Source organism: Corynebacterium sp. HMSC074C01, assembly GCF_001814605.1.
Lineage (GTDB): Bacteria > Actinomycetota > Actinomycetes > Mycobacteriales > Mycobacteriaceae > Corynebacterium.
The window spans coordinates 57,672-115,342 of the sequence record NZ_KV817272.1 but is presented as its reverse complement, the minus strand read 5'-3'; the positions used below and the strand labels follow the sequence as shown (position 1 = coordinate 115,342).

The 57,671-nt window shown below is 63.7% G+C and carries 43 protein-coding genes and 1 pseudogene (2 of these 44 cut by a window edge); 28 read left to right on the top strand and 16 right to left on the bottom strand.

The window, feature by feature from the left end:
* From HMPREF2978_RS04235 to HMPREF2978_RS04215, 5 genes are all read left to right on the top strand, one after another.
* Positions 1-161: the end of an ABC transporter permease gene (locus tag HMPREF2978_RS04235; RefSeq protein ID WP_070744250.1), read on the top strand. The gene continues 592 nt to the left of window position 1, outside the view; only the last 161 of its 753 coding nucleotides appear in the window; its start codon lies off the left edge, out of view; its stop codon occupies positions 159-161.
* Positions 158-895: an ABC transporter permease gene (locus HMPREF2978_RS04230; RefSeq protein ID WP_070744248.1), complete on the top strand. Its 738-nt coding sequence runs from the start codon at positions 158-160 to the stop codon at positions 893-895. Before HMPREF2978_RS04235 ends, HMPREF2978_RS04230 begins: the two co-directional genes overlap by 4 nt.
* A 106-nt stretch (positions 896-1,001) precedes the next feature.
* On the top strand, positions 1,002-1,685 hold the full coding sequence (locus tag HMPREF2978_RS04225) for a class I SAM-dependent methyltransferase (protein WP_070525917.1): 684 nt from the start codon (positions 1,002-1,004) through the stop codon (positions 1,683-1,685).
* A complete protein-coding gene (locus HMPREF2978_RS04220) occupies positions 1,682-3,460 on the top strand; it encodes an ABC transporter ATP-binding protein (RefSeq protein ID WP_070744246.1) in 1,779 nt (592 codons plus the stop codon). The genes HMPREF2978_RS04225 and HMPREF2978_RS04220 overlap by 4 nt, the downstream gene beginning before the upstream one ends.
* A complete protein-coding gene (locus HMPREF2978_RS04215) occupies positions 3,457-5,190 on the top strand; it encodes an ABC transporter ATP-binding protein (RefSeq protein ID WP_005329286.1) in 1,734 nt (577 codons plus the stop codon). Before HMPREF2978_RS04220 ends, HMPREF2978_RS04215 begins: the two co-directional genes overlap by 4 nt.
* Positions 5,191-5,207: 17 nt before the next feature.
* Here HMPREF2978_RS04215 and HMPREF2978_RS13190 read toward each other — a convergent pair whose 3' ends face one another.
* Together HMPREF2978_RS13190 and HMPREF2978_RS13185 are read right to left on the bottom strand one after the other, a co-directional pair.
* Complete coding sequence (locus HMPREF2978_RS13190) at positions 5,208-5,375, bottom strand: hypothetical protein (protein ID WP_154736589.1); 168 nt, start codon at positions 5,373-5,375, stop codon at positions 5,208-5,210.
* 9 nt (positions 5,376-5,384) lie between these two features.
* Complete coding sequence (locus HMPREF2978_RS13185; protein WP_158013223.1) at positions 5,385-5,555, bottom strand: hypothetical protein; 171 nt, start codon at positions 5,553-5,555, stop codon at positions 5,385-5,387.
* A gap of 331 nt (positions 5,556-5,886) precedes the next feature.
* Here HMPREF2978_RS13185 and HMPREF2978_RS04210 point away from each other — a divergent pair, with 331 nt between their 5' ends.
* From HMPREF2978_RS04210 to HMPREF2978_RS04150, 13 genes and pseudogenes are all read left to right on the top strand, one after another.
* The gene (locus HMPREF2978_RS04210; RefSeq protein WP_143342268.1) at positions 5,887-6,504 is read left to right on the top strand and encodes a hypothetical protein; all 618 of its coding nucleotides are present in this window, start codon (positions 5,887-5,889) and stop codon (positions 6,502-6,504) included.
* Positions 6,505-6,715: 211 nt separating this feature from the next.
* Positions 6,716-6,871 (top strand): annotated as a pseudogene (locus HMPREF2978_RS04205) (protein tyrosine phosphatase); the annotation flags it as partial.
* A 94-nt stretch (positions 6,872-6,965) separates the two neighbouring features.
* On the top strand, positions 6,966-8,927 hold the full coding sequence (locus tag HMPREF2978_RS04200; RefSeq protein WP_070744242.1) for a glycosyltransferase: 1,962 nt from the start codon (positions 6,966-6,968) through the stop codon (positions 8,925-8,927).
* The gene (locus HMPREF2978_RS04195; RefSeq protein ID WP_070525908.1) at positions 8,917-9,444 is read left to right on the top strand and encodes a phosphatase PAP2 family protein; all 528 of its coding nucleotides are present in this window, start codon (positions 8,917-8,919) and stop codon (positions 9,442-9,444) included. Before HMPREF2978_RS04200 ends, HMPREF2978_RS04195 begins: the two co-directional genes overlap by 11 nt.
* Positions 9,441-10,448, top strand: a complete 1,008-nt coding sequence (locus HMPREF2978_RS04190) for a decaprenyl-phosphate phosphoribosyltransferase (RefSeq protein ID WP_070525906.1) — start codon at positions 9,441-9,443, stop codon at positions 10,446-10,448. Before HMPREF2978_RS04195 ends, HMPREF2978_RS04190 begins: the two co-directional genes overlap by 4 nt.
* A gap of 11 nt (positions 10,449-10,459) precedes the next feature.
* Positions 10,460-12,205, top strand: a complete 1,746-nt coding sequence (locus HMPREF2978_RS04185) for an arabinofuranosyltransferase AftB family protein (protein ID WP_070517731.1) — start codon at positions 10,460-10,462, stop codon at positions 12,203-12,205.
* 144 nt (positions 12,206-12,349) lie between these two features.
* On the top strand, positions 12,350-13,381 hold the full coding sequence (locus HMPREF2978_RS04180) for an alpha/beta hydrolase (protein ID WP_070744240.1): 1,032 nt from the start codon (positions 12,350-12,352) through the stop codon (positions 13,379-13,381).
* A gap of 302 nt (positions 13,382-13,683) precedes the next feature.
* Positions 13,684-15,597 carry an alpha/beta hydrolase-fold protein gene (locus HMPREF2978_RS04175; protein WP_371326359.1) on the top strand — a complete coding sequence of 638 codons (1,914 nt, stop codon included), beginning with the start codon at positions 13,684-13,686 and terminating at the stop codon, positions 15,595-15,597.
* 9 nt (positions 15,598-15,606) lie between these two features.
* Complete coding sequence (locus HMPREF2978_RS04170; protein WP_070744236.1) at positions 15,607-16,113, top strand: hypothetical protein; 507 nt, start codon at positions 15,607-15,609, stop codon at positions 16,111-16,113.
* Positions 16,114-16,167: 54 nt separating this feature from the next.
* The gene (locus HMPREF2978_RS04165; protein WP_046647591.1) at positions 16,168-17,100 is read left to right on the top strand and encodes a cutinase family protein; all 933 of its coding nucleotides are present in this window, start codon (positions 16,168-16,170) and stop codon (positions 17,098-17,100) included.
* A gap of 137 nt (positions 17,101-17,237) precedes the next feature.
* Entirely contained in the window at positions 17,238-19,097 is a 1,860-nt protein-coding gene (locus tag HMPREF2978_RS04160) for a FadD32-like long-chain-fatty-acid--AMP ligase (protein ID WP_070744234.1), read from the top strand.
* A 209-nt stretch (positions 19,098-19,306) separates the two neighbouring features.
* A complete protein-coding gene (locus HMPREF2978_RS04155) occupies positions 19,307-24,106 on the top strand; it encodes a type I polyketide synthase (RefSeq protein ID WP_070744232.1) in 4,800 nt (1,599 codons plus the stop codon).
* Positions 24,103-25,650 (top strand): acyl-CoA carboxylase subunit beta, encoded by a 1,548-nt coding sequence (locus tag HMPREF2978_RS04150; protein WP_046647588.1) that lies wholly within the window; start codon positions 24,103-24,105, stop codon positions 25,648-25,650. Before HMPREF2978_RS04155 ends, HMPREF2978_RS04150 begins: the two co-directional genes overlap by 4 nt.
* Before the next feature lie 269 nt (positions 25,651-25,919).
* On the opposite strand, the gene HMPREF2978_RS04145 is transcribed toward HMPREF2978_RS04150, so the two are convergent.
* The 6 genes from HMPREF2978_RS04145 to trmB all read right to left on the bottom strand — a co-directional run bounded on the left by HMPREF2978_RS04145 (position 25,920) and on the right by trmB (position 32,234).
* Complete coding sequence (locus HMPREF2978_RS04145; RefSeq protein ID WP_070744230.1) at positions 25,920-26,933, bottom strand: HNH endonuclease signature motif containing protein; 1,014 nt, start codon at positions 26,931-26,933, stop codon at positions 25,920-25,922.
* A gap of 127 nt (positions 26,934-27,060) precedes the next feature.
* A complete protein-coding gene (locus HMPREF2978_RS04140; protein ID WP_046647585.1) occupies positions 27,061-27,408 on the bottom strand; it encodes a DUF3054 domain-containing protein in 348 nt (115 codons plus the stop codon).
* Complete coding sequence (locus tag HMPREF2978_RS04135) at positions 27,409-28,419, bottom strand: lysylphosphatidylglycerol synthase transmembrane domain-containing protein (protein ID WP_070744228.1); 1,011 nt, start codon at positions 28,417-28,419, stop codon at positions 27,409-27,411. It abuts the gene before it with no gap.
* Complete coding sequence (locus HMPREF2978_RS04130; protein ID WP_070744226.1) at positions 28,416-30,842, bottom strand: MMPL family transporter; 2,427 nt, start codon at positions 30,840-30,842, stop codon at positions 28,416-28,418. The genes HMPREF2978_RS04135 and HMPREF2978_RS04130 overlap by 4 nt, the downstream gene beginning before the upstream one ends.
* A gap of 7 nt (positions 30,843-30,849) precedes the next feature.
* On the bottom strand, positions 30,850-31,461 hold the full coding sequence (locus tag HMPREF2978_RS04125; protein ID WP_070525892.1) for an NYN domain-containing protein: 612 nt from the start codon (positions 31,459-31,461) through the stop codon (positions 30,850-30,852).
* The gene (trmB, locus tag HMPREF2978_RS04120; protein ID WP_070525890.1) at positions 31,461-32,234 is read right to left on the bottom strand and encodes a tRNA (guanosine(46)-N7)-methyltransferase TrmB; all 774 of its coding nucleotides are present in this window, start codon (positions 32,232-32,234) and stop codon (positions 31,461-31,463) included. Before trmB ends, HMPREF2978_RS04125 begins: the two co-directional genes overlap by 1 nt.
* 360 nt (positions 32,235-32,594) lie before the next feature.
* Between trmB and HMPREF2978_RS04115 the strand changes: the two genes are divergently transcribed.
* Positions 32,595-34,415 carry a phosphoenolpyruvate carboxykinase (GTP) gene (locus HMPREF2978_RS04115; RefSeq protein ID WP_070744224.1) on the top strand — a complete coding sequence of 607 codons (1,821 nt, stop codon included), beginning with the start codon at positions 32,595-32,597 and terminating at the stop codon, positions 34,413-34,415.
* A 54-nt stretch (positions 34,416-34,469) separates the two neighbouring features.
* On the opposite strand, the gene HMPREF2978_RS04110 is transcribed toward HMPREF2978_RS04115, so the two are convergent.
* Positions 34,470-35,225, bottom strand: coding sequence for a class I SAM-dependent methyltransferase (locus tag HMPREF2978_RS04110; protein ID WP_070744222.1), 756 nt, complete (start codon positions 35,223-35,225; stop codon positions 34,470-34,472).
* A 24-nt stretch (positions 35,226-35,249) separates the two neighbouring features.
* Here HMPREF2978_RS04110 and HMPREF2978_RS04105 point away from each other — a divergent pair, with 24 nt between their 5' ends.
* Positions 35,250-36,341: a glycosyltransferase family 4 protein gene (locus HMPREF2978_RS04105; RefSeq protein WP_070744220.1), complete on the top strand. Its 1,092-nt coding sequence runs from the start codon at positions 35,250-35,252 to the stop codon at positions 36,339-36,341.
* On the opposite strand, the gene HMPREF2978_RS04100 is transcribed toward HMPREF2978_RS04105, so the two are convergent.
* Positions 36,265-37,758 carry an MmpA family trehalose lipid delivery protein gene (locus HMPREF2978_RS04100; RefSeq protein ID WP_070744218.1) on the bottom strand — a complete coding sequence of 498 codons (1,494 nt, stop codon included), beginning with the start codon at positions 37,756-37,758 and terminating at the stop codon, positions 36,265-36,267. The genes HMPREF2978_RS04105 and HMPREF2978_RS04100 overlap by 77 nt on opposite strands.
* Positions 37,759-37,764: 6 nt before the next feature.
* Positions 37,765-38,739, bottom strand: a complete 975-nt coding sequence (locus HMPREF2978_RS04095; protein ID WP_070744216.1) for a PorA family protein — start codon at positions 38,737-38,739, stop codon at positions 37,765-37,767.
* 53 nt (positions 38,740-38,792) lie between these two features.
* Here HMPREF2978_RS04095 and HMPREF2978_RS04090 point away from each other — a divergent pair, with 53 nt between their 5' ends.
* Positions 38,793-39,980: an acyltransferase family protein gene (locus HMPREF2978_RS04090; RefSeq protein WP_010188600.1), complete on the top strand. Its 1,188-nt coding sequence runs from the start codon at positions 38,793-38,795 to the stop codon at positions 39,978-39,980.
* Positions 39,981-40,139: 159 nt separating this feature from the next.
* Here the strand turns inward: HMPREF2978_RS04090 and HMPREF2978_RS04085 are convergent, their stop codons facing one another.
* From HMPREF2978_RS04085 to HMPREF2978_RS04075, 3 genes are read right to left on the bottom strand one after another with little or no spacing between them, the layout of a single operon-like run.
* Positions 40,140-43,481 carry an alpha-(1->3)-arabinofuranosyltransferase domain-containing protein gene (locus HMPREF2978_RS04085; RefSeq protein WP_070744215.1) on the bottom strand — a complete coding sequence of 1,114 codons (3,342 nt, stop codon included), beginning with the start codon at positions 43,479-43,481 and terminating at the stop codon, positions 40,140-40,142.
* A 2-nt stretch (positions 43,482-43,483) separates the two neighbouring features.
* Positions 43,484-43,681: a DUF2613 domain-containing protein gene (locus HMPREF2978_RS04080; RefSeq protein ID WP_010188604.1), complete on the bottom strand. Its 198-nt coding sequence runs from the start codon at positions 43,679-43,681 to the stop codon at positions 43,484-43,486.
* Positions 43,682-43,713: 32 nt separating this feature from the next.
* Complete coding sequence (locus HMPREF2978_RS04075) at positions 43,714-44,214, bottom strand: universal stress protein (RefSeq protein ID WP_070744213.1); 501 nt, start codon at positions 44,212-44,214, stop codon at positions 43,714-43,716.
* Between the two features lie 58 nt (positions 44,215-44,272).
* On the opposite strand from HMPREF2978_RS04075, the gene HMPREF2978_RS04070 reads away from it, so the two are divergent.
* From HMPREF2978_RS04070 to HMPREF2978_RS04045, 7 genes are all read left to right on the top strand, one after another.
* Positions 44,273-45,334, top strand: coding sequence for a glycoside hydrolase family 3 N-terminal domain-containing protein (locus tag HMPREF2978_RS04070; RefSeq protein WP_070744211.1), 1,062 nt, complete (start codon positions 44,273-44,275; stop codon positions 45,332-45,334).
* 34 nt (positions 45,335-45,368) lie between these two features.
* Entirely contained in the window at positions 45,369-47,060 is a 1,692-nt protein-coding gene (locus HMPREF2978_RS04065) for a VanW family protein (RefSeq protein WP_210398332.1), read from the top strand.
* A 3-nt stretch (positions 47,061-47,063) separates the two neighbouring features.
* Complete coding sequence (locus HMPREF2978_RS04060) at positions 47,064-48,845, top strand: ABC transporter ATP-binding protein (RefSeq protein WP_070744207.1); 1,782 nt, start codon at positions 47,064-47,066, stop codon at positions 48,843-48,845.
* 639 nt (positions 48,846-49,484) lie between these two features.
* Positions 49,485-50,963, top strand: coding sequence for a SpaH/EbpB family LPXTG-anchored major pilin (locus tag HMPREF2978_RS04055; protein WP_070744205.1), 1,479 nt, complete (start codon positions 49,485-49,487; stop codon positions 50,961-50,963).
* A gap of 193 nt (positions 50,964-51,156) precedes the next feature.
* On the top strand, positions 51,157-52,065 hold the full coding sequence (locus HMPREF2978_RS04050) for a class C sortase (protein WP_049378962.1): 909 nt from the start codon (positions 51,157-51,159) through the stop codon (positions 52,063-52,065).
* Positions 52,066-52,069: 4 nt separating this feature from the next.
* Positions 52,070-52,921 carry a SpaA isopeptide-forming pilin-related protein gene (locus HMPREF2978_RS12760; RefSeq protein ID WP_083312490.1) on the top strand — a complete coding sequence of 284 codons (852 nt, stop codon included), beginning with the start codon at positions 52,070-52,072 and terminating at the stop codon, positions 52,919-52,921.
* Positions 52,921-56,424: a DUF6923 family protein gene (locus HMPREF2978_RS04045; RefSeq protein ID WP_070744203.1), complete on the top strand. Its 3,504-nt coding sequence runs from the start codon at positions 52,921-52,923 to the stop codon at positions 56,422-56,424. The genes HMPREF2978_RS12760 and HMPREF2978_RS04045 overlap by 1 nt, the downstream gene beginning before the upstream one ends.
* 84 nt (positions 56,425-56,508) lie before the next feature.
* Here HMPREF2978_RS04045 and HMPREF2978_RS04040 read toward each other — a convergent pair whose 3' ends face one another.
* Both HMPREF2978_RS04040 and HMPREF2978_RS04035 read right to left on the bottom strand, forming a co-directional pair.
* On the bottom strand, positions 56,509-57,438 hold the full coding sequence (locus tag HMPREF2978_RS04040; RefSeq protein ID WP_070744201.1) for a class C sortase: 930 nt from the start codon (positions 57,436-57,438) through the stop codon (positions 56,509-56,511).
* Between the two features lie 108 nt (positions 57,439-57,546).
* On the bottom strand, positions 57,547-57,671 hold the 3' portion of the coding sequence (locus HMPREF2978_RS04035; protein WP_046647565.1) for a hypothetical protein. The gene runs 64 nt beyond the window's last position; the window shows 125 of its 189 coding nt (coding positions 65-189); its start codon lies off the right edge, out of view; its stop codon occupies positions 57,547-57,549.

Sequence of the window (57,671 nt, the reverse complement as noted above, 5' to 3'; positions counted from 1 at the left end):
GCCACATGCCTTTTTCGCCGGTGATCGAGGTGATCAGGGCGGCGTCCCCGGGCACCTTCCCGGATCACGCCGGGGAAGAGGCCGCCCTGTGGCTCGGTGTCGCGGCGGTCGTCGGAATCGTCCTGTTCATCCGCCGGTTCACCTTGAGGAGCGAATCATGATCGACGCCATTTTCGTGCATCTGCGGCGCATCGTCCATACTTGGCTGCGGCGCCCTGACTTCTGGTTCATGACGTTCATTGCTCCGCTCGTGTACCTGTTCATCGTCAACCGCATGTTCGGTGGCCTGGTCAGGCAGCTCACCGGAGAGTTCGAATTCCCGAACGCGGTCATCCTGGTCGTGACGACGTGGGCGTTCATCTTGGCCATCACGGGATCGTCCACTGTGTTCGTTGAACGCAGCAATGGCCTCCACGAGCGGTTGATCACCATGCCGGCACCGTACGCGGCCGTGCCGACCGCACGGATCATCGCCGAGTTCATCCGGATCATGGCGATGACGGTCGTCGTCGCGGCGGTGGCCGCCTTGCTTTCCGACAGCCCCCCTGAGGTGTCCTGGTGGTGGAGGATCACGGTGACCGGCGCGATGGTTGCCGCGGCGGCCGCATGCACCGGCACGTACATCGCGTTCTCCATCACCAGCCCCCAGGGATCCGTGGCCCTCATCCCGTTAATCATCGTTGCGATGTTCGTCAACACGGTGCTCATGCCCGCCGACCACTTCCGTCCCCTCCTGCGCGGAATCGCCGGGCACACCCCCGTATCCGCGGCCGGCGAGGCCGTCAACGGCACCGGGGCTGCGGGTCTGGTGGTCTGCGCGGCCTGGTTCTTTGGTATCGCCGTGCTCGCGGCGTGGGGCATCGCCGTGAAAACGAGGCCGGGGGAGTCTGCATGACGGGCACGTCCACGGGGGCATCGCCGCCGACGACGGCCCGCGAATCCGAGCATCTAACCCGAAACCGCCGCGTGGACGCGGCCCACATACCCGGAGACAGAACCAGATGAAGTCGATCGCCCAGATCGTCCAGAACAACCGCAGGCTCCTCGCGGCCTACGAGGACAAGGTCCAGCCGAGGTTCCTAAGCCGCTATGCGCGCGAACCGATGGACGTCGCTGCCGTGTACCGGAAGCTCCGTGCGCTGGATCCCGGGCCGGATGCGCCGGCCCGGGTCCTCGACCTCGGTTGTGGAACCGGGTGGCTCGCCCGCACGCTCGCCGCTGAGTCTCGCTATCGCAGGGCGAACATCGTCGGCTACGACCTGTCGCCCAATGCGATCCGCATCGCCCGCGAACGCGCCGCCGCCGACGGGCTCGGGGCCCGGACGGAATTCCACGTTGCCGACATCCTCACGCCGCTCGCGGGAGAGCCCGGCGGGGCCTGTGAAATCTGGGTGTGTGGCGCGCTCCACCAAATGAAGGATGCGGGAGCCGCGCTCGGCAGGGTCTCCGGGCTGCTCGCCGACGGCGGCATCGCTTACGTGCAGACGTTCGTCGAGGATCCCGACGTGAACGAGCGGGTCGACATGGCTGTCATGGCGAAGATGGGCCACCGGGTGTTCCGGGGCAGCGAGCTCGAGGACCTCGCCGAAGCCAACGGGCTGAAGCTGGACGGAGCCTCACGCGCCGGCATGGTGTATTTCTGCACTCTCGCGAAGAAAAGCGCGATCGGGGAGGCGGGGAAGTGAGCGCCGTGGACGGGACCGTCGGCCCGTGGTCGCTGCTCGCCCCGATCCGGACCCGGATGCGTGCGGTGGTCGCGTTGTCCGTCCTGTCGTCGGTGGCTACCGTCGCTTCGCTGGTCGGCATCATCGACATCGCGATGACGTACCCGGAGGCCCCGGTGCATCGGACGTGGTTGGCCGTGGTTGTCATCGTCGTCGCCGCGACGGTGCGAATGGCTGCGGACGGCGCCGCCGGCATGCTCTCGCACCGGGCGGATAACGACCTGCAGCTCTACCTCCGGCGCCGGTTGGTTGCCCATATCCGGAAGCTGCCGCTGGGTTGGCTGGACGCCCGGCGCTCGTCGGGGATCATCGGGTCGGTTGAGAAGGACGTCGCGGCCGTCCACCAGCTCATGGGCCACACCGTTGGCGAGACCGTGGTGGCGGTGCTGGTTCCCCTGCTTTCCCTCATCGCGCTCGTCGCGGTCGATTGGCGGATCGCGGCGGTGGCGGTCGTCCCGGTGCTGGTCACCTTCGCCCTGATGGGCGTGATGATTTCGCGCGGAGCCGGTCTTCAGCGCGACTACGAACGAGCCTCTGAAAAAGTGACGGCTGCGGTCATCGAGTTGGTGCGCGGCATCCCGGTGATGAAGTCCTTCGGACGCGCCAGCCAGGGCGCGGGCCGCTACGATGCCGCGGCGTCGTCGTTCGTCCGCGCGTGGTCCGCCTGGTCCCGGCAGTCGAACATCTATCTCGGGCTCATCGACGTGGTGACGTCCCCGATCACGGTCCTCGCAGTGGTGTGCGGCGCCGGCCTCGCTTTGAGGGACACCGCGGGCGGCAAACCGGAGGGGCTCGTCGCCGGGCTGGTTCTCGGCCTTGGACTCTCCGCGGCGATCGTGAGGGTGGCTATGAACTCCGAACCCATCATCGCGGGGATCGCCGCCCTGAAGTCCATCGCGGAGGTGCTGGGCACGCCGCCGATCACCGAGTCCGCCGAGCCGGTGCCCGTGCACGGAGGCGCGCTCGAGGTTCGGAACCTGGTCTTCTCCTACGGGGATGGGCCGCGGGTCCTCGACGGGATGTCCGCGACGTTCGAACCGGGGACCCTCACGGCGCTGGTGGGGTCCTCCGGTTCCGGAAAGTCCACCGTCGCCAGGCTGTTGGCGCGTTTCCACGACCCTGTCGAAGGCTCGGTGCTGCTGGGCGGCGACGATCTTCGCGACATCGCCGTGCGCGACGTGCACCGTACGGTGTCGGTGGTGTTCCAGGATCCGCAGTTGCTCACGCTGCCCTTGCGGGAGAACATCCGGCTGGCCAGGAGAGACGCCACCGACGGCGAAATCATGGCGGCCGCGAAGCTCGCGAACCTCGATACGGTCATCGCGGCGCTGCCGAAGGGCCTGGATTCGGTGGTCAACGTCGACGTGACCTTTTCCGGTGGTGAGGCGCAGCGCGTGGCCATCGCGAGGTCGATTGTCACGGACGCGCCGGTGCTCATCTTCGACGAGGCAACCGCTTACGCGGATCCGGCTTCCGAGGCCCTCATTCAGTCCGCAATCGAGCGTTTGGCTCGTTCGCGGACGGTGATCGTGATTGCGCACAGATTGAGCACGATCCGCAACGCCGACCGCATCCTCGTTCTCGATGGGGGAGCGGTCGCGGAGGCGGGCACCCACGACGAGTTGCTTGCGCGCGGTGGCCGCTACCGGGATCTGTGGCGCGCGTTCGCGCTCGACGACGAACCATCCGCCCCGCGGGGCACTGAAGCAGACGATGAAAAGGCAGGGAACCGATGATCCGGGACTTGTGGTCGATGACGGATCGGCGCTCGAAGATGACGCTGGCGTGGCTCATTGCGTTGGCCGCGCTTGCCGCGCTGGCACAGGGAGCGGCGTTCGTCGCGCTGCTGCCGCTGCTGTCGGCTCTGGCCGTGGGAGATGATGCGACGGCGTGGCGTTTCACCGGTGTCATCGCCGGCCTCGCGGCCGCCCATGCGGTGCTGTCCCTCGCCGCGGGGACGGTCGGCAGGGCGAATTCCGCAGCGGTGCTGTCGTCCCTGCTGCGTTCCCTGGGCGAACGCGTGCTGACGTTGCCACTCGGGTACGTCACCAAGTCCACGGCCGGCCGCTTTTCGGAGATGGCGTCTTCGGGCATGGCGTTCGCGGCGTCCGTGCCGCACGTGATCCTGCGGCCCGTCATCGCTGCTGTGGTTGCGCCGACCGTCATCGCTCTCGGAATTCTGGCGGTGGATTGGCGCGTCGGGTTGGTTCTCGTCGCGTCGGCGCCGGTGCTCTTCTTCGCCTACCGGGCCATTGGCCGAGTCGGCGGGGAGTCGGACGAAGCGCATGCTGATGCCGTCGCTGCCGTCTCCGGCAGGCTGATCGAGTTCACCCGCGGCCAGCAGGTGATTCGCGCCGCGGGCGACGGTTCGGCGGCGGACGCGATGGTGGATGAGGCGATCCAGGCCCAACACGATGCGTTCGCGAAGGCGACGTCGACGCAAGGCGCGGCCATCGGACGGTTGGGCTCGGTCGTCCATGCGGTGTTCACGGCGGCGGTGGTCGTCGCCGTGGCGGTCGCCGCGACGGGCGGGATGTCACCGGCGCATTTGGCGTCGATGCTCATTGTGGTCGTCCAGTTCACCGGACCGATCACCACGGCGGGAGCGTTGTCCGGCGGTTTCGGCGCGGGCCGCAACACGTTGGCTGCGCTGCGTGACCTGCGGGCGATCCCCGCCCTTCCCGAACCGGCCGCACCGGAGCTGCCCGACGGGCATGACGTGGAGTTCCGCGGCGTGAGCTTCGGGTACGGGGAGAAGAAGGTCCTCGACGGCGTCAGCTTCCGTGCGCCTCAGGGAGTGCTGGTCGCCATAGTGGGACCTTCGGGGGCGGGCAAGACGACGGTCATGCGGCTGCTGTCGCGGTTTCATGATCCGGACTCGGGGGAGATCCTCATTGGCGGGGTGCCCTTGCCTCGGATCGGCACCGACGGCGTAAACTCGCTGGTGACCCCGGTGTTCCAGGAGACGTTCCTCTTCGACGCGTCCGTGCGGGACAACGTGGTCTTCGCCGACCCCGGATTCGGTTCCAGGCCCGGCGACGGAGACCGCTTGCGCGAGGCCGCCCGGCGATCCGGGGTGGACCGCATCGTGGAGCTGCTGCCTTCCGGGTGGGATAACCCGGTGGGGGAGGAGGGGACGCTGCTGTCGGGAGGCGAGCGGCAGCGCGTCGCCATCGCCCGGGCGCTTCTGAAGGATTCCCCGGTGGTGCTTTTCGACGAGCCAACGTCCTCGCTGGATGCGGCCACTGAGCGGGCGATTGTCGGCACGATGGAAGCGTTGCGCGGCGATCACACCGTGATCGTCGTCGCCCATCGCCTGCACACCGTCCGCGATGCCGACCTCATCGTCGTGCTTTCGGAGGACGGGACGGTCGCAGAACGGGGCACGCACGATGAATTGCTGGCGAAGGGCGGCCGCTACGCCGAGTCGTGGACGTGCCGGACGGGCGGCTCCCCGGGCGCCTGATCCTCGTCCGTCGAGGACTATCGCTCCGGTCCGGTACCGGTGCAGTGGTCCCGCCACGCCGTCCCGGTCAGCGGGTCCTCGACGATGCCCTGGGCGACAGGGGCGTAATTGAAGCCGTAGTGCTCGGTGCGGTGGGCGGGGCACACGTCTTGGACGGTGATGTTGGTGACGCCGGGTTCCCGCACGAAGGAGTTTTAGTGGGGGAGCACGGCATTGTCGTGCCGCGTGCCCAGGAAGGTGTACCGCACGCTCGGTCGAGTGATGTCGCCGATGGTCAGCTCATTCAGCAGCATGGAACCGGAGATCTGCTGTTCCCAGGCAAGCGCGTTCGTTTTGCCGGCGTTTCGGGAGTATCCGTGGCGCATCTCGGGGTGGACGTCAAAGCGATCGGCTGCGCTGTGCTCCCGGGGCCCGTGGTTCGAGGCACCGGTACCGATGAGCTGTTCGACGACCCGGTCCCGGGAATGAGGATGACGGGCAATTCACCGTCCCGGGGTGGCACCGGAAGTCGTTGGCGCCGGGGGGCACCAGACCGGGCTTGTCCATGGACAGGGCCCGGGCGGCCGCGGGTGAGGTTTGCCGGAGGCCGGGCCACCGGTCGAGAAACCGCCGTCCGACAGCGACGAGGGGATTCTCGTCACCTCGTCGGGGGTGTTCCTATATAGGTTGTCAACTCCGCGGGTGGGCAGTCGAACAGTGCTTTTTGTAGTTGTCTCTCTTGAAAGGTTATTGGCGTCTTTTTCGAAGATTGCTGCGGGTGTTTCAATAGTTGGTGCTCTTTCGGCCGAGCTTCATTCAGCGACAAAGGCGATAGTTCTCCCGTTGTGCTACGTGCTTGGCATTCCCGCTATTGTGTTGTCGGTTTCCCAGACAGAGGTGCTGGCATTAGAGCAGTTTGGCCAGGGCATTCAAGACTGGGATTTTCTTATCATCTTTGGTCTTCCCTTGCTATTCGTTGGATTGCTATCTGTTTTTTCTTTTTTCGCGGGGGTGGACCAGATTAAAGTCATCACTGAGCGGCTCGCGCGAATTGGTGTTGCAACTCCGATGATCAATGTCGCACGGTTCATCGGCTTGCCTTTTTGCTACTTGACTTTGTCAATGGCCTTGTCGGTAGTTTTCGCTGTGCTGAGTTCTACATTGCATCTGGCTATCCTTGGTTCCTCATTGGGGCATGTGATGGCGGGGATTTCTCTGAAGGTTTTGTTTTCCCTTGCTGGCGTTCTTTTTGCAGCATTTCTTGTTTGTACCGGCGTTTATCTCACTTGGGGAGCAGTTGGGAAGAGGTTCGCTAAAGTCGACTCTTTGAGCTGACTGAAATAGGAAGAAAGACACTCTGATCAGGTGTTGCTATGAGGAGTATCCTTCTTATTGTACAGAGTTAATAGTTGTCAGTTAGCGAAAAATTAGTCAGTATTGTTCTCTACTTTCTCAATCTCCCTCCGATTCGACACTCTCTTGAGCCTCTGACAATTGCGGCCACGAGTTCGTGACCATCGAGGTCGATTTCCTTTTGGCGCCGCACGAAGTCGGCAAGGACATCAAGATTTGGGATATCGCTACGGTAGAAACCGTAGAGGAGACCCGCGAGCTGGCCGATGACCTCGGCGCCCGCGTGCTCTACATGCTTAACCGCCTGGGTATCGAGCCCATCTCGGAGGATGCGGCCGTCACGGCTTAGCTCTCAGCCGCGTGGGAACTCAGCGCAGCAGTACTTAACCACTAATCTTGGTTTCTGAATACTGTCGAAATCTGTGTGGAGAACCGAAGATATCGTGACTGCCAACAATTCTGCTGTGCGCGAAACGCTAGAACCCGTACAGCGCATCCTGCTGCCCAAGCGTGGCGAGCCGGTCGACGTCCGCATGCTCTACCTCATCGAGTCCGAGCAAAACCGCGAGCGCCTCAGCTGGAGCGGCCGCACCTCCGTGACCATCCCGGCCGGCGAAGAGGCCTCCTTCGAGACCTACTTCAACGCCTTCCCGGCCGCCTACTGGCGCCGCTGGTCCCAGCTGAAGTCCATCGTGTTGGTCATGGACGTCGAGGGCGAAGCCAACATTTCCCTCTACCGTTCCAAGCAAGACGGCCAGCGCATCGCCGTGGCCAACCATGTGGTGACCACCGGCCACCACGAGTTTGAGTTGCCCCTGAAGAACTTCGAGGACGGCGGCCTGCTGTGGTTCGATGCCTCTGCCGTTGAGGACACCGTGCTTGCCGACGTCGCCTGGTGCGCCCCCCACGCCCCGAACCCGCAGCTCCTGCCGGACGGTAGCGAGTACCCGGCGCAGGAGAAGCGCGTGGCCGTGGGCATTCCGACCTTCAACCGACCCACCGACGCCGTCGCGGCGCTGCAGGCGCTGGCGGAGGATCCGGTGGTGGACGGCATCATCGACTATGTCCTCATGCCGGACCAGGGCAACCAGCACCCGGCGGACGAGCCGGGCTATGACGAGGCCGTAGCGCACTTCGGTGAGCGCTTCCGCGAATTCCGCCAGGGCAACCTGGGCGGCTCGGGCGGCTACTCCCGCATCATGTTCGAGGCGCTGGAGAATACCGACTCGCCGTACATCCTTTACATGGATGATGACATCGCCATCGAGCCGGATTCCATCCTCCGTGCGGTTCAGGCAGCGCGCTACGCCGCCAAGCCCTTCATCGTGGGTGGCCAGATGCTCAACCTGCAGGAGCGTTCCCAGCTGCGCACCACCGGCGAGCGCGTGAACCGCGCCGACTTCATGTGGGGTGCGGCCGAGCACGCCGTCTATGACCACGACTTTGCCAAGTACCCGCTGCGCGCTATCGGTGACGCGCAGTCCCACCTCGACCCGAAGAAGTATGACTCCCGCGCGCTGCACCGCCGCGTTGACGTGGAATACAACGGCTGGTGGATGTGCCTCTTCCCGCGCGTCGTGGCGGAAAACATTGGGCAGCCGCTGCCGCTGTTCATCAAGTGGGATGACACCGAATACTCCCTGCGCGCTGCTGCTCATGGTTTCCCCACGGTGACCTGGCCAGGTGCTGCCATCTGGCACATGGCCTGGGCGGATAAGGACGATGCCATCGACTGGCAGGCCTACTTCCACCTGCGCAACCGCCTCATCGTGGCGGCCCTCTACCACGAGGGCGATGCACGCGGGATTACCAAATCCATCTTCAAGTCCACCCTCAAGCACACCATGTGCATGGAGTACTCCACCATGGCCATCCAGCTGGAGGCCATGAAGGACTTCCTGGCCGGCCCGGATCAGCTCTTCGACATCCTGGAGTCCTCGCTGCCGCGCATCGCCGCAATCCGCAAGGAATTCCCGGACGCCGTCATCATCGATTCGGCGGATCAGCTGCCCGCGCCCACCGGCGCGCCGGGCGTGCCCACCCGCAATATCGGCGGCCGCCTGGGCAAGATCAAGAAGATTCCGTGGCTCATCAAGTCCGCCAAGCACCTGGTCACTAAGGAAGACCCGGCGCACCACGAAGCACCGCAGCTCAATCTCACCCCGGAGGAGGCCCGCTGGTTCACGCTTTCCCGCGTGGATTCCGCCACCGTCTCCACCGCGGGCGGCACCGGCGTGGCCTTCCGCAAGCGCGACCGCGAACTGGCCCTCGAGCTGGTGAAGTCCACCCGCGAGCTGCTTAAGGAAATCGAGGAGAACTTCGATGACTTGCGCGCGGAGTACCGCGCGGCCCTGCCGGAGCTGACCTCCCGTGAGTCCTGGCGAAAGGTCTTCGATGCCCAATAAGCTTTCTGTCGCCGAATCCCGTGTCCTCGAGAAGATCCAGGATGCGGCCTTCGATGCGCCCGGCGTTCTGCCCACCGCGCGGGGTTTAAGTCACTTCGGCGAGCACGCCCTGGGTTGGCTGGCTCTATCTGGTCTGGGCGCCGCCGTGAATTACCAGAAGCCGGCGCGCCGCCGCCAGTGGGTAGCCGTCGGCGTGGGCGCTTTTACGGCGCATGCGGCCAGCGTTGTGATCAAGCGCATTGTGCGGCGCAAGCGCCCGGACTATGACTACGTCAAAGTCGGCGTGAAAACCCCTTCTAAGCTGTCCTTTCCTTCTTCCCACGCGACGTCGACAAGCGCGTTCCTCGTGGGCGCCGCGCACGTTCTGGGAACCCCGGCACCGCTCGTTGGTGTGCCGGTCATGATGGCCTCGCGTATGGTGCTCGGGGTACATTACCCATCCGATACGGCGATCGGCGCCCTGCTGGGAGCCGCCACCGCGGAAGCATGCCATCGCTATGAAAGGAAGACCGCATGAGCGAACGTCCTAACCGCGTCGACGACGGTGAGCAGAGAGTCTTCCACTCTGAGCCGCACACCTCCGGTATCGATACCGGCCGCAAGCGCAAGCCGCCGAAAAACCTCGCCGATGGCATGGTGAAGGCCCTGCGCCCCAAGCAGTGGGTCAAGAACGTGCTGGTCTTGGCAGCCCCTGCGGCTGCGGGCGCGGAGTCGCTGTTCCACACGCGTGTGCTTCTCGACGTCCTCCTCGCCTTCATCGTCTTCTGCATGGGCGCGTCCTCCATCTACCTCATCAACGATGCCCGCGACGTGGAGGCGGACCGCGCGCACCCGACGAAGCGCTTCCGCCCGATCGCAGCGGGCGTTCTTCCGGTGAACCTGGCCTATATCATGGCGGCGGTGCTCATCATCGGGTCGATTGGCCTGTCTTTCTTGGCCACGGCCGGCCTAGAGCTCGCCATCGTTATGGCCATCTACATCGGTCTGCAGCTGGGCTATTGCTTCGGGTGGAAGCACATGCCGGTGATCGATATCGCCCTGGTGTCCTCCGGTTTCATGCTGCGCACCATGGCTGGCGGTGTGGCCGCGGGCATCGTGCTCTCCCAGTGGTTCCTGTTGGTGGCCGCGTTTGGATCGCTGTTCATGGCCTCGGGCAAGCGCTACTCGGAGATCCTTCTGGCGGAGCGCACGGGCGCCAAGATCCGTAAATCTCTGGAGGGCTATACGCCTACCTACCTGCGCTTCGTGTGGACCCTGGCCGCTACCGCCGTGGTCATGTCCTACTCGCTGTGGGGTTTCCAGCTCTCCAACGAGTCTGATGGCCCGGCCAGCGTGTGGTACCAGGTGTCCATGGTGCCGTTTACCATCGCGATCCTGCGCTATGCCGCCGACGTGGACCGCGGCAACGGCGGCGCTCCGGATGAGATTGCCCTGGAGGATCGCGTCCTCCAGATCCTAGCTCTGCTGTGGCTGGCCTGCATCGCCATGGCGGTCTACATCATGCCGGCAGTGATGGGCTAGACTCTCTCCTCATGCGAAAATCCGATACACGTACCGCAGCCGCGCTCAGCGCGCTGGCCTCGGTTATCGTGATCGGAGTTTTCTCGTTTTGGGGTGGCTTCGCCCGCCGCTGGATTTCTGACGACGGCCTGATCGTCCTGCGCACGGTGCGCAACCTTGAGGAAGGCAATGGACCTGTCTTCAACGCGGGCGAGCGCGTGGAGGCCAATACCTCCACGCTGTGGCAATACCTCATCCTCCTCGTGCGGTGGCTAACGAATGCCCCGCTGGAATCCATCGCCGTCAACCTGGGCCTCCTGCTGGCGGTCGCGGCGATGGTGCTGGGGGCGTGGGCCACGGCCCGGGCCTTCTACCGATCGGGGCAGTTTGCTGCACCGCTCGTGGTTCCCGCAGGCGCGCTGGTCTACCTCGCACTGCCCCCGGCCCGTGATTTCTTCACCTCCGGGCTGGAATGGGGACTGTCCATCTTCTACCTCGCCGGCCTCTGGGCGCTGCTGCAGCACTGGGCGCAATCCCGCACGAATAATAGTGCTTATTGGCTCGCGCTGTGGGCTGGTCTGTCCTGGCTCGTGCGCCCGGAGTTCGCACTTTACGGCGGGCTTGCCGGACTCCTGCTTTTGGCGGCGCACCGCAACTGGAAAGTCTGGCTCGGGATCCTCGGTGCGGCCCTGCCCATCCCGGCGGGCTACCAATTCTTCCGCATGGGCTATTACGGCCTGTTGACTCCGCACACGGCGGTGGCCAAGTCGGCGTCGTCAAGCGCGTGGGACAGCGGCCTGAACTACCTGCAGGATTTCGTGGGGCCATATGCCCTGTACCTGCCCGTTCTTGTGCTGGCGGGTGCGGCGCTGTGGACCTTCCGTGCCCAGCTGCGCCCGGCAGCCCTGCGCAGCTCCACCACCGTGACCTACTTGATGGTGGGGGCCGCGGCGGTGCACGTGCTGTACGTGCTGCGTGTGGGCGGTGACTTCATGCACGGCCGCATGCTGCTGCTGCCGCTCTTCGCTGCGCTTCTCCCCGTGTTTGTTCTGCCGCTCAAGGGTCTTGTGTCTTCGCTCGCAGTGGCCTTCTGCGCGGTGTGGGCCTTCGTCATCGTGCTGCGTGGGCACCCGACGGACTGGGAGGCCTATGAGCAACCGCTGTCCATCGTGGACGAACGTGATTTCTGGACCTATGCCACCAACCGCGAGGCTGGCTACCCGCCGCGCTCGGCCAAAGACTACCTGGGGATGAAGTTCATGCGTGGCTACGAAGAAGCCGGCAAGAAACTGGTGGGCGGAGATGCCCTGGCCACCATCTATGTGGAAGATGAGGAAAAAGACCTTCTCAATTGGCTCACCGTTCGGCGCGAGCCGGGTATGGATGAGCCGCCGACGGTCTACCTGGTGAACTTGGGTATGACGTCGATGAACGCGCCGCTGAATGTCCGGGTTCTTGACACGATTGGTCTGGCCACGCCGCTGGCCGCGCGCATGCCCCGTGAGGAAGGCGGGCGCGTGGGTCACGACAAAAACCTCGACGTGGAGTGGCAGGCTGCGCTGACGGGCGCGGATATTGAGTATCTCCCGCCGTGGTATGACAAGGACACAACCCGCCAGGCGCGCGCTGCGCTGGCAAGCCCAGAGGTACAAGAGCTCATCGCTTCCTACAGCGAGCCCCTAACCCGGGAGCGCTTCCTCAAGAACCTAACCTTCTCACTGACCTCGGGCCGCACCCTCATGCTCTCCGATGATCCCAGCGATTATCCTGTCCATTAGCTTGGCGTGAGCTGGAAAGCACCCCCATGGGTAGGCGAAAATTGCCAGGGTGCGTTACGCTACGAAAGATTCCTGTTATTGATCTGTAACTATCGCTGGCGTGTTGGCGATGTACTAGTGGCAGTAGAAACGTTAAGGAGAAACATGAGTTCACTAAGCTCTGGCCTGCGGACTCGGGTCCTCTCAGTGGTGGCAGCTATCGCTGTGGCTCTGGGCCTGGTCGTGACCGCGGGTACGCAAGAAGCATCCGCCGCGCACCGTGACTGGCTGCGTGGAGACGCCACCGGCGCCTGCGAATGGGATCGCGTCGGATACTGGGTACAGCGCTGCGACGTGTGGTCCCAGGCCATGGGTCGCAACATCCCAGTACAGATCCAGCCCGCTAAGAACGGCGGTAACGCGGGTCTGTACCTGCTCGATGGCTTGCGCGCCACCGATTCCACCAACGCCTGGGTCAATGACGTCAACGCCGCGCGCACCTATGTGGATCACAACATCACCCTGGTGATGCCGGTGGGCGGCGCTGGCTCCTTCTACGCGGACTGGAACGGTCCGGCTACCTACGATCTGGTCAAGCCGGTCAACTACCAGTGGGAGACCTTCCTGACGCAGGAGCTGCCGGCCTACCTTGAGGGCAACTTCGGCGTGGCTCGCAACAATAACTCCATTGCTGGCCTGTCCATGGGTGCCACCGCGGCTATTACCCTCGCGGGCAAGCACCCGGAGCAGTTCCGTCAGGCACTGTCTTACTCCGGCTACCTCACCACGACCTTGCCGGGTGCCCAGACCTTTATGCGCCTCGCGCTTCTCGACGCCGGCGGCTTCAACATCAACGCCATGTACGGTTCCATCATCAGCCCGAAGCGTTTCAGCAATGACCCCTTCAACCTGATCCCGGATCTGGCTGCGAACGGAACGGACGTGTATGTTTCCGCCGCCTCCGGCATCCCGGGGCCGCTGGATCAGCAGCGCTACCGTCTGGAGCACATCGCGGCCGGCGTGGCGCTGGAGGGCTTTGCTAACGGCACGACCCGCCTGTGGGAGCTGAGGGCCCGCGCTTCGGGTGTTCGCCTGCAGACGAACTACCCGGCCCAGGGCCTGCACAACTGGGAGCAGTTCGGATACCAACTCGAGCGCTCCAAGCCGCAGGTGCTTAACGTAATGAACGCCTGGTAAGTATCTACTGCCTAGCCGCCGTGCCACTGTGTACGGCGGCTTTTTCATTGGATTGCTGGGCGTGTCCCCCTACCGAAAGTCTCAAGTTAAACTTAAACTTGAGAACATATTAGACCGCTCACCACGCGTGCGGCGGCGAGTTCCGCAGGAGGGGAACCTGCGGAGCCCCGCTTGCGGCACCGCGTGCCCGCATCTCGATTTACCCCTACAAGGACTCTTCAATGCCGAACACTGCGTCAACTCAGCCCCGCCGGTCCGCCAAAGTTTCCGGCCTGCGTTCCCCGTCCGCAGCCCGCAAGGGCCTGACCATCGCCGCACTGCCTACTGCTGTGGCAGTGGGCTTTGCGCTGCTGCCTATCGCCAACGCGCAGTCTTCAAGCTCCTCTACCGAGGGCATTACTGATCTCCTGGGCAGCTCCAACCTCTCCGATTCTTTCGCTCCCTCTAATCCGCCGCAGCGTACCCCGGTAGATACCGAATACCCGGAGATTGAGGGCCTGCCGGAGGGCGTATCCGTCTCCCGCGTTGAGTACCTGACCAACCGCCACCTCAAGGTCTACATCAAGTCCGCTGCCATGCCGGGCAAGGAGCAGGTCGTGCAGATCCAGCTCGCGCGCGATTGGTACTCCAGCCCGGATAAGACCTTCCCGGAGGTCTGGGCGCTCGATGGCCTGCGTGCCCGCGATGACGAGTCCGGCTGGACCATCGAGACCAACATCCTCTCCCAGTATGCTGACCGCAACGTCAACCTCATCATGCCGGTGGGCGGCGAGTCCTCCTTCTACTCAGATTGGCAGAAGGAAGACAACGGCAGGCACTACATGTGGGAGACCTTCCTGATGCGGGAGCTCATTCCGGTTCTGGAGAAGGGCTACCGTTCCAACGGCAATCGCGCCGTCACCGGTATCTCCATGGGCGGTACCGCCGCCATGAACCTGGCTGAGCGCAATCCCTGGGCCTTCAAGTACGTCGGCTCCTTCTCGGGCTACCTCGATACCACCACCACCGGTATGCCGGAGGCAATTACCGCCGCCCAGGCCGATGCCGGCGGATTCACCTCCACCAACATGTGGGGTGACCTCTACTCCCAGGATTGGATCGACCACGATCCGAAGCTGGGTATCGAGAATCTCAAGGACATGAAGGTCTACGTCTCCGCCGGCAACGGCAAGGATGACTATGGCCAGATCGGCTCGGTGGCCAAGGGTCAGGCCAACCTGGCCGGCGTGGGCCTAGAGGCCATCTCCCGCATGTCCACCCAGACCTTCGTTGATTACGCCAAGCGCGCTGGCGTGGAGCCGGTGGTCAAGTTCCGCCCGACCGGCGTACACAGCTGGGAATACTGGCAGTTTGAGATGACCGAGGCCTGGCCCTACATCGCTGACTCCCTCGGCCTGGACAAGAGCGACCGCGGCGCTGACTGCACCCCGATCGGTGCTATCGCTGAAGCCACCAAGTCCGGCATCATCGGTAACTGCGTGAACAACGAGTATGACGTTGCCGATCGCGGCAAGGCCCAGGACTTCCAGGCCGGTACCGCTTACTGGTCCCCGGAGACCGGTGCCCACGCCGTCATTGGCCGCATCGGTGCCCGCTACTCCGAGCTCGGTGGCCCGACCTCCTGGCTGGGCTTCCCGAAGACCGGTGAGGAGAAGACCCCGGACGGCCGCGGCCGCTACGTCCACTTCGAGCACGGTTCCATCTACTGGACCCCGGAGACCGGTGCTTGGCCGATCTCTAAGGAGCTCTTCGACGCCTGGGGCAAGAACGGCTTCGAGGGTGGCGACCTCAAGTACCCGGTATCCGAGCCGCGCAAGGTTGGCGAGGGCGAGGTCCAGGACTTCGAGAACGGCGTGCTGACCCGCAACCCGGATGGCTCCACCCACATCGTGCACGGTGCTATCGGCGCGAAGTACAAGGAGCTGAAGGCTGCCGAGTCCGAGCTGGGCTACCCGGTGGGCGAGGAGAAGGCCGTTAACGGCGGCTTCTTCCAGGAATTCGAGCACGGCAACATCTACTGGTCCATGGATTCCGGCGCGCACTACATCCTCAAGGGCAAGATCTTCGACGAGTGGGGCAAGCACGGCTGGGAGCAGGGCGAGTTTGGCTGGCCCACCAAGGACTACGCCTCCATTCCGGCAGGCGGGCTGACCCAGTCCTTCCAGCACGGCGTCATCCGTGAGGTCATGGGCCAGGTCCAGGCGGATAAGAAGTAGGGAACTGCCATGCGTCTTTTCTCTGCCCGTCCCACCGCAGCAGCTGGTGCGGCGGTGCTGCTTGCGGCCGGTACCTTGCTGAGCGCTTGCGGTTCCGCCACCGTCGACGAGGGCGATGCCACCGAAACCTCCGTGGCGCCGCTGGAGCGCTCCTCGGCGGCGAGTGGTGAGTCGTCGGCAAGCAAGGCGTCCGAAAGCTCTGCATCCGCACCCGCCGAGCGAACGTCAGGCGAGGAACCGGAAGACCGCGGTGCGCGCGAGATCTCCGAAATCCCCTCTCCCGCGCCCCCGCAAGGCCCGGACCAAGACTTCCTGTCTGCAGTGGCTGAGAAAGGCGTGAACGTCGACGGCGTAGAAGACCAACTGGTGGGTGCTGCGCAGGCTTCCTGCCAGGGCGATGCCGTCACCGTGCCGGCTGTGGCCGGGCAGCTCATTGAGCAGGGCCGCACGGAACTCAGCCACGAGGACGTAGTCCAGCTCATCACCGAGCAGGGCGACAAGCTCTGCGCTCAGTAATGTGGCAGGGATTTTCCAGCCAATCCCGCGCCTTGTCAAGGTAGAAATTTCTTCATGCGTAAAACACTCACCGTCCTTGCTGTCGTTGTTCTCCTGGCCGTGATTGGCGGGGGAGCGGTCCACTTCCTCAATACCCGCGAGGAAGGAGAGCAAGGGAACCTGGCGGAGCCCGCCCCCTCCCAGGAGGAGGGGGACACGAGTCCCGAGCAACCGGACTGGTGCCCGCGCGTGGAATTCATCTCCGCGCCGGGAACGTGGGAATCCGCCGCGGACGACGATCCCATTAACCCAGGCGCGAACCCGAATTCCTTCATGCTGTCGATCACGAATCCCTTGAAGGAGGCCTACGTCCCCGAGGACGTCAAGGTGTGGACGCTGCCCTATACCGCGCAGTTTAAGAACATCAATGCGCAGCACGAGATGAGCTACGACGATTCCCGCAACGAGGGAACCTCTCGCCTAGAGGGCGAGCTGTCCTATATGCACGAGACCTGCCCGGACACGAAGTTCATCCTGAGTGGCTTTTCGCAGGGCGCGGTCATCGCGGGTGATGTGGCGGACCGAATCGGCGGCGGCAACGGGCCCGTGCCCGCAGAGAGCGTGGCGGGTGTCGCACTCATCGCGGACGGGCGGCGCCAGGACGGCGTGGGCATTAACCCGGGCGCGCACGTCGGCGGCGTGGGCGCGGAGATTGCCCTGCAGCCGGTCTCGACGTTGATTCAGGGCATCGTCCCGGGCGCCACGATGCGCGGTGAGCGCGCCAACGGCTTCGGAGAGCTGGCGGACCGCACCTTCCAAATCTGCGCGCCGAATGACTCGATTTGTGATGCACCGCTGGACGTCAGCAACGGACTGGAGCGCGCCCGGGATCTCATCGACGCCAACGGCGTTCATGCACTGTATGCCTACAATCCGGACGTCATCGAAGGGACCACGACCAACCAGTGGGTCACGCAGTGGGCTAAGGACACCATCGACGCGCACTAGCGCTTGGCGACGGCCCCGCACGCCACCTCACCGCGCGCCATGTAACGCTCGGCACATCTCTTCTGATATTTTCAATGTCAAAAGTACGTGAAGTAGGGGTGCGTGCCCCTCTCTACCCTACGAAGGAGCTTTCCCACATGGACCTGAAAGCCTTGATCGGCCAGTTCTTTGACGAGAAGGGCAACATCGCCCTGCCACCTCACCTCACGTTGGCGGGGCTCGCCGAACACGTCTATGCCGCGGAGCAGCAGGCGGGAATCCCGGATCGCCCGGTCATGCGCCAGTGGGTCTTTAGCGATAATCCGGAGGGCACCCCGCGCGATATCACCCGCTCCCAGGTCAATACCCGCATCAAGGCGGTAGCAGCACGCCTGCAGCAGGTGGGCAAGATGGGGGACCGCGTGGCCATCCTGGCGGGCAACTCTCCCGAGTACATCTTTGGCTTCCTGGGTGCGATGTACGCTGGAATGACCCCAATTCCGCTCTACGATCCGAACGAGCCCGGCCACACCGATCACCTGCGGGCAGTCTTCGGCGATGCCAACCCGTCGATCGTGCTGACCAACAACATTTCAGCTGCGGCTAACCGCGCTTATTTCGCGGACCGCCCAGCGTCTGAGCGCCCGCGCATCATTTCGATTGACTCTCTGCCGGATTCCCTGGCGCAGAGCTGGGTGAACCCGTTGGAGACGGAAGAGGGGAAGGCCGCTCTTGCTGCGCTGCAGACCGCGCCGATCGATCACCCGGCCTTCCTGCAGTACACCTCCGGCTCCACCCGCACCCCGGCGGGCGTGCTGCTGACCAACCGCAACATCATGACCAACGTGCTGCAGATCTTCACCGCGGTGCAGATCAAGATGCCGGCGCGCGTGGTGTCCTGGCTGCCGATGCACCACGACATGGGCATCATCCTGGCAACCTTCGTGACGATTCTGGGCCTCAACCTGGAAATCATGACGCCGCGTGATTTCGTGCAGCAGCCCAAGCGGTGGATTGACCAGCTCAAGCGCCAGCCTATCGATGAGCAGCTGCAGGGAACCTATGCCGTGGTGCCCAACTTCGCCCTCGAGCTCGCCGCGCGCTACGGCGCACCGGCAGAAGGTGAAACGCTGGACTTCAGCAACGTCGATGGCATCGTGATCGGCTCGGAGCCGGTCACGGAGTCCGCCGTGAATTCCTTCTGGGAGACCTTCGGTAAGGAAGAATACGGCCTGCGCCGTGAGACCCTGCGCCCCTCCTATGGCATGGCGGAGGCCTCGCTGATTGTGACTACCCCGCAGACCCCGGAGCGCCCGATCATTTCCCACTTCGACCGCGAGCGCTTGGCTGCGGGCGAGGCCGTCATCGTGGAGAAGTCCGCGGACTCCGTGGCCTATGCCTCCTGCGGCCAGGGCGTGGTGGCGCAGCACCTGACCATCGTGGACCCGGAGACCAAGACCGAGCTGCCGGATGGCCGCGTGGGCGAAATCTGGCTCCACGGTGATAACCGCGCAGCCGGTTACCTGGACCGCGCGGAGGAAACCACCTCGACCTTCCACAACACGCTGGGCGAGCGTCTGGCGGAGGGCTCCCGCGTGCCGAACGCGCCGGAGGATAACAACTGGTTGGCCACCGGTGACCTGGCGGCAATCGTGGATAACCAGCTTTACATCACCGGTCGCCTCAAGGACCTCATCGTGGTGGCTGGCCGTAACCACTACCCGCAGGACATCGAAGGCACCGTACAGGAGGCCTCGGGCCACGTGCGCGCGGATTCCATCGCGGCCTTCTCTGTGGAGGGTGGCAGCACCGAGGAGCTCGTGCTGCTCATTGAGCGCGCCGATGGTGCCAACCCAGCCGATGATGCAGCCGCCTCTGAGGCCATCCGCTCCGCAGTCTCCGCGCACCACGGCGTGACGCCGGCCGTCATCCAGTGGTTCAACGCTAATGAGATCAAGCGCACCTCTTCGGGCAAGATTGCCCGCCGCGTGGCGAAGAAGAGCTACCTCGCTTCCTAAAGCCCACGTCGCTTAAACCCCCGTTCCCGCGCAACCGCGGAGCGGGGGTTGCCGCTGCTTGTGGGTATGTCGGTTATGAAACCCAAGTTAACAAAGTGAGATAATTGGTCGATAACCCCTATGTACGCTTCGACGTGCGCGCTTTTGTGCTGCGCAAAATCGAATGCAGAGTTAGATATTTTTAGTCCGCGTAAGAAAGCTAGAGATTTATGACCGTTGAAGAGCTTCGTGGCTGGCTGCGCACCTGGGTTGCGCAGACCACCGGCCTGTCGGCAGAGGAAATCACGGACACCAAACCGCTGGAGAATTTCGGGCTGTCCTCGCGTGACGCAGTAGTCCTCTCCGGCGAATTAGAAAACCTCCTCGGCATTAAACTTGAGCCCACGGTGGCCTATGAGTACCCCACCATTGCGCAGCTGGCCGAGCGCCTTGTCAACGGCGCGGCCGGAACCTCGGCAGAAAGCGCGCCGCGTGAGGCTTCGCCGCGTTCTGCTTCCCTCGCGGGCGGGGATATCGCCGTCATCGGCTATGCCGGCCGTTTCCCGGGAGCCAAGAACGTCGACGAGTTCTGGACCATGCTCGTCGAGGGCCGCGCGGGCACCGGCCCGTTGCCCGTCGGGCGCTGGTCGGAGTACTCCTCCGACCCAATTACCAGCGAGAAGATGGAGCAGCAAAACACCGACGGCGGCTACATCGAGGACATCGCCTCCTTCGACGCCGAGTTCTTTGGCCTCTCCCCACTGGAGGCAGCCAACATGGACCCGCAGCAGCGCATTCTCCTAGAGGTGGCGTGGGAAGCTCTCGAGGATGCCGGGGTGCCCGCCAACCAGCTGCGCGGCACCGCCACCGGTGTCTACATGGGCTCCACCAACAATGACTACGGCATGCTGATTACCGCCGACCCGGCGGAGATGCACCCTTATGCCATGACGGGTACGTCCTCAGCGATCGTGGCTAACCGCCTTTCCTACGCCTTCGATTTGCGCGGCCCTTCCCTCAACGTGGATACCGCGTGCTCGGCTTCCCTCGTAGCGGTCAACCAGGCGGTGAAGGATCTGCGCGTGGGTGCGGCCGATACGGCCCTCGCCGGCGGCGTGAACATCCTGGCCTCGCCGCACGCCTCCATCGGCTTTAGTGAGCTGGGGGTTACCTCCCCCACCAGCGCCATCCACGCCTTTTCCGATGATGCCGATGGCATCGTCCGCGCGGATGCGGCGGGCGTGCTCGTGCTCAAGCGCTTGGAGGACGCCGAGCGCGACGGCGACACCATCCACGCCGTCATCAAGGGCTCCGCGGTCAACTCTGACGGCCACTCCAACGGCCTGACCGCCCCCAACCCAGACGCGCAGGTCGACGTCCTCGAGCGCGCCTACGCCGACGCCGGCATCCGCCCGCAGGACGTGGACTACGTCGAGGCCCACGGCACCGGCACCATTCTCGGTGACCCCATTGAAGCCACCGCGCTCGGCCGCGTGTTGGGCCCGGGCCGCCAGGCCGCCAACCCGACCCTGCTGGGCTCCGCCAAGACCAACATCGGCCACTCCGAGTCCGCCGCTGGCGTCGTGGGCCTCATCAAGGTCATCGAAGGCATGCGCCACGGCGTCATCCCACCAAACATCAACTACGTGGGCCCCAACCGCTATATCGATTTTGACGCAGAGCACCTCGAAGTGGTCGAGGATCCGCGCGAGTGGCCTGAATACTCCGGCCAGAAAATCGCCGGTGTTTCCGGCTTTGGTTTCGGCGGCACCAATGCACACGTCGTTCTTACGGATTACCGCGGGCTGACCCACCAGGATGCCCCGCAGGTCGCCATCGGCGAGGGCCAGCCAGTAGCCCTGCCGGTCTCCGGTTTGCTGCCATCCCGCCGCGCCGCGGCAGCGGCTCACCTGGCGGACTACATCGAAGCGGAGAACCCGAACCTGCTCTCCCTGGCCCGCACCCTCGCGCGCCGCAACCATGGGCGTTCGCGTGCGGTAGTAACGGCGTCGTCAAGCGAGGAAGCTGTCAAGCGCCTGCGTCAGGTCTCCGAGGGGACCGTCTCCGTCGGGATCGCCGCGGCGGATTCCCCGACGGTGCACGGACCAGTCTTCATGTACTCCGGTTTCGGCTCCCAGCACCGCAAGATGGCCAAGGACATGATCGAGATCTCGCCGCTGTTCAAGGAGCGCTTGGAGGAGCTTGACGCCATCGTCCAGCGCGAATCCGGCTGGTCCATTCTGGAGCTGGTGCACGACGACGCCCAGACCTATAACACCGAAACCGCGCAGGTAGCCATCACCGCCATCCAGATCGCGCTGACGGACCTGCTCGCCACCTTCGGCGTGCGCCCGGCCGGCGTTATCGGCATGTCCATGGGTGAAATCGGCGCGGCCTACGCTGCGGGCGGAATCACGGCGGCCGACGCCATACTCATCGCCTGCCACCGCGCGCGCCTCATGGGCGAGGGCGAGGCTTCGCTGCCGGAGGACCAGCAGGGTGCCATGGCCGTCGTCGAGCTTTCCGCCGAGGAGATTGACGCCCTGCCGGGTTCCATCGAACCCGCCGTCTACACCGGCCCGGGCATGACCACCGTGGGCGGCCCGCGTGAGGAGGTCCTCGCGCTGGTGGAGCGCCTCGAGGGCGAGGGCAAGTTCGCCCGCGCGCTCAATGTCAAGGGTGCTGGCCACACCTCCGCCGTTGACCCGCTCCTGGGTGAGCTCTATGCAGAAATCGCTGGCATCGAGACCCGCCCGCTGCACACGACGCTCTTCTCCTCCGTGGACCGCGGCAAGGTCTACCGCCCCGGTGCGGTGCTGCACGATGAGGACTACTGGATCCGCATGACCCGCAAGCCCGTCTACCTGCAGGACGCGGCGGAAGCGGCGTTCGCGGCCGGCCACATGCAGATCGTGGAGATTTCCCCGAACCCGATTGCGCTGATGGGCCTGATGTCCACCGCTTTTGCCGCGGGCAAGGCGGATGCGCAGCTGCTCTACAGCCTGAAGCGCAAGGTGGAGCCCACCGAGTCACTTCTGGACCTGCTGGGCAAGCTCTACGTTGCTGGAACGCCGGTGGATTACACTAAGGTCTTTGGCTCCGGCGCGCTTGTCGACGCCCCCCATACCCACTTCCGCCGCCAACGTTTTTGGACCAATGCTCGTCCGTCTTCTGGTGTGTCCGGTCTGCCGGGTGCGCGCGTGAGCTTGCCGGAGGGCGCGGTGGCTTTCTCCACGAACGCCGACCAGGCGCCGAGCGCGCTGGCCATCCTGGAGGCTGCAGCCGAGGCCGTGACCCCGGGCGCTCACATCGCGGCAAGCGAGGAGCACCTGGATCTGCCCGCGAAGGGCGAGGTCACCACGATTGTCCGCCGCACGCTGGGCGGGCTGTCGCTGGCGGTGCACTACGTGGACGGAGCAAGCACCAAGCTTGTCGCGGAGGGCTTTGCCTCGACTCTCAACCTTGCCGAACCCGCTGCGGCCCCGGAGCCGAGCCTGCCGCAGGCTGTGACCGCGCCGCAGTTCGCGGACCCCGACGTGGGCGCCGATGCCGTGCGCTGGGACCCGGCGACGGAGAGCGTGGAGGAGCGCTTGGCACTCATCGTGTCGGAGTCCATGGGCTACGACGTCTCCGATCTCCCGCGCGAGCTGCCGCTCATTGACCTGGGCCTGGATTCGCTCATGGGCATGCGCATCAAGAACCGCGTGGAGAATGACTTCCAGATTCCGCCGCTGCAGGTGCAAGCGCTTCGCGACGCCTCCCTCGCCGACGTCATCACCATGGTCGAAGAGGCCGTGTCCGAGCAGTCAGGTTCTGCCGCGCAGGCGCCGGGCGATGCGGCCGCTGAAACTGGAACCGCGCCCGCCGACGTATCCTCCGCGCGCACCGAGAGCGACGACACCACCCCAGACGCCTCCGCGGTGAGCGCGAAGGGCGGCGAAGGCGTGGGCGTCGCGCCGCGCGATGCCTCGGAGCGCATGGTCTTCGGCACCTGGGCCACCTTCACAGGTAAGGCCGCGGCTGGCGTGACCTCCGCGCTGCCGCAGGTCAGCGATGAGGTGGCTGAGAAGATTGCCGAGCGCCTCACCGAGCGCGCCGGCATCGAGGTCACCGCGCAGCAGGTTCAGGAAGCTGAAGCGCTGGAGAACCTGGCGGACCTCGTCCGCGAGGGCCTGGAAACTGAGGTCGAGGGCAATATCCGTGTCCTGCGCGAGGCCGATGGCCCCGCCGTCTTCATGTTCCACCCGGCCGGCGGCACCACCGTGGTCTACCAGCCGCTGACTCGTCGTTTGCCGGCGGATGTCGCGGTCTACGGCGTGGAGCGCATTGAGGGCAGCCTGGAGGATCGCGCCGCCGCCTATATCGAGGACATCCTGCACTACGCGCGTGGGCGCAAGGTCGTGCTCGGCGGCTGGTCCTTCGGCGGCGCGCTGGCCTATGAGGTGGCCTACCAGCTGCAGGAGCGCGCAGCCCGCGGCGAGGACACTGCCGAGGTCGCCTTCATCGCTCTGCTGGATACCACCCAGCCAGCGCATCCGGCCCCGAAGACGCTGGAGGAGACCAAGGCCCGCTGGGGCCGCTACGCCGCCTTTGCCAAGAAGACCTATGGCCTGGACTTCGAGCCGCCCTACGAGATGCTGGAGACCGTGGGCGAAGACGCTCTCATGGCCATGCTCGCGGAATTCCTCAGCTCCACCGACGCCTCCGAACACGGCCTGTCCGCGGGCGTGCTGGAGCACCAGCGCGCCTCCTTCGTGGACAACCAGATTTTGGGCTCGCTGGATATGGGACGGTGGGCGTCGGTAAGCGTGCCCGTCATCCTCTTCCGCTCCGAGCGCATGCATGACGGCGCCATCGAGCTCGAGCCGGCCTATGCCGAAGTTAACCCGGACGGCGGTTGGGGCGTTATCGTGAAGGATCTGGAGATTGTGCAGCTGCCGGGTGACCACCTGGCGGTTCCCGACGAGCCCGCAATCGGTATCGTGGGCAAGCACATGGAGGATTGGATCGAGGAGAAGATTCGGAAGTGACTAGCACCGCTGACAAGCTAGCGGACCTACGCGAGCGCCTCGAGCGCGCCCAGGACCCCGGTAGTGAACGCTCCCGGGCACGCCGCGATGAGGCGGGGCGCTCGACTCCGCGCCAACGCATCGCCGCGCTTCTCGACGAAGGCTCTTTCGTCGAAACCGGCGCCCTGGGCAAGACCCCCGGTGACCCGGATGCGATCTACTCCGACGGCGTGGTCACCGGCCACGGCCGCATCAACGGCCGCCCGGTGTGCATCTACGCGCACGATAAGACGGTCTACGGCGGTTCCGTGGGCGTGACCTTTGGCAAGAAGGTCACGGATATCATGGATTTGGCCATCAAGATTGGCTGCCCGGTCATCGGCATCCAGGATTCCGGCGGTGCGCGTATTCAGGACGCGGTGACGTCGCTGGCCATGTACTCGGAGATTGCCCGCCGCCAGCTGCCGCTTAGTGGCCGCAGCCCGCAGATTTCCATCATGATGGGCAAGTCCGCTGGTGGCGCGGTGTATGCGCCGGTGACCACGGACTTCATCATCGCTGTCGATGGTGAGGCGGAGATGTACGTGACGGGTCCGAACGTGATCAAGGAGGTCACGGGCGAGGAGATCTCTTCCCACGACTTGGGTTCCGCGCGCCAGCAGGAGCTCAACGGCAACGTGTCCGTCGTGGTGCCCTCGGAGGATGAGGCCTTCGACATGGTGCGCGATTTGCTCGACCACCTGCCGTTGACCTGCTTCGACGAGTCCCCGGTCTTCGACGCGCCTACTGATGACGAGGTAGCTGAGGACACCGAGCTGGATTCCTTCATGCCGGATGACACGAACGCCGGCTACGACATGATGGACCTGCTCACGCAGCTTGGCGACGACGACGATCTCATCGAGATCCAGGAGAACTACGCCCCCAACGTCATCACCGCCTTTGGCCGTATCGATGGCAAGGCCGTGGGTTTTGTTGCGAATAACCCGATGCATTCAGCGGGCTGTATCGATGCGGATGCCGCCGATAAGGGCGCGCGCTTTATCCGTATTTGCGATGCCTACAACATCCCGCTGGTCTTCGTGGTGGATACGCCGGGTTACCTGCCGGGCGTGGACCAGGAGAAGGCGGGCTTGATTCACCGCGGCGCGAAGTTCGCGTTTGCGGTGGTCGAGGCCACCGTGCCGAAGGTCTCGCTCATTGTGCGCAAGGCTTATGGCGGCGCGTATGCCGTGATGGGTTCGAAGAACCTGACGGGTGACATCAACCTGGCGTGGCCGACGGCCCAGATTGCAGTGATGGGCTCGGCCGCCGCCGTGGTCATGATTGCAGGCAAGCAGCTCGAGGCTGCCGAGACCCCGGAGCAGCGCGCCATGACGAAGAAGATGTTCATGGACTTCTACGACGAGACCATGACCGCGCCCTATGTCGCCGCGGAGCGCGGTTACCTCGATGGCATGATTAAGCCCTCCGAGTCGCGCTTGGCCCTGCGCCGCGCGCTGCGCCAGCTTGCCGATAAGCAGGAGAAGGACCTGCCCAAGAAGCACACCATCTCCCCGCTCTAGCGTCGTTTAAACCTGGCGGCGGGCGAAGAAGGCCTGCGGATCGCGCTGAATTTTGTGTCTCGGCGTAACATGTGAGCCTGTTTTATCCGATAAGCCTAAAGACTAGGAATTCAATCAAAGGAGAAACCCAATGCTCTCTAGCGTTCTTGACCTCAGCGGTGACATCATCAACCTCGTCATCATGCTTCTCAACCAGGCCGGCGTGAACGTTGGCGCACTGAGCTCGAAGTAAGCCAGCGCTTCTAGCCCCTCCTTGCGGAGGGGCTTTTTTAATCCCAGACCGGGCTGGGGAGGGGGACTGGCGGTCTACCGTCGAGAGGCAGCCACGCCATGCGTCCCTCGATGCGATCGATGCGTCCGCGATACGTGGGGCGGGCGGGGTCATCGTCATTGATGGCGTTGTGGTACTTACATAACGGCACGAGATTGTCGAGGTTCGTCGGTCCGCCATCCTGCCACCTTCTGATGTGGTGCATCTGGCATTCCGCGGCCGGTCTTGTGCAGCCGAGCCAGGCGCACGTCGGATGCTCTGCGCAGAGCAGGAGCCGCTGTTTATCGTTGGCGAAGCGGCTGCCGTAATACACATTGACCGGCCCTTCCACCGGGTGAAAGAGGGAGACGAAGCCGCGCTCGGCAAACGTCGTGCGGAGGAACTCCGCGCCCGTCATCGTGCCGCCGTCGGTTGCCTGCAGAAGGATGTCATCGCCCTCGCCCCGCACAATCTTGTCCAGCTGCTCAAGGCGCACAATGACGTGCGCATGCAATGCCGGCTTCGGCGCGCCACTGCCGGAAAAGACCTCGTGGACTGCCTTGAGCAGGTCCTCTGATGTGGCTTTGAGCGTACCCACTAAATTGGCAATCGCGCGCGGGCGATCCGTGATGATGAGCTTGTGCATGCCGCCCGTGCTGCGTCGCACGCGGACGCCAGGAGTGGGCTCGGGAGTGAGCTCCGCGAGCCTGCGCTTCGCCACGTCCGCAATCTCACTCTCCGGAGTAGCGCACAATTCCACTCGTAGGTCCCAAGCCTGGCGCGAATTCTTGACGCGCGCGACGTGTCGTTCAATCTGCAGCAGCGTATCCAACGCATGGTTGGTCTCCCGGGCGCGGCGCTGCTTGGCGCTGAAAGCAGTCTGGCCAAAATACACGCGGTGGAGTCCCTCGAGCTGCCGCGCCACGCGCGGCGTCGCACCCAGCGCCATCATCTCCTCACGGGTGTGGCCAGCGCACAAGGATACGACGTGCATGCCGCGAGCGAGTACCCCGAGTAAGTCCCCCAACTTCATGACCCACACACTAAACCGGCCCGAACCGACCCGCAACCGGAACGCTAAAATCCCAGCTCAAACGCTCATTTGCAAGGGCGTAAAGGGGTGAAAGTAGGTCGACGGGTAGCCGACTATGGCAAAGATTCTAGGCGCGGGAGCGGGAAGCAAAGGCCGCGATGGCCCGCCAGCCAAAGAAGAACAGCGCGGACATCACGGTGGCCACGATGAGGAAGGACCAGTGCGGTAGGCGGCCGTTGACCAGCATCCACAGGGCCATGCCGCCAATGATGGCGCTCAGCCACACGACGACGCCCTCCTTCCACAGGCCGCTCAGCTTCGCCGCCATGATGATGACCCAGCCAACCAACGCGCCCACGGTCCACGGCCAGAAGGCATCAACCCAGGAGCTAAAACTCAGACCCCCGTGCGCCAGGCGGGCGAAGATGGCGAAGAGGGCGAGAGCGAGGACGTCGATAAGCGGGGCAACGCGCATTTAGGATTCCTTCCGGTTCAACGCCGCGTAAGAGAAGCCATCGCGGGCGTAATGGGCGAAGTAGATGACCCATCCAATGATAGTGATGAGCGCAAAGGAAATAAGCCGGTAGATGATGGCGGCGGAGGTGGCGTGCACCACGGTCAGGCCCGTGGCCACCAGCGGGGTGATGAGCGCGGCCTCCACCGTGCCGACACCACCCGGGGTGACCTGTGCGGAGCCAGCCAGCTTCGCGGCGAGGAAGGCCAGGGCCACACCGGCCAGGGTGGTGTCATCGGCACCGGCGCGCAGCCACGGAATCTCCCCGGTCACCGCCCACACGGAGGCCCACAGCGCTGCCATATCGGCCAGGCGGTGAACCAGCGACGTCCCAGCAACCACAGCAAAGGGGCCACGCGAAAGGTGGACCTCGCCCAAGTTGCGCACCTCTTGAATCGCACGGTCCCGCTTCGGGCCGGGCCGCAGCTTGCGCAGCCAGCGCTCAAGGGTCACCGGGTGCGAGGTCAGCCAGAAGATGCCCCCGAGCGCCGCGAGCATGAGGACAACCGTGGTGATCAGCGATCCCAGAGCCATATCCGCGTTGAGGAAAAATACCCCGCCCAAGCCAATGAGCGCGAGGAACATCGAGCTAATGATCGAGGATAAAAACAGGAAGTAGCTGCACAGCGCCACGGACGCACCCCAGCGGCGCTGCACCTGGAAGGTGAGCAAAGCCGAAAAGGCGGGGCCCGCCGGCAGAGTCGTGGACCACGCATTGGAGGCCAGCGTGATGGCGTAGGTCTCGCGCAGCGGCACCTTGACGCCGCCCGCGCCGATGAGCCGCTTCATCACCTCCGCCATGCCCGCGATGGAGAGCAGTGCGAAGAACACCACCAGCACCACGGGGAAAGGTTCAGCGTGGCGCAGGCGGCGCAATCCCTCGGAGATGAAGTCCAGCTGGTCGCGGAAGAACCACGCTAGCGCGGCCAGAATCAGCAGGGAGATTATCCAGGTCAGCCAGTTCTTCTTCATCGACCATCCGTGGACTTGAGGCGCTTGACCAGCTCGGAGAAGGGGATGAGCTCCGCGTCAGTGTCGGCGCTGCGGTCCCCGCGTACGGCGGCTTCGTTCGCAGTGCTTGGCGACGCCTCCTCGACCTGTTCAGCCGGCGCCACGGGGGAGGTGTGCGGTTCTGACTGTTCGGTGGACCCAGCCGAAGAACGCGGCTCGTCCCGCTCGGTAGTTAGGGCGGTGGACGGCGCAGCTTGTTCAGCCGGTGCGGCCTCTTCGTCGTTCAGCACTGGGGCGCTGGGCGTCGGCTCAGCAGCGGATGCGGTGGACAGGGCCGGTTCGGCAACCGGAGCGTTCTCGCCGCCGAGGCGATGGGTCAGGCGTGTGAGGAAGCGCGGTGCCCACCAGTTGTCCTCGCGCAGCAGGTGCATGACGGCGGGGACGAGGAGCATGCGGACGATGGTGGCGTCGATAAGCAGTGCAAAAATCATGCCGAAGGCGATGTACTTCATCATCACGATGTCGGAGAAGCCGAAGGCCCCCGCGACCACAATCATGATGAGCGCAGCCGCCGTGATGATGCCGCCGGTGTGCGCGGTACCCGCAGCGATGGCCTCGTCCGTGGAGGCACCCCGGCGGCGGGCCTCGACCATGCGCGAGACCAAGAAGACCTCATAGTCCGTGGACAGGCCAAAGACGATGGCGATGATGAGCACCAGAATCGGGCTCATCAGCGGGCCGGCGGTGAAGTTGAGCAGGCCGGAACCGAGGCCATCGACGAACATGAGCGTCAAGATACCCAGCGTCGCGCCCAAGGAAAGCAGCGTCATGATGATGGCCTTCAGCGGCAGGATGAAGCTGCCGAAGACCAGCGCCATGAGGATGAAGGTGGCTAGCACCACGTAGAGGGCCATCCAGGGCAGCGTGTCGAAGAGCGCGTCGAGGGATTCGACCTCCATGGCCGGGGTGCCGCCGACGTAGAGCTCCACGCCCTCCGGTGCCTCAATGTTCTCCAGCTCGTGGACGATCCGCGCGTAGTCCTCGCGGTCCTGAATACCGGCGCCGAGGACGGTGGTGCCGTCGACGGTCGCGGTCTTCGGGCCCATCGGCTCGGTAAGCCCCTGGATGGAGCGGGCCTGCATGACGACGTCCACAAGCTGCTCATTCGTCGCATTCTTCACCACCAGCTTGACCGGCTCGGTGCGGAAGGACGGGAATTGCTCGTTGAACTGGTCCTGCGCCACGCGCGCGTCCTGGTTGGGTGGCAGGTAGGTCTCGTTGATACCGCCGAATTTCACGCCCAGCACCGGCAGGGTCAGCGCGATGAGCAGCGCACAGATGGCGGTGGTCATTAGCCCCGCGCGGCCCATGGCCCAGCGCGGCATCCGGTACCACCAGGTGTCTTCGATGCGGCGCCCGCGGCGCGAAGTCTTGCGCACGGTCCACTTGTCGATGTTGGGGCCCAGCATGCCAAATAGCGAGGGCAGCACCGTCACCGACAGGAGTGCGGCGAGGCCCACCGCGGAGATGGAGCCATAGGCCACGGATTTGAGGAAGGCCTGCGGGAAGAGGAAAAGTCCAGAGAGGGATACGGCCACCATCGCGGCGGAGAAGACCACGGTCTGGCCGGCGGTGGCGGTGGTGATCGCCACGGCCTCCTTGGTATCGCGGCCCTTGTCCAGCTCCTCGCGGAAGCGGGAGACCATGAACAGGCCGTAGTCAATGGCCAGGCCCAAGCCCAGCAGCGTGACGACGGCCTGCGCAAACACGTTGACCTGCTGGAAGCCAGCCAGGATCGAGAGGATACCCAGGGAGCCCAGGATGGACAGGCCGCCCACGACGAGCGGCATGAAGGCCGCGACGACGGAGCCGAAGACAATCAGCAGCAGCAGTCCGACGAGCGGCAGCGCGGCCTTCTCCGCGCGGGAGATGTCCTTGGCCATGCCCTCATCCAGCGCGTCAGCCACGGCGGTGGCACCCGCTACCTGTACCGGCAAGTCGCTGGAGTGCAGCGAATCCTCGATGGCGCGGAAGTCCTTGAGGGTCTGTTCGCCGTCGCCCTTCAGACCGATGGCGGCGAAGGCCGTGGAGTGGTCCTGCGTGATGAGGTTCGGGTTGCGCTTATCAAAGTAGCTGGTGACGGAGTCGATTTGCTCCGGATGGTCAGTTTGGAGTTGGTCTAGGAAGGCCTTGGCCTCAGCGGCGTGGGCATCGGGGTCGTCGAAAAGCAGGATGACGTCGCCGGAGTTGTCGCGGCCGAAGGTCTCCAGCTCGATCTGTGCCGCGCTTGTCGACGCCGCCCCTGGGTCCTCCCAGCCCTCCTGGCTCATGCGCTCCTCAAGGCGCGTGCCGAAGCCGACAAAGAGGCCGAGGATGAGCCCGACGATGATGAGCGGGATGACCTTGCGGTGGGCATAGGAGAAGCGGCCCCAAGAATAAAACATGCGGCTCCTAACTGTGCTCGGGCGCGCGCTCCGGAAGCAGCGCGGACAGCGGGCGGAAAGGCTGCAGCCAGGCGCCGCCTGGAGGCAGGTTGTCCAGGTTCACGCGCGGCAGCGGTTCGCGGAAGACACCCTCGATGTCTTCGAGGTCGACGAACTCGATATCGGGATGGGTCAGCGCCCAGGAGGTGTGCTCGTGGAATCCAAGCACGCAGGTGGGCAGGCCGGAAGCGGAGAGCTGCTCAAGCAGGTGCTGGAAGTTCTGGCCGTCGGCAGAAGCCACGATGACACCGGAGAGGTTCTCGCGGTTGGCCTTGATGTATTCGACCATGTCGGGGTCGACATCATCGTCCTCGTGGAGCTTTGGCTTGGCAAACACGGCGAAGCCGACGTTGCGGATAGCCTCGACCCAGGGGCGGATGACGTCGGCGCCGCCGGGGCTGACGTTGGTGAAAACGGCGGCCTCAGGGGTGGCGTCGTTATCGAAGGCCAGGTCCACCAGCCAGCGGCCGATGGCGTCGAAACGCGGGCGGTAGGCGGCGGTGGGGCGCCCCCCGAGGATGGCGCCGAGCCCCATGTCCATGTTGGGTGCGTCCCACACCAGAAGGTAGGTTCCGGCCATTACTTCTTCTCCCACAGGTACTCGGTGATGACGTGTTCCTTATCCAGGCCTTTGCCCTCAAACTTGGTGATGACCTGGCGGTCGGTGAGGATGGGGCACTCCGGCCAGGGCCAGCCCTTGTAGTCGAGGGAAGGCTCGACCTCGACGAGCTCGTTAATCCACTCGGCGTAGCCGGCGTGGTCGGTGGCCACGTGGAGCACGCCGCCCGGCTTGAGGCGGGAAGCGAAGAGGTTGAGCGTGCCGGATTGGATGATGCGGCGCTTGTGGTGGCGGGCCTTGGGCCACGGGTCCGGGAAGAAGATGCGGATGCCGTCGAGGGACTCGGGCGCGAACATGCGCATGAGAACTTCGATGCCATCGCCGCGGACCATGCGGATGTTCTCAATATCGTTGCGGACGATGCAGCCCAGCAGCTTGGCCAGGCCCGGCTTGTAGAGCTCGACGGCAACTATGTTGGTGTCCTTTTCCAACGGGGCCATTGCAGCCGTGGAGGTACCGGTGCCGGAGCCGATCTCGACGATGGTCTTCGCCCCCTCGCGGCCGAACCAGGCGGGGATGTCGAGGGGTTCGTCGGCAAGCAGGCGTCCCAACTGAGGCCAGTGCTCCTCGAAGAGGGCGTTCTGGTTGTCAGTGAGGGTGCCGCGACGGAAGGTCACGTTGCCGAGGCGTGGGTAGTCCAAATCATTATTGAACTCGGCGTTGAAATCCGTCTGGAGGCCGCGGCCGTGAGGCATCTGCGCGGCGGGATTCTGGGAGGAGTCTGCACTATTCATCAGTTGACATTGTTCCCTTAAGCAGGGGTGAGGGGCAACGTGCCGCGCCGTGGACGGGTAAGTGGCTGTGTGACGGAGGTTTAAGCGGTGTGGGGGTAATGGGACGGGCGTACGGGATGGCTAAGCCAAAGGTTATTTACCCCTGTGCGGGGGTGTAATTGATGGTGGCGTGCCCTATTTCACACTTCGTTGTCCTTGGATTAGTCGGGGTGACCAGGGTGGATATAACCAGGGTGGGCTGTATTACACATTCTGTGATCACCAGTGCCCGTACTCTGGTTGGTGAAACGTCGATGGGGGCAACCGTCTGCATCGATGATTAAGAGCACCCTGGCCACACCGACCACAGGAGAATGTGAGATGACCGCAACCATTAAGGGCCTTGTAGGTGAACTGCCCACGAAGAACGAGAAGCTTATTTCGTGGATCAGTGAGAGCGTCGAGCTCTTCCAGCCGGAAGAGGTCGTCTTCGTAGATGGCTCCCAGGAGGAGGCTGACCGCCTCGCCGCCGAGCTAGTGGAAAAGGGCACCCTGATTAAGCTCAACGAGGAGAAGCGCCCGAACTCTTACCTGGCTCGCTCGAACCCGTCGGATGTCGCCCGCGTGGAGTCCCGCACCTTCATCTGCACCGAGACTGAGGAGGACGCAGGCCCCACCAACAACTGGGCCCCGCCGGCAGCCATGAAGGAAGAGATGACCGAGGCCTTCCGCAGTTCCATGAAGGGCCGCACCATGTACGTGGTGCCTTTCTGCATGGGCCCCATCAGCGACCCGGACCCCAAACTCGGCGTGCAGCTCACCGACTCCGCTTATGTTGTGCTCTCCATGCGCATCATGACCCGCATGGGCCAGCAGGCTCTGGACAAGATTGGTGAGAACGGCGATTTTGTCCACGCCCTGCACTCCGTTGGTGCTCCGCTGGAGCCGGGTCAGGAGGACGTCGCGTGGCCGTGCAACGAGAAGAAATACATCACGCAGTTCCCGGCGACCAAGGAGATTTGGTCCTACGGTTCCGGTTACGGAGGCAACGCCATCCTGGCCAAGAAGTGCTACGCGCTGCGTATCGCTTCCGTGATGGCGAAGGAAGAGGGCTGGATGGCAGAGCACATGCTCATCCTGAAGCTCACCAACCCGGAGGGCAAGAAGTACCACATCGCGGCCGCCTTCCCGTCCGCCTGCGGTAAGACCAACCTGGCCATGATCACCCCGACTATCCCGGGCTGGAAGGCCGAGGTCGTGGGTGATGACATCGCGTGGCTGAAGCTGCGCGAAGACGGCCTGTACGCCGTCAACCCGGAGAACGGTTTCTTCGGCGTGGCACCGGGCACCAACTACGACTCCAACCCGATCGCCATGAAGACGATGGAGCCGGGAAACACCCTGTTCACCAACGTCGCGCTGACCGACGACGGCGATGTCTGGTGGGAGGAAATGGGCGAGGCCCCGGAGCACCTCATCGACTGGCATGGCAACGACTGGACCCCGGCTTCGACCACCAAGGCTGCGCACCCGAACTCCCGCTACTGCGTGCCGATTACCCAGTGCCCGTCCGCTGCGCCGGAGTTTGATGACTGGAAGGGCGTCAAGATTGACGCCATCCTCTTCGGCGGCCGCCGCGCGGATACCGTCCCGCTGGTGACCCAGGCCTTCGACTGGAACCACGGCACCATGATTGGCGCCCTGCTCTCCTCCGGCCAGACCGCTGCCGCTGAGGGCAAAGTCGGCGCCCTGCGTCACGACCCGATGGCCATGCTGCCGTTCATGGGCTACAACGCCGGTGACTACCTGCAGCACTGGATCGATATGGGCGAAAAGGGCGGCGACCGCATGCCGGCCATCTTCCTGGTGAACTGGTTCCGCCGCGGTGAGGACCGCCGCTTCCTGTGGCCGGGCTTCGGCGAGAACTCCCGCGTTCTTAAGTGGATCGTGGACCGCATCGAGGGCAACGTCGACGCCGTTGAGACCGTCGTGGGCCACACCGCCCGCCCAGAGGATATCGACCTCACCGGCTTGGACTTCGACATCGAGGACGTCCGCGAGGCGCTTGCCGTGAACCCGGCCGATTGGGCTGGCGACATGGAAGACAACAAGGAGTACCTGACCTTCCTGGGCTCCCGCGTTCCGTCTGAGGTGTGGGACCAGTTCTCCGCCCTCAAGGAGCGCGTTGAGTCTGCCTCCTAGTCTTCGCATCTAAAGAATGCTCCCCTGCGGGGGAGCATTCGGCGTTTTCGGGGATTAAGCGCGCAGGACGAGGACCAGGTTAGAGGTGAGGAACTCGCGCAGCACCGGCACCTTGAGCACCCACCAGGCCCACCACGGGTGGTAGCGCGGGAAAGCTGCGACGAGCTCCGAACCACGCGACGATTCACGTCGCGCCCAGTCCAAGCCCTCGCGGGCGGAGAGCGCAAAGAGCGAGGTGCCGAAGACGTTCTTCGGTGGGTGGCCGTGGCGGCGGGTGTAGCGGTCGCGGGCGAACTCGCCGCCCACGTAGTGCTCCCACAGGCCGGTTTCGTGCCCGCCGAAGGGTCCCAGCCACACCGTGTAGCTCACGATCACCAGCCCGCCGGGCTTGGTTACGCGCAGCATCTCCTCGCCCATGTCCCACGGATTGGGGATGTGCTCGGCCACGTTGGAGGAATACGTGATGTCGAAGGTGTCATCCGCGAAAGGCAGGCGCGTGCCATCGCCGCGCACAGCCTGGGCCACCTCGATGCCGGCGGCGGACATCTCGCCCACGTCCGGCTCCAGCCCCACATAGCTGGCCCCGCGCTGGGCAAAAGCTGAAGCGAAATAGCCGGGCCCGCCCCCGACGTCGAGCACGCGCGCGCCGGTAAGGGACAAAGAATGGTCGCGGGAGAGGGTGTCGACAAGCGCGGCGGTGTCCTCAGCCAGCCCCCCATAAAAGATCGCGGGTGCTGTCTGCTCAAAACGGAAGGAGCGCAGCAGCCGCCAGGAGCGGCGCAGTGTGGCTAAGGCACGGGTGCGTTTCATAACCCACTAGGCTAAAGCATCGTCATGAAAATCCTTCTTTTGTGCTGGCGCGATTCCACCCACCCGCAAGGTGGCGGCTCCGAGCGCTACCTCGAGCGCGTCGGGGAATACCTCGCTGCCCAGGGCCACGAGGTGGTCTTCCGCACCGCGCGCCACATGAACGCCGCTAAGCGCGAGCGCCGCAATGGTGTGCTCTATTCGCGCGCCGGGGCCAAGTTCAGCGTGTACCCGCGTGCGCTGTTGTCGATTTTATTGGGGCGCCGCGCTTTGCGCGGCGCTGACGTTGTGGTGGATACGCACAACGGCATCCCCTTCTTCGCGCGCCTGGCGACCCGCGCGCCCGTGGTGATTCTGACGCACCACTGCCACCGCGAGCAGTGGCCGGTGGCCGGGCCCGTGCTGGCGCGGCTGGGGTGGTTCCTGGAATCTCGCGTCGTCCCCGCGCTCTACCGCCACAACACATGGGTAACGGTCTCGGAGGCCTCGAAGCGCGACCTGGAGAAGCTGGGGATCCACGGTGCGCACATCATTGAAAACGGCGTAGACACCCTGCCGGAGCACGTACCCACGCTGGAGCCCGAGGCCGATATCCACCTGGTGACCTTGTCGCGCCTGGTGCCGCACAAGCAGATTGAGCACGCCATGGACACCGTGGCGCGGATTCCGGGCGCGCTTCTCGACGTCATCGGTTCCGGCTGGTGGGAGTCCCAGCTGCGCGAGTACGCCCGGGCCCACGGGGTGGAAGACCGCGTGCGCTTCCGCGGTCAGGTCACCGAGGACTATAAACATGCGCTCCTCGCGCGTGCCGACGTGCACCTCATGCCCTCCCGTAAAGAAGGCTGGGGACTGGCAGTCATGGAGGCGGCCCAACATGGGGTTCCCACGGTGGGTTATACATTCGGCCTGCAAGACAGCGTTATCGACGGTGAGACCGGTGTCCTGGTGCAGCGCGAGGAGGAGTTCGCGCAAGCGGTGCGCACGCTTGTCGACGACCCCTCCCTCCGCCACCGTTTAGGCAACGCGGCGCGCGAGTTGGCGGCTACTTTTTCGTGGGAGAAAACCGGCGCGCGCTTCGAAGAACTGCTAGAAGCGGAAGTGCGCACCAGGCGGCGCTAAGCCCCCACGGGGCGGGTGCCGGTTGCGCGTTCGTGGTGGCAACGATGCCTCCCTTTTCGACGACTGCGCCCACGCCGAGTTCTTCTAATCGGTGGAGGTCGCGTTCACTCCAGGCCTCGGCGGCCGCGAGGTAATGCGGCGATGGCTCATCCACTGTCACACCGTCTACGGTGAGCTCGCCGGAGTCGAGCTTGTTGGCGGCTTTGGAGTAGGGGTCGAGGGCGATGCCGCCGTCGACTTCGACCATGGCGGGACGGTCGGCGAAGAAGGTCAGGCGCCCGTCGAGCTCTTCGATGAGCTGGCGGTCGATGCCCGTCTCTCGTGGCTTCAACACGGCGAGCTCCCGCGGGGCATCGGGGGCTTGGAGCAGGCAGGCACACAGGGCGAGCGCGGCCGGAAGCTGGCGCAGGGCTCCGATTCCCGCGACGGCCAGCGGCAGGGCGAGCAGGGTGAGCTTGGAGGAATCGCGCAGCAGGCCTGCACCGGGGATGTGCTCGATGGCGAAGGCAGTAAGCCCGGGTGTCAGCGCGCCGAGGATGGCCAGACCCATGCCGAGAACAGCCAGGACCGCGAGCGGGCGCAGCTCGCGCCGGGGCAGGCGGGAAGCCCCCAGGACGGCGAGGGCGGCAACAGCCAGGCCTGCCAGGGCGAAGCCCTGCTCGCGGGACGCTGGTACCGCCGCGGCATTCCAGATGCCGCCGAAGCCGAGCAGCGAGCCGACCGCCCCCACGTAGGCCTCCGCGCGCGGGGCAAAGGCCGCGGCTTGTGCTGCGGGTTCGCCGTGGGCGGCGGGGGCGGTGAGGACACCGCCCATGAAACTGGGGACCAACCACGGCAACCACAACAAGACTGAGCCGCCCGCGAAGAGCCACCTTCTTCGCCCTTCGCGCTCACAGGCAACCGCGATGAGTCCCCCGAAGAGCCCGCCGGTGGGCGTCAAGGACGCAACCCACAGCGCCAACCACGCCACGCGCGGGCGCGCAGTGAGGCAACCCCACGCGATCACGGGCGCTAACCAGGCGGCGACTGCCAACGACCACTGGCCCTGCAGGAGGCGCTCGATGACGAAAGGATTGGCCACCGCGCACGCCATCGCCGCGGCTGCTGCCCACGGGCTGAACTGTGTGCGCTGGCACGCCCACAGACCCGCCACCCACGCCGAGGCGCTCGCAGCAGCAAGGATGAAGACCCTGGCCAACCACACCCCGCCGAGCAGAGCCAGCATGCCATCCTGCGGGGCATTGCGCGCGGGCAGGTCACCGGCGCCGAAGGCGGCGGCGCTCAGAGCTGGGTGATCAAGCAGCACCATGTCGCGCCACAGGAACTCGCCGGGCAGCACAAAAGGCCAACACACGGCGAGCACGAGCACCACGCTCCACGCGCCGAGGGTGGTGCGCACCGTACGGGAAGTAGTCACGGGCGCCTACGCGCTCTGCGCCGAATGGCGGCGCATAAACATCGCGGCCGCCACCGCCAACAACACCACGCCGATGGCCTTGCCCAACCAGCCCACAAGGCTCAAGATCTTGACCGTGTCGATGACCCGGCGAACAGAGTCGAGGCGTTCGGTGCGGGTGGAGTCGGACCAGGAGAGGGGGACGTCGAGAAGCGCACGCTCCTGTGTGTCATCGGCGTCAACCATGGCCTGGGCCTGGCGCGCGTCAGTGGCCCAGAAGACGCGCGGGTGTTCCTCCTCGTTGAGGATGGTGCCCGTCGTGGGCTCTACCCATACCGTGCGGCTCACCGCGTAGAAAGGCTCGAGGATGACGTGCGAATTCGGCTTGAGGTTGTAGCGCTCAAGGGATTCCGGCGAGTAGAAATCCCCCGCCGGGCCGGAGCGCTGGTTGTCGAAGGCGAAGACCTCCGCGAGGGGAACCGGCGCGACATCCTGGTGGAAGACATAGGTCGGGATGCCGTCGAGCTTCTCATCGCGCAAAAAATCGATGGGGTCCGCGTCCTGGGTGAGCGGGTCGAAGAAAGGATAGGAGCGCTGCTCCGCGCCAGCGGGGAAGAAGTAGCTGATGCCATCGCGCTCGATCCGGTCCTCCACCTGCACGTCGAAGGCAGACAGCTCGATGTGCTGCGTGGTGTTCGGGCCCGCTACCGGGTAGGTGGACTCGCGGTTGAGCAGGGATTTCTCGGTGATGTGCGCGAAGGTCTCGCCATCTACGGTGAGCGTGGTGGTGGACTCAGCGTGGGCCACGGAATCCTTCTCCGCGGGGGCGGTAGTGGTGTGGCGGGTGAACTCGACCCCGTCCTGTTCCGCGCGGACCGTGATGTCGAGGTCCCTGGGCAATGGGCGGGACTGGTTGTTATACAGCGGCGGAAGGATGGACCCGAGTATGAGGAATACCGCGGCGGCAATCGTCACCTGCGCTAGGCGGGAGCGAAGGAACACGTCAGCTCCGATCGGTCGAGGGATTCACTGCAGAAATAGTATCGTAGTGGGCCATGCGCTTTCTCCCTGAGCTCGAAGGCGTGCGTGCGCTGGCTGCATTGGCAGTCGTGATCACGCACGTGTCCTTCCAGACGGCAACCGGTTGGGCCTGGGCTGAGCGCTTGGATTATGGGGTGGCGGTCTTCTTCGTGCTCAGCGGTTTCTTGCTGTGGCGCCGGCGGCATGCGCACACGGCGGGGCAGTATCTTCTTTCTCGTGTGGCGCGTTTGGCACCGCTGTATGTGGTGTGCGTGGTGGCGGTACTCGCCTTGCTTCCCGACGCTTCCCCCTTAACCTTCCCGCAAGTCATCACCAACCTGACCGGCACGCAGCTCTATATTGCTGACGGCTTGGTTCCCGGGTTAACGCAATTGTGGTCGCTGTGCGTGGAGTTCGCCTTCTATGCGGTGTTGCCGCTGTTGGCGTGGTTGTTGGATAGGCTTTCGGCGCGCCCGCGGGTTGCACTTATTGCTGGAGCTGGCGTGCTGAGTTTGTTCTGGGGTTTTCTGTCGTTTGTGGCCGGATATGAATCCGGCGATGTCAATACGCAGATTTGGCCGCCCGCGTATTTCTCGTGGTTTGCGGTGGGAATGTTGGCCGCGGAGGCGGAGGCAGCTGGCGTGCGTGTGCGCGCCGGGCGCATTGTGCGGCCCGCTTGTTGGGCGGTGGCGGCGGGCTGCGTGTGGCTGGCCAGCCGCGAGTGGTTCGGCCCGCAGGGCTTGGTGCATCCAGAACCGGGTGAGTTTGCGCGGCGCATTGCGGCGGGGGCCGTGTGCGGGGCGTGCATCGTGGTGCCGGTGGCGCTGGCGCCGCGCGAAAGCTGGCTCTCCTCCGCTGTGATGCGGGCGCTGGGCCGCTGGTCATATGGGGTTTTCATGTGGCATGTGGCGGTGCTGGCCATCGCCTTCCCGCTGTTGGGTGTGTCTGCCTTCTCGGGTGCTGCCTGGGATTTCGCGGTGGTGCTGGCTTTTACGGTGGTGGTCAGCTGCGTGCTGTCTGCTGCGACCTACGTGCTTGTCGAGGTCCCCGGCCGCGACCTCATCCGCTCCCTCGCCTTTACGCGCGGTCGCATCGCCGTTCCGCGTTCGTTGCCGCGCCAGGCAGATAACCCTGCCGGCTCCGCTTCTGCGAGCAATGCCAGTTCCGGATCCCTCGCCAGCCCTGCTGGCTCTGATGATTCCGCCGGTTCGGTGGGGTCGTAGACGGCACTTCACACATGGCATTTTCCAGAAGGCATTAGTCAAACGGTTTCCTTGCCCCCAAACAAACCTTTTATATCGCCGCAGATGGTTTCCTTGACCCCAAAGACACCTTCTGACTAATGCCTTTTGAGGGGAACCATATGCGGTGAGGCAGGGTACCTAGGGCGTGCTGCGGGGCGGGAGGCAGGCACAGGTAATGGCCGCGACGCAGAGCAGTTGCACGAGCAGCGAGTCGCCGGCGTAGCCCTCCGCGGGCCAAGGTGCGCGGGCGAGCATCGCGCCCGCGGCAAGGGTGAGCATACCCGCCAGATAGTCGGAGCGCAGCGTGGTCCAGCGGGTGATGGCCCACGCCGCGGCAGCGGCGGCCACACCGGGCAGACCTGCGACGAGAGCCATCGTTGCCGCAATGAGCAGGGCTAGCAGGACACGCGCCGAGGTAGACGAGTGAGCAACACGGGCGGGCGAGAGCATTTGGGAAGCTGCGGAGGATACCGGCAGGGCGGCATCGGCGACTGGGCTGGTCGAGGTTGTGTCGTGTGCTGCGTACGCCTCGGACGAAGCAGCGGAAGCAGTAGGCGAGGCGGGGGCAGCGGCTTGGGAGCGGGGGCCGCGGGCCATGACGAGCAGACACAGCGCGGTGGTCAGCGCGGCGAGCGCGCCGCCGAGGCCCAAGCCGACGCGATAGGCGCGGTCGGCAGCGAAAGACATGTGGAAGGTGCCGCCGGCACCGGCGGGGATGAGGAAGGCCTGCGTGTCGGCATCGATGGAGCGCGGTTCGAGGGGCAACGGTTCCGAGCTGGAGGCCGGCGTCGAGTCCGGCGCTGAATCTTGTGCTGAGTCTTGTGCTGAACCTGGCGTCGAGACCGCGGCTGTGCTGGGGGAGCGCAGCTCGCCGCGCAGGCCTTCGTTGAAGGCGCGTCCGGTGATGAGGAGGCGGTCGTGGTCGGCGGGCTCGATGGGCTCGCCGGAAGCGAGCGGGGTATAGCCGGAGTCGGCGGAGGACCCGGCTGCGGCGGCTTCCTGGTCAGAAGAAGCGGCTGAGTCCGCAGAAGATGCACGCGAGGAGGCGGGGAGGGGATCGGGCAAGGCAGACGCGGTATCGGTCAGCGCCGCCCAGTCGCCGGTGGTGCGCAGGAGGTGCTGACCGGCGGGAAGGTCGAGGGGGGAGTTGGGGGCGTGGGGGGAGCCGTCAATAAGCACTGTCTTCTCACCCGAGACCCGCACGGCCATATCGCGCGGGGCGGTAAAAGAGCGGATAAGGATGTGCTCGTTGTCCTGCTGGAAGAGGAACTGCTCGGCATCGGGTGAGGTATCGGGCACGGTGACGATGCGCCGCGGGGTGGGCTGATCCACGATGGAGGCCTCCGCAATTCCGGTGCGGCGCTGCGGCTCGATGCGGATGGTGGAGGCCTGCGCGCCGGGCACGCGAATATCGCGGGCGCGGTAGGCCTCCATGGTGACCGTCACCTTGGAATCGCCGTTGTGGATGGTCACCTCAGTCGTGCCCGTGGTCATCAGCCGCAGCGTGGGCGAGGTCCACGTGGAATCGGAGTGCAGCTCCAGCCAGCCGGAATCGCCTGGCGCTGGCCACCAGGCGGTGGAATTCTCACCGTCGACGGCCGCCGTGAGAGAGCGCGCCGGGTTCGCCCCGCCGAAGGAAGAGGCATCCGCGGCAGACGAGGACGCGGTGACGCGGCCATCGTGCTCCACCACCTGGGTCAGCGGGCCAGCAGAGGGGTAGTCGCGCAGCCGGTTGCGCACCGTCGATGGGTCGCTAGGGGCCAGCGGTGCGGAAACCGGGCCGGAAAGCGTGCCGTAGTTGCGGTCGCGCAAGGTGGGTGTGTCGGTGACGATATCGGCGTTGGAGGAGACGAGCTCGTGGGGACCGGAGAGGAGCGCGAGAGACTCCCCGCCGCCCGCCACGCGCGGCGGATCCGCAGGCGCCAGGTTCATGGAGAGGTCGCGGTCGAACACAACGACGTCGACCTCCCCGAAGGTGTGGACCTCGCCCGGGATGTGCTCCGAAGAACCAGAGATGAGGTCGTGGCGCACCGCGACGGCCCCGATACCGAGGCGCTGCAACACCACGGGTGCCGTGGCTGGGTCGCGCTCGATCTGCGCCATCACACCGTCCAGGCCACGGATCGCCTCGGGCGGGATGAGGGGGACGGCGTCGCGGACGGCCCAGGGGACGTCGAGAAGCGGCTGCGCCGGCTCATCGCGCGTCCACCCCCAGTCCTGCCGCGCAAAGGAGGCCGGGGGGTAGATGAGCACGCGCGTATCCAGGCTGTTCATGAAAGAAGCGGCCTCCTGCCAATAGCTTGGCACCTCTTCGTACGCCCCCTTCGGCAGCAGCCGGCCCGCCCACGCCGGGGCGGTCGCGCCCACCACCACGAGGCACACTAAAAGGCCCGCTGCTTCACGACGCCCCGGGGTCAACGTCCGCGGCAACCTCACGCGGGCGGCAATCGCGGCCACGCCGAGTACCAGCGGGATGCGCACCAGCGGGTCGAACTTGTGCACGTTGCGCAGCGCGGCCAAGGGGCCGTCGAGCGCGTCGAGATACCACGCGGCATGCGTGCCGAGCACGGCCACACCCACCAACAGCATGAAGGCCCACTCGCGCGGCAGGCGGGCCAGGCCCATGAGGCCTAAGGCGGCAACGCCGATGGTGACAAGCACGAAGACCGGCTCGGTGGCCAGCTCATTGCCGGCGACGCGCTCGGTATCCACAAACGGCGCCCAACTGGTGGTGCCGCGCAGGATTTCTGCCAGGTTGAGCCACCGCGTGGTCACGCCGGCGGACTCGATGAATTCCGTAAAAGGCGGGGCATAGCGGCCCAGGATGAGCAGCGGGGTAATCCACCACGCGGATACCGCAGCGCACCCGGCCAGCCACACCAGGCCAGCCTTGCCCGCGCGCCGCCACAGCAGAATCACACCCGCCGGCAGGCAGGCCGCCAGCGTGGCCGTGGCGTTGACCGCACCCATGCAGGCCACGGCGAGGACCGAGGGCGCGGCATTCCGCCAGCAAAGCCGGCCCGGCCGCAGGAAAGGAAGCAGCACCCAGGGTGCCAGCATGACCGGCCAGGTCTCCGAGGAAATCGCACCCAACGTGGTCAGCGTGCGCGGGGAGAGTGCGTAAAGCAGACCGCCGAGCAGCGCGGCAAAGCCAGGGGCGGCGGGAAGTACCGTGCGGACTAGGCGGAAGAAGCCCAGAAAGCCCACCGCAAGGACCAAGAACCACCAGGCGCGCTGCGCTATCCAATCCGGAAGTGGATCCGCCACCAAGAAAAACAAGCCCTGCGGGAACAGATAGCCATAGGCCTGGTTCTGCAACTGGCCCAGCGTGAAAGTATCGGTATAAGCATGCAGGGCGCCGGCCAAAAACCCAGCCGGGTTGGCCACCAGATCATGCTTGGTATCGGCCGCGGTCAGCCCCCACGGCTGCAGAAATACCACGAGGGCTAAAAAGAAAAGCCCCCCGATGCGTGCGCGCACGCTTACTCGCGGGAGCCGTACTCCGGCCCGCCCATCACGGCGTCGGAGGCCTTGACGGAATTATCGTTCGGCACGGCATCTGCCTGCGAGAACTGTGCGATACCCAGGATGGTCACGACCCCCAGCGCCACGCCAACGACCGCGCTACCCAGGGCCGGGCCCAGGGTGCGCTTGTTGAGGGAATCGCTATCGAATGCCATGGCGCCAGATTCTAGCAGCTCGACGCCGCCTTTTAGGAGAGGCTCTCTTCGTCGTCCTCATCATCGTTCTCCGGCGGAACGATGAATACCGGCAGGCCCGCATTGCGCACGATGTACTCAGCGGTGGAGTTGTTCCACAGCGAGCGGAAGCCCGTGAGTGCGCGGGTACCGGTGACGATGACGTCGATGTCGAGTTCTTGGGCGGCGTCGACAATCGCGCTCTGAATCGTCGTCACGGATTCCACCAAGTGGGCATGGCCCCGCAGCCCCAAGGTCTCCGCCTTGGCGATGCCCTGGCGGCAGATGGCGAGGGCCTCCTCGTAGGCCGGATCATCCTCCACGCTCTCCGGCGAGACCGTGGACTGGTGCAGCCCGGTGCGGCTGACGGCGCGGGCGGCCTGGCGCGCGGAGGGCTCCCAGGCGGTGAGGATTTCGACGTCGGTGGGGCGCAGCAGCCGCGCGGCGTACTCGAGGGCGCGGTCGGCGCGGTCGGAGCCGTCATAGGCAATGAGCATGGTCTCTCCGTTATTCATGTGGCCATCCTAACAACCGGTTGTTGCCCGTGCGGGTGCTTCAGGCACACTGGTGGGCATGAAAAAAGCTATGCCCGCCCTCCTGTTGAGTGCTATCTGTGCGCTAAGCGCGTGCAGTACGGAGCCTGAGCTTTCCGACGCCCCGCCCAGCAAATCCAGCGCCGCGGCCCCGAGCGCCGCGTCGGGCGATGCGGCACCACAGGAAGCCGCGCCCGAGGACGTCCGCGCCCGCGCCGCCGCCAAGCTCATGCCGCCTGCGCTGAACTATGACGATGCGCGCGCGAAGCTGGAGGCCGGCGTGGGCGGGCTCTTCATCCCGAGCTGGGCCGACCCCGAGCTGCTGAGCGATGGCCCGCGGGGAGTAAACGCTTTGCGTGAGGAGATGGGGCGCGACTTTGAAGTCTCCATCGATTTCGAGGGCGGGCGCGTGCAGCGCTTCTCCGAAATCTTGGGAGACTACCCCTCCCCGCAGGCCATGGCGGAAGGCCATAGCCCGGAGGAGGTCGAGGCCCTGGCCACGGAGATCGGCCACAGCCTGCGCGCCCACGGCGTGACGGTGGACTTCGCCCCCGTGCTCGATGTGGATGGGGGAGACCTGGAGGTCGTCGGTGACCGCGCCTTCTCCACCGACCCACAGGCCGCCGGCGAGTATGGCGCGGCCTTTGCCCGCGGGCTGCAGGCCGCCGGTGTGAAGGCCGTGTTCAAGCACTTCCCCGGCCACGGGCGCGCCTCCGGGGACACGCACCTGGGGGAGGCGGTGACCCCGCCGCTGGAAGAACTCTATGGACACGAGTTCGTGCCCTTTCACAACGCTCTCCCGCAAGCCCCGGAAGCAGCACTCATGATGGGACACCTCGTGGTCCCTGGTCTCGGCGAGGAGCCTGCCTCCCTCAACCCGCGGGCCTACCAGCTGGCCCGCGAGGAACTCGGCTTCGAGGGCACGATTTACACCGATGACCTGGGCGGAATGGCCTCTATTTCGGAGAACTTCAGCGTGCCGGAGGCCGTGGCCGCAGCCCTTGCTGCAGGTGCCGATATGCCGTTGTGGTCCACCGACGAGGACATTAACGCGGTCATTGATGCAGCTGCCGAAGTCGTGGTCCAGCAGGAGCGCGACTAGTAAAAACCAGCTGGCAGACGTTAATCTCGTACACGTGAAAAAGGCAATCGGACATAGGCAGCAGCAACGCAAGGGGCTCCAGGTGACTCTTGGCGTGCTCGTCGGCCTCCTACTCATCGCCGGCATCGCCTACGCGTGGGACGTGATGGCCAACCAGCACAAGGTTCCGCGCGCGACGTCGGTCGGCGGCGTGGACATCTCCCGCATGGAGCGCACCGCCGCGGTGGAGAAGCTGGAGCAGGAGCTTGGGGACGTCGCGGCCCAGCCCGTGGATATCCGCTCCGGGGAGAAAAGCTCGCAGCTTATCCCCCAGGACTCCGGCCTGAGCCTGAACTACCAGAAGGCCGTCGACGGCATTCCCGACGCTTCCCTGAACCCCCTCTCGCGCCTGTACAGCTTCATTAAGCCCACCCAGGAAATCCCTGTGGCTGTGGACATCGATGAGAACCAGCTCTCCGGCCAACTCGAGCGCGTGGGCAACGAGCTGAAGATCGAGCCGGAGGATGGAAACTTGGAGCTTATCGACGGCTCCCTCAAGGAGACCAAGCCCAAGCTCGGCCAGGCAGTGGACGAGGGGGAGCTGCACGAGGGCGTCGTCAAGCACTGGCTCGACCCCGAGGGCGTAGACGTCGAGCCGATGGTGGTGGAGCCGCAGATTAATGATGAAGCGATTGAGGCTATGCGCACCGGGGATGCCGCCCGCGCGCTGGATAATCCGCTAACCCTCAAGGGCGAGAACAACACCGCCGGCACCCTGCGCAAGCCGGAGATCTCCCAGTTTGTTTCCATCGCCGCTGAAGACGGCGAGCTGCGCCTCAAGGTAGATAAGGACCGCGCGCGCGAGCTTTTCCAAGAGCGCATGCAAGGCTCCGAGGTGCCCGGCACCAACGCCAAGATTTCCTTCAGCGGCAATGACAAGCAGATCACGCCGTCTGTGGATGGCTCCATCATCGACTGGGATAAGACCTTCGAGGGCTTCGAAGACCGCGTAAGCAGCGAGGACGACCGCGAATGGGACGCCGACTACAAGCCGGACCCCGCGGACTTCACCACGGAGATGGCAGAGAAGGCCACCTTCGATGACACCGTGTCTGAGTTCTCCACTGGCGGCTTCTCCGGGGCCTCCGGCACAAACATCCGGCTGGTAGCCCAGCAAGTCAACGGTGCCGTGGTTAACCCGGGTGAGACCTTCTCCCTCAACGGCTACACCGGCCCACGCGGTACCGCGCAGGGCTACGTAGAATCCGGCATCATCATCGACGGCCACGCCGGTACCGCCGTGGGCGGCGGCATCTCCCAGTTCGCCACCACCTTGTACAACGCCGCCTACTTCGCAGGCATGGAGGACGTCGCACACACCCCGCACTCCTATTACATTTCTCGCTACCCGGCCGGCCGCGAGGCCACCGTCTATGAAGGCGCGATTGACCTGCAGTTCAAGAACACCTCGAACCACCCGGTGCGCATTGAGACCGACTTCGGCAGCGATATCACCGTGCGCTTCAAGGGTGTGAAGACGGTCGACGTCGAATCCATCAACAACGGCCGCTGGGCCAAGACCGAGCCGCAGCGCAAGTCGGTGAGCGAGGATTGCTCGCCCTCCTCCGGCGCGCCGGGCTTCACCACCTCCGATACCCGCGTGATCAAGGACCTCTCCGGCAAGGAGATCTCCCGGGAGACCACCACCACGGTCTACGACCCGCAGCCCATCGTTACCTGCGGTTAAGCCATGACCCGGCCGATGCACACCGCGGTGAAGGACCCGGCGGACGTCGATCAGCTGGCCCAGCACCCGGTTGCCTTCCGCCGCGTGGCCGGCCTGTTTGCCCCGCACCGCGGCACGCTGCTGCTGGTGGTGGCGCTCATCATCGCCACCTCCGGGCTGACGGTGGTGCAGCCTTTCCTGGTGCGCCGCACCGTGGACGAGGCCATTCCCAACCACGACACCGCACTGCTGTTGTGGCTGGGGGGGGGCATGCTGGCCATCACCGTGGTCTCCCAGGCCATCGGCGTTATCCAGTCCTTTCTGTCGGCGCGGGTGGGGCACACCATCATGCACGAGCTGCGCACGCAGGTCTTTGCCAACCTGCAGCGCCAGTCGCTGCAGTTCTTTACCAATAACCGCGGCGGTGAGATTCAGTCGCGCCTGACCAATGACATCGCGGCGATGCGCGGCATGGTGACCACAACCGCGACATCCGTGGCCAGCAACCTCACCATGACTGTGGCTACGTTGGTGGCGATGGTGGCGCTTTCGCCTACCCTCTCGCTTTTGTCCCTGGTGGTACTGCCGCCTGCAGTGTGGCTGACCCGCCGCGCCGCCGTTCTGCGCCGCAGCCTCATGGAGAAAAACAGCCGCGCGCAGGCGACGCTGCAGCAGACCATTTCGGAGAACCTGTCCGTGTCCGGCATGCGCCTGGCGGCCACGCTGGGTGCGCAGGAGCGCGTCTATGACGGCTTTGAGAAAACCTCCCGCTCCCTCATCCGTTTGGAGCTGGAATCGCAGTTGGCCGGGCGCTGGCGCATGGCGCTGACGCAAATCATCTTCGGCGTGATGCCGGCCCTGATTTACCTGGCGGCCGGCTTGCGCCCGGGCATTACGATTGGCACGCTCATCGCCTTTTCCACCCTGCAGACCCAGATCTTCCGTCCCATTACCGGCCTGCTCAACGTGGGCGCGCAGTGGGTGGCGTCGATGGCGCTGTTTAGCCGCATCTTCGAGTACCTGGACCTGGAGCCCGAACTCACCGAGGCCACCCAGCCCGCCCAGCTTGCCGACGCCTCCCTCACCCTCCAGCACGTCTCCTACCGCTACCCCGGCACCGACACCGACGCGCTTTCCGACGTCTCCCTTTCCATCCCCGCCCACACCACCACCGCGCTAGTGGGGCATACCGGGTCCGGCAAGTCCACGGTGGCCGCACTTTTTGCGCGCCTTGCCGATCCGACCGAAGGCACCGTGCACCTGGGCGGGGTCGACCTGCGCGATATTCCACCTGAGCAGCGCGCGGAGGTCATTGGCGTGGTCTCCCAGGAGACCTACCTGATTCACGGCACAGTGCGGGAGAACCTCCTCTTTGCGCAGCCCGATGCCAGCGAGGAACAGATGTGGGCGGCGCTTAACGCCGCGCGCGTGGACGAGGTCATCGCCGCGCTGCCGGAAGGCCTGGACACAGTGGTGGGCTCGCGCGGCTACCGCTTCTCCGGCGGTGAGCAGCAGCGCCTTTCGCTTGCCCGCACGTTGCTGCGCCAACCACGGGTGCTCATCTTGGATGAGGCCACCTCCGCCCTCGACAACGAGACGGAGCGCGCCATCCAGGAGGCAGTGCTTGGCGCGAATGCTACCCGCTTGGTCATCGCCCACCGCCTGTCCACTATCCGCGATGCCGACCAGATCATCGTCCTCGACGCTGGCCGCGTGGTCGAGCGCGGCACCCACGCCGAGCTGCTTGCGTGCGGCGGTGCCTATGCGGCGCTTCTTCGTGCTGTCGACGAGGCTCAGAGTACGTAGAGAGCTCTTGTCAGGAATCTTAACGCTATTAACTCTTTGGTACGTGGGCTGTTGAAGGCTGAGAATCTAAATGAGTTCAGGGTACCTTGAGCGCTCTTGGTGACGCTTCCTTTTATGGGTCATCAAAGGGGATGTTCTACCTGGTGGTATTGGCAGCATATATGGTTCGTTTCGTCGTCGTTGGAAGGTGCTCTCTGGGAAGCTACTCTCCTGCGTGAAGCTTGCATTCTATGTAACGGGTGTAAAATCGAGCAGGCTTACCCCCTTAAAGGGGTAATGTGTTCAGTTTCACGCAAAACTAGATGACGTCTCGAAAGCATTAGTTGAACTGCAGAAGGAGTCTTCACGTTTGGGTGGACCGTGCGGATTCTTGAGAAGTTTAGCCGGTTTTGCGGGGGAGGAGCTTTAGTCGGGGACTTTGCCCAACACGCTGGGGTAGAATCTAGTTATGTAATCCACAGGCTATCGTTAGTTAAGGTTGGGGCCTGCGTAGACGTTTCCACCTGAAAACTACTCTCGGCAGGCGAAAGATTCTTAGCAACGAGTCAGGTCATGGTGTGTGAACCGTGGGGAATGGATTGCGCACAGCCAATGAGGCGCGGTGCCTCATTTCAGAACTCGTGTAAAGGACCAGTTTCCGTGAACAAGATCTCTCGTACCGCTCGTTCGGTTACTTTCGCTGCCGTCGTTGGCCTCTCTATGGGTATCTCCGCTCCGGGGGCCCTGGCGCAAGACGGTGCTGTCGATGCACAGCCTGCTGCTGAGCAGGGCGCCGTGAACAAGGCAAACATCAATTTCAACCAAAAGGGCTCTATCACCCTCTTCAAGAAGAAGGGTGCTGAGTCTGGTACTGCAGCTACCGGTCAAAAGATGGAAGGCGTTCCGGGCGAACCGCTCGCTGGCGTCACCTACAAGATCACCAAGCTCGATTACGATCTGCAGAACGGTGATTGGGCGACGTTCCCGAAGACCGCTGCTGATGCCAAGGGCCACGAGACCAAAACGACTTCTGAGCAGACCACCGGGGCTGACGGCAAGGTTGCCTTTGAGAACCTGGATCTGGGCATCTACCTCGTTGAGGAGACCGATGCTCCTGCCGGCATCGTTGCCGGTGCTCCGTTCATCGTATCGGTGCCGATGGTTAATAAGGCTTCCGATGCCTGGAACTACGACGTAGTGGCCTACCCGAAGAACACGGAAACCAAGACCGAGAAGACCGTCAAGGACGCCGACAAGCACATCCAGGACGCATACACCTACACCATTAACGCCGACGCTCCGACCTGGGGCGAGGGCAAGAGCCTGACGGCCTTCCGCTTCGAGGATCAGCTGGACCAGCGCCTTGATTTCCAGGAGGTCACTGAAGTTAAGGCTGGCGATACGGTTCTGGGCGAGGGCGACTATACAGTCAATAACCCTGCTGAAAACGGCAACAACCTCGTCGTAACCCTGACCGAACAGGGCCTTGCCAAGGTTAAGTCCGGTGACAAGATGTCCCTGACCTTCGAGGTCAAGCGCAAGGCGGTTGGCGACACCACTGAGCTGAAGAACCAGGCTGATGTCATCTTCAATAACCCGAACACCGGCAACGAGGTCAAAAACAAGACCAACGAGGTCGTGACCTACCACGGCAAGCTGAAGGTTGTGAAGAAGGACGGCAAGGAAGCCGGCAAGGTTCTGCAGGGCGCGGAGTTCGAGCTCTACCGATGTGCCTCCGCGCAGGATAAGCTCGAGAACCCGCTGACGGTAAACGGCGCGAAAAAGTGGACCACCGGCGCCGACGGTACCTTCACCATCGATGGCCTGCACGTCACCGACTTCGAGGATGGCAAGGAGGTTGTTCCGGCAAGCAAGAAGTTCTGTCTGAAGGAGACCAAGGCTCCGGCTGGCTACGCCAAGCTGGACAAGCCGGTGGAGATCAACTTCACCCGCAAGGACATCGCAGCTACCGGAGAAGGTGACGACGCGGTGACTCTGGTTGCTAACGTTGACAACGTCAAGCAGGATACCCCGAACCTGCCGAATACTGGTGGTGCCGGTGTGGGCATCCTGGCTGCTATTGGCGCAGCGATTGTTGCTGCTGGTGCTTGGTTCGCTCGTCGTACCGCGCGCAACTAATAGCCGGGCATAGTTCCGGTGGCGCAGACTGTCCATGATGGTCTGCGCTGCGGGTCGGGTAATCAAAATATGGTGCTCGACCCAGTGAGGGGACTGGGCTAGGTATAGACTTCAGTCCCCTTCATTCTCTTTCGTTGTAATCCCGGTCGCGCTGCGCTAGCGCGTGGGACATTCTTTTGGGTGGTGCGGGTCGTTGACTACGGTGGTAGGCCAAAATGCAGGCCGACGGCACAGGCGCCGTGGAGGCCTAGTCCTTCCGGCGGTAATCGTTGTCGTTGGGTTGTTGGTGATGCTGTACCCAGTGGTCTCGACCGCATGGAACAATTGGAACGCCTCAAGAGTGGCGCAGGAATATGCGCGACTGGATAAAGAGACACCGGCGCAGGTGCAGGATTCGGTGTGGGATGCTGCACATGCATACAACGAAGAACATACGTCGGGTCCGATCTTGGATCCGTGGCTGAACCGTATCGGGGTAGACAATCCCGACTATGAGGCTTATTTGAAGCAGTTGGGTGAGACCGAAGCGATGGCCCGCCTCGTGTTCCCAGCAGTAGACGTTGATCTTCCGGTGTTTCATGGCACCGCAGATAAGACACTGCAGCGTGGTTTGGGGCATTTGTATGGTTCTGACCTGCCGGTCGGTGGATCAGGAACCCATTCCGTCATTACGGGGCATACGGGTCTGGCAAATTCGACGATGTTTGATCACCTCGACTCTGCCACCGAGGGAGATGTGTTCTATATCCAGGTTGCTGGCCACAAATTGAAGTACGTCGTAGACGACATTCAAGTTGTGCTGCCGAGCGAGGTAGATGGCCTACGGCCAGTCGCTGATCAGGATTACGTCACACTGATTACGTGCACCCCGTACGGGATCAACACGCATCGCTTGCTGGTGCGTGGCCATCAGGTTCCTATGGAGCCTGGGGAGGAGTCGGTGTTTGAAAACTCCCATGGTCCGGGCTGGCAATGGTGGATGTACGCGCTGTTGGCTGCGGTGATTGTCATTGGGTGTTGGCTGGTGTGGTGGCTGCGTCGCCAGAAGGCGGCTACCGGGGTGCAAGAAGTTATTAATAAGGAAAGTAGCGTGCGGGAGTAAGGCGATGAAGAGGTTGACAAATGCATGGTCGGCCCGAGTGGTTGCCGTCGGAGTAGCGTGTGCGGTTGCGTTCGCAGGGCCGGGCGTCGTTGCTGCAGAAGCGGTGCAGGTTGCCGGGCAGCAGTCCACTGGTGCGGAACGCACTTCGGCTACGGATACAGTGACAATCCGGCTGACACAAGGCAATCCCAACGACGATGGCCAGCCGCCCTCGGGAAAAATCCAAGGTGTCACAATTCATCTGGACCGGCTTGCCGGCTTGGACCCGACCAACGCTGACGACGCAGCCCGCGTACGGAACGCGAATCTCGACGAGGTTCGTGATTGGCGCACCGATGTGCACGTGGATCTGGTCACCAATGCCAATGGCGAGGTGACGTTTGATGGTCTAGCTCATGGCTTCTATGTGGTGACGTCTACAGCGCCGGATGATTCCTACCGAGAGATAAACCCGTTTGTGGTGGCGGTTCCATTCCACACGGTGGTAGATAACCCGAAACCAGTACCAGGAGTAATCGTGGCTAAGACCCACAAACCGGGTGAAACGCCGACGCCACCCACGTCGTCATCTGCTCCGAGCGCTCCGCCGTCACGCCCGGATACCCCGCAAACACCTCCGAACTATCCACCGACTAAACCAGGGAAGCCACCTCACCAACCCGAGACAACGCCGCCGGGTACTCCAAGTGCCGGTAAGACCTCAACCCCAGTAACGTCGTCGGGCAATGGTGGCTCATTGGCGATGACCGGTGCACAGGTAATCGGTGTAGTAGCCGCAGCGTTGGCATTGATTGCCACTGGTTTCGTGATGATTGCCTTTAGCCGTAGGAAGAATTCAGAAAGCGAGGGACGCTAATGTCCTGGACAGATTCTCATCCGGTCGAGCCGGTTGTGTACCGCTGGCGTGCTCTTGCGGCGTTCATTGCTGCACTGGCTCTCGTTGTTGGTGTTGCTGCACCGGCTGCTCTGCCCGGAATCGTTGGTGCCGTAGCCGAAGCACAAACCACAACCCTGCGCACCAAGCTCGATTCCGCAGACCAACTGAGCCTGACTGTTGGCGACTCCGCAACATTTGAAGGCCACTTTGTTGACGCCGGAACCGTGGAGGAGTTGGAATTCACTGTTGAGACTGCAGGACTGGAGTTCGACGGCTCGGCCTACACACTGACTATCGACGGCGAAGTGATCCCCGTCCGCGAAGGAGACAACCTCGTTGTAAAATCAACCAGTTCTTCAGTGACTTTCCGAATCGCTGGCCTTTCTACTGACGTGCCAGCAGGGGCAGCTTTCTCACTGAAGATCCCAGCGGTCGCAGAGGAATCCGAACTGAGCGGGATGTCCGTCGACGTGCGTGGAGTAGCCGAGGAGACTACCAGCACGTCATCACCTGAATCCAGCGAAGCCTTAGAAGCCCCTTCGGAGGTGACTGAGCCGCTTGATATTGCTGACGTTGACGCGGCCCCAGCCCGTCTGATGGCGGCGCCGAACATTACCCCGTACGCTGCAGGCGACCGCACCATCACGATGGTAAACGATGGATACGTGCTCAAGGGAAGCCGCTATATCCCGAACTTTAAGATTCCGGACGGTGAGCTTTTTGGCGGCCAGCTGTCCATTCCGCAAGGCACGGTGGTTACCCTCAAATCCAGCGTTAACAGTTATTTATCGACTAACCCTGATGACCTGACGATCTATTACACCGGTGCCAACGGAGGTTGGTATGAGGCGAAGGTGACCTACAAAAGGATTAGCGCCAAGGAATACCAAGTCATCCTGCCGCAGATTACTATTGGTGGCACCGCACAGATTCAGTTTAAGGGTGTTCACCGCGGGCCAGCCAATACAGTGTTTACAGCTTCCTTCACCGTTCCTGCGAAAGAGGAGTGCCAAGATCCGGTTACAAGCAGACAGCCAAAGCGCGATCTCACCCCAGCTGAATTTGCCGACGGTAGCCCTGTCTACGTTGTAACCAGTGAACCTAAGGATCTTCGCCGAGACACTTCCATTCTGAGCCGTCAAGTCAACCAAGGCCGAGACTTTCGCCAGGTGGGAGAGTCCACTCCCTGGGTGTACAACGCCCTCGCCTTCAACTCGAGTGATAACTGGCTTTATGCGGTAAGCCAGATTCGCGGTCAAAATGGTGATCCCTGCTACCCTGCAGGAAATCTCCTGCAGATTAATCCGGCAACCGGTGAAGTATATAATCTTGGGCCTATTTTAAAGGCCGGAAGCACCGGTACCCCTTTCGAAACGAACGGCGATCGGGATGTGCTTAACGCGGGCGTGTATACCAGCGAGGGTTTCTTCGTGGGCAATACGTCTACCTCTGGTACTCGGCACCTTTATAAGGTTGACGTCGACAAAGTCACTGCTGAACGTGTGTTCGGAAACCAGCGGTCTTTTTCGGAGGACTGGGCGGTGCTCCCGCAAGCCCAGAAGTATATGTGGGGTTTCCAGAGTAGGGACAGGGCAGGTGATAAGCTTATCCTCGAACGCATTGACACACAGACCGGCGCAATCACGACCTGGGATCTCACCGGCATCAAGACTTTGGATGGGCGCACGATCTCGAACCCCTCTGCTTCTTGGGGCAAGGCGTGGACCTACTCCAATGGAAACCTGGGTTTTGGCTCGGGTAGTCGGAATGCGAATCAGCTGGGCTTTGAGTTGAAAATCAGTAATCCGGATTCCGGTAGTCCGACGTTCGAGTTGGTCAACATAATGAACAACCTGCCTGCTTCATTTAACACGGACGCGGCCTCCGACCTAGTTCCGCCGCCGCCAGCGCTGCGATCAAACATTGCGGTGAAGAAGCAACGCTCGGAGACCAAGGTGGTAAACGGAGAGGTGCGTACTTTCTGGACCATCTCCGTGGAAAACACCACGGATAACACCAGTTCGGGCGGCACATTCTGGGAATACCTACCAACGGATACTCACTATGGAGTGAACGCTTCCGGTCCCACTGCGAAATTCGAGGGATTTGGAGCAGGATCTACCGAGGTCAACGGTCAAAAGCCCGGGCCTGATCAGATTGCGCCGGGAACTGGTATTTATGCAGGCATGATTGTCCCATCCGGAGCGGACGGTGAGTCCCGATACATGATGGGCTATGTTGGTACTCTTCCAGGGCACGCGAAGGTAGAGTATGTCGTCTCTGCGCCGGTGCGAACAGATGAATACGGGAACCTCAAGACGGTATGTAGTCCGAACAAGGTTGCTTTCCAGGCTACGGACGGGGAGTCTAGCCCGCCTGAAGATGACAACGTCGCTACTGAAGCCTGTTTCAATAAGGTTGCCGTCGACAACACACCGCAACCTGTTCCTGGTGCAGCGAATGAATATACCGCGAAGTACAACGTCGTAGTTGAGGCACCGGACGCACCTGGCTTCGACACCAACGACGTGATCTACGGCAAGCTCACGGACACCCCGAAGTTTGTTGGTGCTGCCACGGTTACTGGGGCCACTGTGATCTTCAAGGACGAGTTCAACAAGACCAGCCAGCCGCGTGCGTACCAAGGTGCCGGCCCCTTTGAGCTCAACAAGAATGACACTCCGAAGATCATTAAACCCAAGGGTGTTGATGGAAGCACTGGGCAGCACGTCTACGAGGTAACGGTGCGTTTCAAGCTGGATCGTTCAAAGCTGGACAGCACCTCTGTACCCGCCGGCTACCCGAGCCAACCTTCAGGAAACACCCGCTGCTACACCAAGGGTGGCCTGTACGAGCCTAAATTTGGCCTCATGAATGAGGCAGAAATGGGCGGCTGGAAGGATACTGACTGTATCCCGCTGGAGACCAAGGAAACGATGGACGTCCTGCTCGAAAAGGCGAGCTATAACCCGGACAACCCGGACGAGATCCAAACCGACGGGTTGCTTGGCGGCGCGCAGTTCACCGTCCACCGCAGTGATGCTAACGGCAACCTGAAGCTAAACGCGGATGGCAGCGTCAACGTTGATGCTAACCCCGTGGTGAAGCAGTCCACGACCACCACCACAGGCCGCGTCAAGCTCGAAGGCTTGGATGCCCCTGGCGTTTATTACCTCATCGAGACGAAGGCGCCGAACGGCTATAACCTGCTGCCCGCGCCGATCAAGTTCTCGACGGAGTGGGATCAGAATGGCAATGCAGTCATCAAGGTGCTCTCCGGAGGGACCGCGATCACCAGTAATAGGTGCGCTGAGTCTGACACCGCTGCCAACTGTGTGAAGAAGATCGGCGTCCTTCAGGTCGCTGACATCACCAAGGGTGCACTGCCCAAGACCGGTGGTGAGGGCGTAGGCCTGTGGGCGCTCGCTGGTGGCGCGATTGTCGCGGCAGGGTGCCTCGCTTTGCGACGTCGCCCGGCATAGAACCACCGCTTGCGGCAACTTTAGAAAAGGCCCGCTCTTCCAATAACCAGGGAAGGGCGGGCCTTATTGCATGCTCATTGTCGGTTAGGAGTCCTGCGGGTCGTCGTCAATCACGGTGTCCTTGGCATTGCTGACATATTTGCGCCACCAGTAGATGAGAAGAAGCACGATGATGGCAGCGGCAGCCAGAATGGCCCACATCCACCACTGCCAGTGAATACCAGAGCTGTTGAATGCGGCCTCGTCTTCCGGATCCATTGGCACTCGGTGGCCGGTGACGAGCAAGCGGTGGGTATTTACACCGTAGGGGGTGCAGGTAATGAGCGTAACGAGGTCCTGGCCTGGCTCACGGTGGAGCGAGCTGGTGTCCGCAGGCTCGACGACCCGAATATCGTGCACCTCGTACTTGAGCTTCTCGCCGCCGGCGGCGATGTAGAAAGCATCGCCCTTCTTGACCTTGGTGAGGTTGTCCCACAGCGTGGCATTCTGTAGACCCGTGTGAGCAGAGAGCGCTGCGTGCCTGCCCTCGCCGTTCCCCACGCCACCGACAGGTAGGTCCGTGCCGTAGAGGTGGCCAGCGCCGCGGGAGAGTGCTCTTTCTGAGGTGCCGTGATAAATGGGCAGATCGGAATCAATAGAGGGGATGACGATGCGACCCATGGCATCGGTCTCCGACAACACAGACAGGTACTGACGGTAGTGCTGGTACTCGGGAGAGTCTTCGTCATCGGTGGTGGTCCAAGCGTCTTCCACACTGATTTGGCCCAGCTGGGCGTTGTAGGTCTGTGCCTCGTCCCACGCGGTGTGCAGGACCTCAGGCGGGGCTTGCTTCTCCAGCTTGGCGTATTCCTCCGCGGCGCGGGATTGGGTGTGGTTGTTCCACTGCGTGGCCACCACGGGGTAGAGCAAGACGCCGAGGCCGACGAGGATCAGAATTAACGCAATGATGGCGTTGGGGTTGACGCCCTTTTTCTTGGGTGCGTCGGTGTTTTCCGCTGGTTCGTGCTTGCCCATTGTGTCCTGCCTGTGTGGGGGTCTGTTGCCGCACGCCCTGGTATTGACGTGGGGGTAGTTTTCGAATCTCAGGCTAGGGAAAGTAGCTCTGAGAGAAAACGTGTCTGTCTAGTCGCCGATAACGAAGCACAGGGCTTCATACCGATTCAGAGTGTTCTCGTCGATGGCTAAAACTTGATCAACCGCGCGCTGTTCGCGGAGCTCATCGATTGTGCGGGGCGCAAGATCTTGAA

Excerpts from the sequence above, each read along its gene's own strand:
- HMPREF2978_RS04080 (WP_010188604.1), bottom strand. The coding sequence starts at position 43,681 with ATGGCATTCGATAGCGATTCCCTCAACAAGCGCACCCTGGGCCCGGCC.
- trmB (WP_070525890.1), bottom strand. The coding sequence starts at position 32,234 with ATGAATAGTGCAGACTCCTCCCAGAATCCCGCCGCGCAGATGCCTCAC.
- HMPREF2978_RS04145 (WP_070744230.1), bottom strand. The coding sequence starts at position 26,933 with ATGAAGTTGGGGGACTTACTCGGGGTACTCGCTCGCGGCATGCACGTC.
- HMPREF2978_RS04140 (WP_046647585.1), bottom strand. The coding sequence starts at position 27,408 with ATGCGCGTTGCCCCGCTTATCGACGTCCTCGCTCTCGCCCTCTTCGCC.
- HMPREF2978_RS04110 (WP_070744222.1), bottom strand. The coding sequence starts at position 35,225 with ATGAAACGCACCCGTGCCTTAGCCACACTGCGCCGCTCCTGGCGGCTG.
- HMPREF2978_RS04215 (WP_005329286.1), top strand. The coding sequence starts at position 3,457 with ATGATCCGGGACTTGTGGTCGATGACGGATCGGCGCTCGAAGATGACG.
- HMPREF2978_RS04195 (WP_070525908.1), top strand. The coding sequence starts at position 8,917 with ATGCCCAATAAGCTTTCTGTCGCCGAATCCCGTGTCCTCGAGAAGATC.
- HMPREF2978_RS04070 (WP_070744211.1), top strand. The coding sequence starts at position 44,273 with ATGAAAAAAGCTATGCCCGCCCTCCTGTTGAGTGCTATCTGTGCGCTA.
- HMPREF2978_RS04105 (WP_070744220.1), top strand. The coding sequence starts at position 35,250 with ATGAAAATCCTTCTTTTGTGCTGGCGCGATTCCACCCACCCGCAAGGT.
- HMPREF2978_RS04045 (WP_070744203.1), top strand. The coding sequence starts at position 52,921 with ATGTCCTGGACAGATTCTCATCCGGTCGAGCCGGTTGTGTACCGCTGG.
- HMPREF2978_RS12760 (WP_083312490.1), top strand. The coding sequence starts at position 52,070 with ATGAAGAGGTTGACAAATGCATGGTCGGCCCGAGTGGTTGCCGTCGGA.
- HMPREF2978_RS04160 (WP_070744234.1), top strand. The coding sequence starts at position 17,238 with ATGGACCTGAAAGCCTTGATCGGCCAGTTCTTTGACGAGAAGGGCAAC.
- HMPREF2978_RS04190 (WP_070525906.1), top strand. The coding sequence starts at position 9,441 with ATGAGCGAACGTCCTAACCGCGTCGACGACGGTGAGCAGAGAGTCTTC.
- HMPREF2978_RS13185 (WP_158013223.1), bottom strand. The coding sequence starts at position 5,555 with ATGCGCCACGGATACTCCCGAAACGCCGGCAAAACGAACGCGCTTGCC.
- HMPREF2978_RS04225 (WP_070525917.1), top strand. The coding sequence starts at position 1,002 with ATGAAGTCGATCGCCCAGATCGTCCAGAACAACCGCAGGCTCCTCGCG.
- HMPREF2978_RS04155 (WP_070744232.1), top strand. The coding sequence starts at position 19,307 with ATGACCGTTGAAGAGCTTCGTGGCTGGCTGCGCACCTGGGTTGCGCAG.
- HMPREF2978_RS04075 (WP_070744213.1), bottom strand. The coding sequence starts at position 44,214 with ATGAATAACGGAGAGACCATGCTCATTGCCTATGACGGCTCCGACCGC.
- HMPREF2978_RS04230 (WP_070744248.1), top strand. The coding sequence starts at position 158 with ATGATCGACGCCATTTTCGTGCATCTGCGGCGCATCGTCCATACTTGG.
- HMPREF2978_RS04115 (WP_070744224.1), top strand. The coding sequence starts at position 32,595 with ATGACCGCAACCATTAAGGGCCTTGTAGGTGAACTGCCCACGAAGAAC.
- HMPREF2978_RS04130 (WP_070744226.1), bottom strand. The coding sequence starts at position 30,842 with ATGTTTTATTCTTGGGGCCGCTTCTCCTATGCCCACCGCAAGGTCATC.
- HMPREF2978_RS04060 (WP_070744207.1), top strand. The coding sequence starts at position 47,064 with ATGACCCGGCCGATGCACACCGCGGTGAAGGACCCGGCGGACGTCGAT.
- HMPREF2978_RS04170 (WP_070744236.1), top strand. The coding sequence starts at position 15,607 with ATGCGTCTTTTCTCTGCCCGTCCCACCGCAGCAGCTGGTGCGGCGGTG.
- HMPREF2978_RS04180 (WP_070744240.1), top strand. The coding sequence starts at position 12,350 with ATGAGTTCACTAAGCTCTGGCCTGCGGACTCGGGTCCTCTCAGTGGTG.
- HMPREF2978_RS04135 (WP_070744228.1), bottom strand. The coding sequence starts at position 28,419 with ATGAAGAAGAACTGGCTGACCTGGATAATCTCCCTGCTGATTCTGGCC.
- HMPREF2978_RS04040 (WP_070744201.1), bottom strand. The coding sequence starts at position 57,438 with ATGGGCAAGCACGAACCAGCGGAAAACACCGACGCACCCAAGAAAAAG.
- HMPREF2978_RS04125 (WP_070525892.1), bottom strand. The coding sequence starts at position 31,461 with ATGGCCGGAACCTACCTTCTGGTGTGGGACGCACCCAACATGGACATG.
- HMPREF2978_RS04185 (WP_070517731.1), top strand. The coding sequence starts at position 10,460 with ATGCGAAAATCCGATACACGTACCGCAGCCGCGCTCAGCGCGCTGGCC.
- HMPREF2978_RS04165 (WP_046647591.1), top strand. The coding sequence starts at position 16,168 with ATGCGTAAAACACTCACCGTCCTTGCTGTCGTTGTTCTCCTGGCCGTG.
- HMPREF2978_RS04090 (WP_010188600.1), top strand. The coding sequence starts at position 38,793 with ATGCGCTTTCTCCCTGAGCTCGAAGGCGTGCGTGCGCTGGCTGCATTG.